General features: G+C 58.7%; 52 protein-coding genes and 1 pseudogene (2 of these 53 only partly in view). 24 read left to right on the forward strand and 29 right to left on the reverse strand.

Going from position 1 to position 56,512, the window contains the following annotated elements:
- The 3 genes from alc to puuE all read right to left on the reverse strand — a co-directional run.
- A protein-coding gene (gene alc / locus ACYZT1_RS09710) for an allantoicase (protein WP_462018731.1) crosses the window boundary here: on the reverse strand, positions 1-142 show its 5' portion. It extends 854 nt beyond the left edge of the window; 142 of the gene's 996 nt are visible here — the first part of the coding sequence; the start codon lies at positions 140-142; its stop codon lies beyond the left edge, outside the window.
- A gap of 88 nt (positions 143-230) precedes the next feature.
- Complete coding sequence (uraD, locus tag ACYZT1_RS09715) at positions 231-746, reverse strand: 2-oxo-4-hydroxy-4-carboxy-5-ureidoimidazoline decarboxylase (protein ID WP_462018732.1); 516 nt, start codon at positions 744-746, stop codon at positions 231-233.
- On the reverse strand, positions 743-1,669 hold the full coding sequence (gene puuE / locus ACYZT1_RS09720) for an allantoinase PuuE (protein WP_462018733.1): 927 nt from the start codon (positions 1,667-1,669) through the stop codon (positions 743-745). The genes uraD and puuE overlap by 4 nt, the downstream gene beginning before the upstream one ends.
- Before the next feature lie 419 nt (positions 1,670-2,088).
- Between puuE and uraH the strand changes: the two genes are divergently transcribed.
- A complete protein-coding gene (gene uraH, locus ACYZT1_RS09725; RefSeq protein WP_462018734.1) occupies positions 2,089-2,442 on the forward strand; it encodes a hydroxyisourate hydrolase in 354 nt (117 codons plus the stop codon).
- Between the two features lie 131 nt (positions 2,443-2,573).
- On the opposite strand, the gene ACYZT1_RS09730 is transcribed toward uraH, so the two are convergent.
- The 7 genes from ACYZT1_RS09730 to ACYZT1_RS09760 all read right to left on the reverse strand — a co-directional run bounded on the left by ACYZT1_RS09730 (position 2,574) and on the right by ACYZT1_RS09760 (position 7,809).
- Positions 2,574-3,200, reverse strand: coding sequence for a LysE family translocator (locus tag ACYZT1_RS09730; RefSeq protein ID WP_462018735.1), 627 nt, complete (start codon positions 3,198-3,200; stop codon positions 2,574-2,576).
- Between the two features lie 72 nt (positions 3,201-3,272).
- Positions 3,273-4,622 carry an NCS2 family permease gene (locus ACYZT1_RS09735; RefSeq protein ID WP_462018736.1) on the reverse strand — a complete coding sequence of 450 codons (1,350 nt, stop codon included), beginning with the start codon at positions 4,620-4,622 and terminating at the stop codon, positions 3,273-3,275.
- 411 nt (positions 4,623-5,033) lie between these two features.
- Positions 5,034-5,405: a glutathione S-transferase N-terminal domain-containing protein gene (locus ACYZT1_RS09740; protein ID WP_462018737.1), complete on the reverse strand. Its 372-nt coding sequence runs from the start codon at positions 5,403-5,405 to the stop codon at positions 5,034-5,036.
- A gap of 101 nt (positions 5,406-5,506) precedes the next feature.
- The gene (gene folE, locus ACYZT1_RS09745; RefSeq protein ID WP_462018738.1) at positions 5,507-6,052 is read right to left on the reverse strand and encodes a GTP cyclohydrolase I FolE; all 546 of its coding nucleotides are present in this window, start codon (positions 6,050-6,052) and stop codon (positions 5,507-5,509) included.
- A 77-nt stretch (positions 6,053-6,129) separates the two neighbouring features.
- Positions 6,130-6,687: a Smr/MutS family protein gene (locus ACYZT1_RS09750; RefSeq protein WP_266017059.1), complete on the reverse strand. Its 558-nt coding sequence runs from the start codon at positions 6,685-6,687 to the stop codon at positions 6,130-6,132.
- Between the two features lie 75 nt (positions 6,688-6,762).
- Positions 6,763-7,083: a hypothetical protein gene (locus tag ACYZT1_RS09755; protein WP_462018739.1), complete on the reverse strand. Its 321-nt coding sequence runs from the start codon at positions 7,081-7,083 to the stop codon at positions 6,763-6,765.
- 135 nt (positions 7,084-7,218) lie between these two features.
- Positions 7,219-7,809, reverse strand: coding sequence for a cysteine hydrolase family protein (locus ACYZT1_RS09760; RefSeq protein WP_462018740.1), 591 nt, complete (start codon positions 7,807-7,809; stop codon positions 7,219-7,221).
- Positions 7,810-8,049: 240 nt separating this feature from the next.
- On the opposite strand from ACYZT1_RS09760, the gene prmB reads away from it, so the two are divergent.
- The gene (gene prmB, locus ACYZT1_RS09765; RefSeq protein ID WP_462018741.1) at positions 8,050-8,958 is read left to right on the forward strand and encodes a 50S ribosomal protein L3 N(5)-glutamine methyltransferase; all 909 of its coding nucleotides are present in this window, start codon (positions 8,050-8,052) and stop codon (positions 8,956-8,958) included.
- A 117-nt stretch (positions 8,959-9,075) separates the two neighbouring features.
- Here the strand turns inward: prmB and ACYZT1_RS09770 are convergent, their stop codons facing one another.
- Both ACYZT1_RS09770 and ACYZT1_RS09775 read right to left on the reverse strand, forming a co-directional pair.
- Complete coding sequence (locus ACYZT1_RS09770; RefSeq protein ID WP_462018742.1) at positions 9,076-9,867, reverse strand: hypothetical protein; 792 nt, start codon at positions 9,865-9,867, stop codon at positions 9,076-9,078.
- 99 nt (positions 9,868-9,966) lie between these two features.
- Positions 9,967-10,966: pseudogene (locus tag ACYZT1_RS09775) on the reverse strand (alpha/beta hydrolase).
- Between the two features lie 83 nt (positions 10,967-11,049).
- Between ACYZT1_RS09775 and aroC the strand changes: the two are divergent.
- From aroC to mtnC, 5 genes are read left to right on the forward strand one after another with little or no spacing between them, the layout of a single operon-like run.
- Positions 11,050-12,141, forward strand: coding sequence for a chorismate synthase (gene aroC, locus ACYZT1_RS09780; RefSeq protein ID WP_462018743.1), 1,092 nt, complete (start codon positions 11,050-11,052; stop codon positions 12,139-12,141).
- 32 nt (positions 12,142-12,173) lie between these two features.
- Entirely contained in the window at positions 12,174-13,319 is a 1,146-nt protein-coding gene (locus tag ACYZT1_RS09785) for an MFS transporter (RefSeq protein ID WP_462018744.1), read from the forward strand.
- A complete protein-coding gene (locus tag ACYZT1_RS09790) occupies positions 13,316-13,942 on the forward strand; it encodes a methylthioribulose 1-phosphate dehydratase (RefSeq protein ID WP_462018745.1) in 627 nt (208 codons plus the stop codon). Before ACYZT1_RS09785 ends, ACYZT1_RS09790 begins: the two co-directional genes overlap by 4 nt.
- A gap of 34 nt (positions 13,943-13,976) precedes the next feature.
- Positions 13,977-14,522, forward strand: a complete 546-nt coding sequence (locus ACYZT1_RS09795; protein ID WP_462018746.1) for a 1,2-dihydroxy-3-keto-5-methylthiopentene dioxygenase — start codon at positions 13,977-13,979, stop codon at positions 14,520-14,522.
- 4 nt (positions 14,523-14,526) lie between these two features.
- Positions 14,527-15,210 carry an acireductone synthase gene (mtnC, locus tag ACYZT1_RS09800; RefSeq protein ID WP_462018747.1) on the forward strand — a complete coding sequence of 228 codons (684 nt, stop codon included), beginning with the start codon at positions 14,527-14,529 and terminating at the stop codon, positions 15,208-15,210.
- 170 nt (positions 15,211-15,380) lie between these two features.
- Here the strand turns inward: mtnC and ACYZT1_RS09805 are convergent, their stop codons facing one another.
- Positions 15,381-15,659, reverse strand: a complete 279-nt coding sequence (locus ACYZT1_RS09805) for a DUF3509 domain-containing protein (RefSeq protein ID WP_462018748.1) — start codon at positions 15,657-15,659, stop codon at positions 15,381-15,383.
- Between the two features lie 334 nt (positions 15,660-15,993).
- On the opposite strand from ACYZT1_RS09805, the gene ACYZT1_RS09810 reads away from it, so the two are divergent.
- Both ACYZT1_RS09810 and ACYZT1_RS09815 read left to right on the forward strand, forming a co-directional pair.
- Complete coding sequence (locus ACYZT1_RS09810) at positions 15,994-17,829, forward strand: long-chain-acyl-CoA synthetase (RefSeq protein WP_462018749.1); 1,836 nt, start codon at positions 15,994-15,996, stop codon at positions 17,827-17,829.
- 96 nt (positions 17,830-17,925) lie between these two features.
- Positions 17,926-18,444 (forward strand): ankyrin repeat domain-containing protein, encoded by a 519-nt coding sequence (locus ACYZT1_RS09815; protein WP_462018750.1) that lies wholly within the window; start codon positions 17,926-17,928, stop codon positions 18,442-18,444.
- A gap of 48 nt (positions 18,445-18,492) precedes the next feature.
- On the opposite strand, the gene ACYZT1_RS09820 is transcribed toward ACYZT1_RS09815, so the two are convergent.
- Positions 18,493-19,833 (reverse strand): substrate-binding domain-containing protein, encoded by a 1,341-nt coding sequence (locus tag ACYZT1_RS09820; protein ID WP_462018751.1) that lies wholly within the window; start codon positions 19,831-19,833, stop codon positions 18,493-18,495.
- Positions 19,834-19,909: 76 nt separating this feature from the next.
- Positions 19,910-20,722, reverse strand: coding sequence for an exodeoxyribonuclease III (gene xthA, locus ACYZT1_RS09825; RefSeq protein WP_462018752.1), 813 nt, complete (start codon positions 20,720-20,722; stop codon positions 19,910-19,912).
- Between the two features lie 167 nt (positions 20,723-20,889).
- Here xthA and ACYZT1_RS09830 point away from each other — a divergent pair, with 167 nt between their 5' ends.
- The 7 genes from ACYZT1_RS09830 (at position 20,890) to ACYZT1_RS09860 (ending at position 32,203) form a co-directional block, all read left to right on the forward strand.
- The gene (locus ACYZT1_RS09830) at positions 20,890-21,540 is read left to right on the forward strand and encodes a GNAT family N-acetyltransferase (protein WP_462018753.1); all 651 of its coding nucleotides are present in this window, start codon (positions 20,890-20,892) and stop codon (positions 21,538-21,540) included.
- A gap of 64 nt (positions 21,541-21,604) precedes the next feature.
- Positions 21,605-23,332: an autotransporter assembly complex protein TamA gene (locus ACYZT1_RS09835; RefSeq protein ID WP_462018754.1), complete on the forward strand. Its 1,728-nt coding sequence runs from the start codon at positions 21,605-21,607 to the stop codon at positions 23,330-23,332.
- On the forward strand, positions 23,329-26,997 hold the full coding sequence (locus ACYZT1_RS09840) for a translocation/assembly module TamB domain-containing protein (protein ID WP_462018755.1): 3,669 nt from the start codon (positions 23,329-23,331) through the stop codon (positions 26,995-26,997). The genes ACYZT1_RS09835 and ACYZT1_RS09840 overlap by 4 nt, the downstream gene beginning before the upstream one ends.
- Before the next feature lie 266 nt (positions 26,998-27,263).
- Positions 27,264-27,734, forward strand: coding sequence for a MarR family winged helix-turn-helix transcriptional regulator (locus ACYZT1_RS09845; protein WP_462018756.1), 471 nt, complete (start codon positions 27,264-27,266; stop codon positions 27,732-27,734).
- Positions 27,731-29,206 (forward strand): efflux transporter outer membrane subunit, encoded by a 1,476-nt coding sequence (locus ACYZT1_RS09850; RefSeq protein WP_462018757.1) that lies wholly within the window; start codon positions 27,731-27,733, stop codon positions 29,204-29,206. Before ACYZT1_RS09845 ends, ACYZT1_RS09850 begins: the two co-directional genes overlap by 4 nt.
- A gap of 5 nt (positions 29,207-29,211) precedes the next feature.
- A complete protein-coding gene (locus tag ACYZT1_RS09855; protein WP_462018758.1) occupies positions 29,212-30,417 on the forward strand; it encodes an HlyD family secretion protein in 1,206 nt (401 codons plus the stop codon).
- A 256-nt stretch (positions 30,418-30,673) separates the two neighbouring features.
- Positions 30,674-32,203 carry a DHA2 family efflux MFS transporter permease subunit gene (locus ACYZT1_RS09860; RefSeq protein WP_462018759.1) on the forward strand — a complete coding sequence of 510 codons (1,530 nt, stop codon included), beginning with the start codon at positions 30,674-30,676 and terminating at the stop codon, positions 32,201-32,203.
- A gap of 126 nt (positions 32,204-32,329) precedes the next feature.
- Here ACYZT1_RS09860 and lpxH read toward each other — a convergent pair whose 3' ends face one another.
- Together lpxH and ACYZT1_RS09870 are read right to left on the reverse strand one after the other, a co-directional pair.
- Entirely contained in the window at positions 32,330-33,082 is a 753-nt protein-coding gene (gene lpxH, locus ACYZT1_RS09865; RefSeq protein WP_462018760.1) for a UDP-2,3-diacylglucosamine diphosphatase, read from the reverse strand.
- Positions 33,079-33,582: a peptidylprolyl isomerase gene (locus ACYZT1_RS09870; RefSeq protein ID WP_462018761.1), complete on the reverse strand. Its 504-nt coding sequence runs from the start codon at positions 33,580-33,582 to the stop codon at positions 33,079-33,081. The genes lpxH and ACYZT1_RS09870 overlap by 4 nt, the downstream gene beginning before the upstream one ends.
- Positions 33,583-33,846: 264 nt before the next feature.
- Between ACYZT1_RS09870 and ACYZT1_RS09875 the strand changes: the two genes are divergently transcribed.
- Together ACYZT1_RS09875 and cysS are read left to right on the forward strand one after the other, a co-directional pair.
- Positions 33,847-35,544 carry a glutamine--tRNA ligase/YqeY domain fusion protein gene (locus ACYZT1_RS09875; protein ID WP_462018762.1) on the forward strand — a complete coding sequence of 566 codons (1,698 nt, stop codon included), beginning with the start codon at positions 33,847-33,849 and terminating at the stop codon, positions 35,542-35,544.
- A gap of 17 nt (positions 35,545-35,561) precedes the next feature.
- Positions 35,562-36,944 carry a cysteine--tRNA ligase gene (cysS, locus tag ACYZT1_RS09880; RefSeq protein ID WP_462018763.1) on the forward strand — a complete coding sequence of 461 codons (1,383 nt, stop codon included), beginning with the start codon at positions 35,562-35,564 and terminating at the stop codon, positions 36,942-36,944.
- A gap of 226 nt (positions 36,945-37,170) precedes the next feature.
- Here cysS and ACYZT1_RS09885 read toward each other — a convergent pair whose 3' ends face one another.
- Positions 37,171-39,003 carry a sigma-54-dependent Fis family transcriptional regulator gene (locus ACYZT1_RS09885; RefSeq protein ID WP_462018764.1) on the reverse strand — a complete coding sequence of 611 codons (1,833 nt, stop codon included), beginning with the start codon at positions 39,001-39,003 and terminating at the stop codon, positions 37,171-37,173.
- 443 nt (positions 39,004-39,446) lie between these two features.
- Between ACYZT1_RS09885 and ACYZT1_RS09890 the strand changes: the two genes are divergently transcribed.
- From ACYZT1_RS09890 to ACYZT1_RS09915, 6 genes are read left to right on the forward strand one after another with little or no spacing between them, the layout of a single operon-like run.
- Positions 39,447-40,541: an ABC transporter ATP-binding protein gene (locus ACYZT1_RS09890; RefSeq protein WP_462018765.1), complete on the forward strand. Its 1,095-nt coding sequence runs from the start codon at positions 39,447-39,449 to the stop codon at positions 40,539-40,541.
- Complete coding sequence (locus ACYZT1_RS09895) at positions 40,541-41,638, forward strand: ABC transporter ATP-binding protein (protein WP_462018766.1); 1,098 nt, start codon at positions 40,541-40,543, stop codon at positions 41,636-41,638. The genes ACYZT1_RS09890 and ACYZT1_RS09895 overlap by 1 nt, the downstream gene beginning before the upstream one ends.
- Positions 41,635-42,501, forward strand: coding sequence for a carbohydrate ABC transporter permease (locus tag ACYZT1_RS09900; protein ID WP_462018767.1), 867 nt, complete (start codon positions 41,635-41,637; stop codon positions 42,499-42,501). Before ACYZT1_RS09895 ends, ACYZT1_RS09900 begins: the two co-directional genes overlap by 4 nt.
- A gap of 10 nt (positions 42,502-42,511) precedes the next feature.
- Complete coding sequence (locus ACYZT1_RS09905) at positions 42,512-43,312, forward strand: carbohydrate ABC transporter permease (protein ID WP_462018768.1); 801 nt, start codon at positions 42,512-42,514, stop codon at positions 43,310-43,312.
- Positions 43,313-43,322: 10 nt separating this feature from the next.
- Positions 43,323-43,595: a DUF2160 domain-containing protein gene (locus tag ACYZT1_RS09910; RefSeq protein ID WP_462018769.1), complete on the forward strand. Its 273-nt coding sequence runs from the start codon at positions 43,323-43,325 to the stop codon at positions 43,593-43,595.
- 48 nt (positions 43,596-43,643) lie between these two features.
- Positions 43,644-45,386, forward strand: a complete 1,743-nt coding sequence (locus ACYZT1_RS09915; protein WP_462018770.1) for an ABC transporter substrate-binding protein — start codon at positions 43,644-43,646, stop codon at positions 45,384-45,386.
- Between the two features lie 86 nt (positions 45,387-45,472).
- Here the strand turns inward: ACYZT1_RS09915 and ACYZT1_RS09920 are convergent, their stop codons facing one another.
- From ACYZT1_RS09920 to nuoL, 11 genes are all read right to left on the reverse strand, one after another.
- Positions 45,473-46,507 carry a 2Fe-2S iron-sulfur cluster-binding protein gene (locus ACYZT1_RS09920; RefSeq protein ID WP_462018771.1) on the reverse strand — a complete coding sequence of 345 codons (1,035 nt, stop codon included), beginning with the start codon at positions 46,505-46,507 and terminating at the stop codon, positions 45,473-45,475.
- A gap of 76 nt (positions 46,508-46,583) precedes the next feature.
- Positions 46,584-47,495, reverse strand: a complete 912-nt coding sequence (locus tag ACYZT1_RS09925) for a diiron oxygenase (RefSeq protein ID WP_462018772.1) — start codon at positions 47,493-47,495, stop codon at positions 46,584-46,586.
- 49 nt (positions 47,496-47,544) lie between these two features.
- The gene (locus ACYZT1_RS09930; protein WP_462018773.1) at positions 47,545-48,243 is read right to left on the reverse strand and encodes a glutamine amidotransferase; all 699 of its coding nucleotides are present in this window, start codon (positions 48,241-48,243) and stop codon (positions 47,545-47,547) included.
- Positions 48,244-48,690: 447 nt separating this feature from the next.
- Positions 48,691-48,942: a pyocin S6 family toxin immunity protein gene (locus tag ACYZT1_RS09935; protein ID WP_462018774.1), complete on the reverse strand. Its 252-nt coding sequence runs from the start codon at positions 48,940-48,942 to the stop codon at positions 48,691-48,693.
- Positions 48,943-49,104: 162 nt separating this feature from the next.
- Complete coding sequence (locus ACYZT1_RS09940) at positions 49,105-49,353, reverse strand: pyocin S6 family toxin immunity protein (protein ID WP_462018775.1); 249 nt, start codon at positions 49,351-49,353, stop codon at positions 49,105-49,107.
- A gap of 16 nt (positions 49,354-49,369) precedes the next feature.
- Positions 49,370-50,569: an S-type pyocin domain-containing protein gene (locus tag ACYZT1_RS09945; RefSeq protein WP_462018776.1), complete on the reverse strand. Its 1,200-nt coding sequence runs from the start codon at positions 50,567-50,569 to the stop codon at positions 49,370-49,372.
- 216 nt (positions 50,570-50,785) lie between these two features.
- The gene (locus ACYZT1_RS09950) at positions 50,786-51,100 is read right to left on the reverse strand and encodes a helix-turn-helix domain-containing protein (RefSeq protein WP_462018777.1); all 315 of its coding nucleotides are present in this window, start codon (positions 51,098-51,100) and stop codon (positions 50,786-50,788) included.
- Entirely contained in the window at positions 51,090-51,440 is a 351-nt protein-coding gene (locus ACYZT1_RS09955) for a toxin (protein ID WP_462018778.1), read from the reverse strand. Before ACYZT1_RS09955 ends, ACYZT1_RS09950 begins: the two co-directional genes overlap by 11 nt.
- Before the next feature lie 253 nt (positions 51,441-51,693).
- Positions 51,694-53,157, reverse strand: coding sequence for an NADH-quinone oxidoreductase subunit NuoN (gene nuoN, locus ACYZT1_RS09960; RefSeq protein ID WP_462018779.1), 1,464 nt, complete (start codon positions 53,155-53,157; stop codon positions 51,694-51,696).
- Between the two features lie 7 nt (positions 53,158-53,164).
- The gene (gene nuoM, locus ACYZT1_RS09965) at positions 53,165-54,697 is read right to left on the reverse strand and encodes an NADH-quinone oxidoreductase subunit M (RefSeq protein ID WP_462018780.1); all 1,533 of its coding nucleotides are present in this window, start codon (positions 54,695-54,697) and stop codon (positions 53,165-53,167) included.
- 40 nt (positions 54,698-54,737) lie between these two features.
- Positions 54,738-56,512 carry the 3' portion of an NADH-quinone oxidoreductase subunit L gene (nuoL, locus tag ACYZT1_RS09970; protein ID WP_462018781.1) on the reverse strand. 79 nt of this gene lie beyond the right edge of the window, so 1,775 of the gene's 1,854 nt are visible here — the last part of the coding sequence; its start codon lies beyond the right edge, outside the window; its stop codon occupies positions 54,738-54,740.

The following is a 56,512-nucleotide window of genomic DNA, read 5'->3' on the forward strand; positions in this document are numbered from 1 at the left end:
CCTCCTTCCACACGGCCGGGGTCGGTTGGAACAGACGGTTGGCGTCTGCGAACCAGTCATCGGTGACCGAGATGATTTTGGTGCCCAGACGGGCGTCGGCCAGGTTGACGAACTTCTCGAAAGGTACGGCGTAAGCTTTCATTCTTCTTGTCTGCCTTTAATAAGTTGGCTTGGGATGCTTGCAAAGCGCTGGGCGACGTATGCGTTCAGTGTCGCCCCGGCCAGGCTCGCTATAGGGTCAGTAATCGGAACAGGGCGATCTTGTTGATCTGCGCCAGCGCGCACTTGAATTCGGTGTCGACCGGGTTGTGGATGCGCGTTTCGAACGCCGCGAGGATCTGATGCCGGTTGCTGCCTTTTACCGCCATGATGAAGGGAAACTTGAACTTGGCTTTGTAGGCGTCGTTCAGCTCGGTGAAGCGAGAAAACTCTTCGGCCGTGCATTGGTGAATACCGGCGCCAGCCTGTTCATGGGTGCTGGCTTCGGTCAACTGGCCCTGGACGGCAGCTTTGCCGGCCAGGTCCGGGTGAGCGTTGATCAGGGCCAGCTGACTGGCATGATCGGCGCTCAACAGGATGTCGCTCATACGCTGATGCAGGGTTTCGATCTCGTCGATCGAGGCGTCCTGACCCAGGTCGAAAGCCTTTTCGGCCACCCATGGCGAATGTTCGTAGATGTCGGCGAAGGCGTTGACGAAGGCGTCGCGGCTCAGGGTCGAGGGTTTGAGTGTTTGAAAGTGGCTCATTTTGCGGCCTCTTGATGCGGGTGGGTTGCGTGCCAGTGGCGAGCGATGTCGACGCGACGGCTGAACCACACCTGTTCATGACTTTTAGCGTATTCGATAAAACGTTTCAGTGAGGCCAGACGCGCCGGACGGCCGATCAGGCGGCAATGCAGACCGATCGACAGCATCTTGGGCGCTTCAGCACCCTCGGCGTACAACACGTCGAAGGCGTCTTTGAGGTATTCGAAGAAATCGTCGCCCTTGTTGAAACCCTGGACCTGGGTGAAGCGCATGTCGTTGGTGTCCAGCGTGTACGGGATCACCAAATGCGGCTTGCCGGTCGGGTTGTTGGGTTCCCAGTAGGGCAGGTCATCGTCGTAGGTGTCGCAGTCGTAAAGGAAGCCGCCTTCTTCCATCACCAGGCGACGGGTGTTGGGGCCGGTGCGGCCGGTGTACCAGCCCAGTGGGCGTTCGCCGGTGATTTCGGTGAGGATGCGGATCGCTTCGAGCATGTGCTCGCGTTCCTGCGCCTCGTCCATGTACTGGTAGTCGATCCAGCGGTAACCGTGGCTGCAGATTTCGTGGCCGGCATCGACCATCGCGCGGATCACGTCCGGGTGACGCTGGGCGGCCATGGCCACGGCAAAAATGGTCAGCGGAATGTCAAATGCCTTGAACAGTTTCAGAATCCGCCAAACGCCGGCACGGCTGCCATACTCGTAAAGCGATTCCATGCTCATGTTGCGCTCGCCTTGCAGCGGCTGCGCAGAGACCATTTCCGAGAGGAACGCTTCGGATTCCTGATCGCCATGCAGAATGTTGCGCTCGCCGCCTTCTTCGTAGTTCAGCACGAAAGACAGCGCGATCCGGGCGTTGCCGGGCCAGTGTGGGTGAGGAGGGTTACTGCCGTAACCGATCAGGTCACGTGGGTAGTCAGCGCTCACTGCAGTCTTCCTTCTTGTTCGTGTTGACAGGTTGTGTGGCGGCCAGAGGACAGAGAGCAGGCTGGCGTCACAGCGATGGGCTGATTGTATACAACTTTATATCTGCTTTGTAAGCCTGAATTTTCGCCTTTTTCGCTGAAGGTCGGCCCAGTTTGCTATTGCAAGAAACCTGCCCGGTTGATCAGTTTGTGGACGGAAGGCTACTTAAAAGCATGGAATAGAGCGCTTTTGCGCGGCAGGGAAAGGGTGGTGGAGAGGTCGGAAAAAATGTCGCTTTTATTGTGTACAATTTTTATGAAAAATGTCTTAATCAGTCGCTCGCCGCAGCGTTTCGTGCTCCGAACCGGTGCGGTCTCCTTTCATCTGACTTCGGGAGGCGCGAGGTCTGACTGCTTGACGCGGGCAGGCGCGCAGAATCAATGGGACGTTTGACAACACACGTTTTGGACGCTGCACACGGCTGCCCGGGCAGCTCGATCAAAGTCGAGCTGTACCGCGTTGAAGGTTCGCAACTGGAATTGGTCGCCACTGCGACAACCAACAGCGATGGCCGAGTCGATTCACCGCTGCTGCAAGGCGATGACTACCGTTCCGGGGTCTATCAGGTTCAGTTTCATGCGGGCGATTACTACCGCGCCCGAGGTGTCCAGTTGCCGGAACCGGCATTTCTGGATGTGGTGGTGCTGCGTTTCGGCATCTCTGCGGAACAGGATCACTACCATGTTCCACTGCTGATTTCGCCGTACAGCTATTCCACGTACCGCGGCAGCTGATCCCCCAAGCAGCTGCCACAACCTGGAAGCGACTGCGCATATAGCTTCTTTGGTCTTTCGCCCGCTCACACTGCGGGCTTTTTTTCGTCTGTGTAAAAAGGGTGTCTGGTCTGACGTCGAAGCTTTTGACTTTAACGGCTTAACAACGAAGCCGCGCCCGCGCCGCTGAACAACCCCGCGCTCACCCGGTTGAACCAGTTCTGCCCCTTGCCGCTGCGCAAATACCGCGCGGCACCGTGTGCACCCAAGCCGTAAGCCAGTTTGCACAGCAGGTCCAGCACCGTCCAGGTCACGATCATCACCAGCAACTGCGGCAAAAGTGCCTGCTCGGCGCTTAAAAATTGCGGCAGGAAAGCGGCGAAGAACAGAATGTCCTTCGGATTGCTCGCGCCCAGCACAAAAGCGCGGCCAAACAATGCACGAAAGCGCGGTACTGGCGCGGTCTCCGGCACCTCTGCGCCCACCGACGGTTCACGCGATTGCTGCCAGCTCTGCCAGGCGAGGTAAAACAGGTACAGCGCGCCAACGATTTTCAGTGCGCTGAACAGCTGTTCCGACGCCAGCAGCAATGCACCCAGGCCCAGCGCCGATGCACTGAGCAGGCAGATCGAAGCAATTACGCCACCCAGGAACGCCGGGTACGAACGACGCAAACCGTAATTCAAACTGTTGCTGATCATCAGCAGTGACAGCGGTCCCGGGATCAGGATCACCACCAGTGCAGCGCCGCTGAACAGCAGCCAGGTTTCCAGACTCATCACTTTCCTCCATGTGTGCAAAAGCCCCACCCGACGCGGTGAGGCTGATTTGGAACGCTTGCGGTGTAACGTTTACAAGAAAATAAACTTGGCGATGAAGATTGCGCAGAGCACCCACAAGCTGACGGAAATTTCCTTGTGCTTGCCGGTGAAGGCCTTCAGCACCACGTAAGTGATAAAGCCCAGCGCAATACCATCAGCCACCGAGAAAGTCAGCGGCATCATGATGGCGGTTACGATGGCTGGAATGCTGTCGGTTGCTTCGTCCCATTCAATGTGCGCCATGCCCCCCATCATCAGCATCGCGACGTAAATCAGCGCGCCGGCGGTGGCGTAGGCCGGGATCATGCCGGCCAGTGGCGCGAAGAACATCGCGGCAATAAATAGCACACCCACGGTCACGGCGGTAAGACCGGTGCGCCCGCCCGCGGCGACGCCCGCGGCACTTTCGACATAGCTGGTCACCGGCGGAACGCCGACTACCGCACCAAATACACTGGAAGCACTGTCGGCTTTCAGGGCGCGGGAAAGGTTCTCGATTTTGCCGTCGGCGTTGACCAGGCCTGCACGTTGAGCGACGCCCATCAGTGTACCGGCCGTGTCGAACATGTGTACAAAAAGGAAGGCCAGAACCACGCTGATCATGCTGATGTTGAACACACCGGCGACATCCATGGCCATCCAGGTCGGCGCGAGGCTCGGCGGGGCGGACATGATGCCTCCATAGGTAACCAGGCCCAGACCCCAGCCTGCCAGCGTGACGGTAATGATACTGATGAGGATCGCACCGAACACCCGGTGGTAGCTGAGCACGGCAATCATCAGGAAGCAGATGGCAGCGAGCAGCGGTCCCGGTTCTCGCAGGGAACCCAACTTGATCAGCGTCGCCGGGCTGTCCACGACGATGCCGGCCGTTTTCAAGCCGATCAGCCCGAGGAACAGACCGACGCCGGCACCCATGGCGTAACGCAAGCTCACCGGAATGCTGTTGAGCAGCCATTCGCGGATTCGCGAAAAGGTCAGGAACATGAACAGCACGCCGGACACGAATACCGCGCCGAGGGCGGTTTCCCAGTTGTAGCCCATGGTGCCGACCACGGTGTAGGTAAAGAAAGCGTTCAGGCCCATGCCCGGCGCGAGGCCGACCGGCCAGTTGGCGTACAGGCCCATCAACAGACAGCCCAGCGCGGCAGCGATGCAGGTGGCGACGAACGCCGCGCCGTGATCGATCCCGGCGTCGGCCATGATGTTGGGGTTGACGAAGATGATGTAAGCCATCGTGATGAAAGTTGTCAGACCGGCGATCAACTCGGTCTTCACCGTGGTGCCATGCAAGCTGAGTTTGAAGATGCGCTCCAGCCAGCCTTTGCGTATCGGCGGCGTGAGTTCCAGCGTCGGGGCTTCGGATTTGCGGCTTTCCACAGCGAGTACTCCTCAAGAGTTTTATTGTTATTTCCAGGACCGGACCCATGAGGGTGGCAGCGATCCTTTGAGGCACTTGCGAATTTGTTGACCGGATAGTCAAGAACTCGCACGAAGTGGATTATGCTTTTGTATACAAAAAATGCAAATAATGTTTTTGGTTGGGTCGGCGGGAAGAATGGTATTTGGGCTATATCGGCCGACGCATTGGCTGGCTGAATACAGACTGGCGGAAAAAAACCGGCGATTGGCCGGTTATGTTGAGTGGGAGTGGACTCGTCTGTGCGGGCCCCATCGCGAGCAAGCTCGCTCCCACATGGAATTGGTTTCAGTCACGAATCTGTAGCACACGCTGAACCTTGTGGGAGTGAGCTTGCTCGCGATGAGGCCAGCGGCCGCGGCACAAAACCCTCAAGCCGCCGCAAACCGCTTGTCCAGATAATCAATGATCACCTTGGACTCATACATCCACGTGGTTTGCCCGTTTTCTTCAACGCGCAGACACGGCACCTTGATCTTGCCGCCTTGTTCCAGCAGCGTCTGGCGATCCTGTACGTTGTTTTTCGCATCGCGCAGCGCCACCGGCACGTTCAACCGGTGCAGGGTGCGGCGGGTCTTCACGCAGAAGGGGCATGCGTGAAACTGGTACAGCGTCAGGCCTTTGGCCGCGGCATTGACCTGAGCCTGAACCTCCGCCGGGCGCTGTTTCTTGCCGGGGCGGGTGATGAAATCGACGAAGATAATCAGTTGGCCAAGACCGACACGAAGCGCTTTAACGAACACGATTGAAGCCTCACAGGGGCAAACGGAGGCGCGCAGCTTACCTGATTTTTTGCAGGCGAAAAAAAACCGGCGATGAATGCCGGTTCTCTTCGAGCCGCAATTTACTTGATCAGGCTGAGAAACTCGCTGCGAGTCGCCGCATTCTCGCGGAACTCACCGAGCATCACCGAGGTGATCATCGACGAATTCTGCTTCTCGACACCGCGCATCATCATGCACATGTGCTTGGCCTCGATCACCACCGCAACACCCAGGGCGCCGGTGACTTGCAGGACGGCGTCGGCGATCTGGCGGCTGAGGTTTTCCTGAATCTGCAGGCGGCGCGCATACATATCGACGATCCGCGCAACCTTCGACAGGCCCAGTACCTTGCCGCTCGGGATGTAAGCGACGTGTGCCTTGCCGATAAACGGCAGCAAGTGGTGTTCGCACAACGAATACAGCTCGATGTCTTTTACCAGCACCATTTCGCTGTTGTCGGAGCTGAACAGGGCACCGTTGGTGACCTCTTCGAGGGTCTGTTCATAACCACGGCAAAGGTACTGCATGGCTTTGGCGGCGCGCTTGGGCGTGTCGAGCAGGCCCTCGCGGGAAACGTCCTCGCCCAATTGGCCGAGAATCTCGGTGTAATTCTGTTCCAGGGACATGAAACTACCTGTGGGGATTTTCGCAAAGGGCAAGGGTACGGTGGCGGACACGGCGCTGCAAGCTTGATGCGACAGCTTTACTCGTCGCGGCCTTCCATCATGGTGCGTTTGAGCATCACGTACACCGCGCCGGCGCCGCCGTGTCGAGGCTGGCAGGAGGTGAAGCCCAGTACCTGTGAATGCTGACGCAGCCAGGTGTTGACGTGGCTTTTGATCATCGGGCGCTTGCCATCCAGGCGCACGGCTTTTCCGTGGGTGACGCGCACGCAACGGATTTCGAATTTGGTCGCTTCGGCGAGAAATGCCCAGAGGGTTTCGCGAGCCTTTTCCACGGTCATGCCATGGAGGTCGAGGCTGCCTTCGAACGGGATCTGGCCGACCTTGAGCTTGCGCATCTGGCTTTCCTGAACGCCATCGCGCGCCCACATCAGCTCGTCTTCCGGGCCGACATCAATGACGAACTGATCGGAAAGCCCGTCAACGGTAGTGGCATCGGTGCGCACCGTGGCGGCTTGACGCAACTTGGCAATCTGCGCGCGGTCGGCCTTGGGTTTGCCGGTCTCGGCGCGATCGTGCTTGATCGGCTTGACGCCTTGGATCGCGCTTTTGAACAGGGAAAAATCGTCGTCTTGCATGTCAGCCTCCGCGAAGGGCGGCCAGTTTACCCAACTCGGCAGCCATCGGGTGCGCGAAAACGTCCGGCTCAGGCGTCAGTCGTGTTTTTTCATCAAGTGCGGGGACATGTTCAGCGCTCGCGACTGGCGCGCACGGCGACGGCAGCGACGCCACAACCAGACGCCGAGGTACAGCAGAAACAGGCCAATCGCCAAAATGATCGACGAGCCCAACGGGCTGGCATTCAGTTCGCCAAGGGCCGGCGGTCGGCCCAACAGACTGGCGGCGCCGGCCATTGCCAGTAACACACCGCACGTTGCCAGCAAGGCAGCAAGGGCTGCGCCGAAGCGAAAACGCCAGTTGCTCGGGCCTTTTGGCCGCAGGCGGCGTGCGTCAAAACCATCGGATAACTTCATTCCGACCTTCCTCAATGGGTATCGGCCTTCGACCGGGAGTTGACCGGGATGTTCCTGAGGCTAAGGCAATTACGGCAGCTGAGAACCTTTTACGGATGAGCGGCGGCATTAACCGCCCATTAATCGTCGATCAGTTCAGATTAGCTCGTGGGTGAGGGCGAGGGTGGCGAAATTGTCCGCCATGATCGCCATTTCAGTCTGTTGAACGTGATCGGCGGTCAAAACCCCGTCCTTGTAGGGCAAATCGCGCGTTGCGCAGGCGTCTTCAACAAGCGTGCAACGGAAGCCCAAATTTTTCGCGGCCCGCACGGTGGTGCTGACGCTGGAATGGCTCATGAACCCACAGACGATCAAATCCAGCGAGCCGAGATTCTGCAGACGCTCCAGTAGCTCGGTGCCGTGAAATGCACTCGGCAGCAGTTTGCCGATGATGGTTTCGTCCGCCTCCGGCTCCAGCCCCGGGATGAACTCGCCGCGCTCGCCCTGCGGATCGAACAGCCCGCCGACGGTGCCGAGGTGCCGCACATGCACGATGGGGCGGCCGGCAGCGCGAGCAGCGGTTACCAGTTGCCGGATGTTCGCGACGGCAGCATCCATGCCACTCAAGGCCAGCGGACCGCTGAGGTATTCTTTCTGGGCATCGATAATGACGAGGGTCGCATGACCCAGGTTGGCCGCTGCATAACCGCGGCCGCTGAGTTGAAACATCGTTTTTGGAACGGACATTCTGGGGCTCCTTGGTGTGGGGCTTTTGTGACATTGTCCTCTGGCTGAGCGCTTCTGTGAATCGCTACCATCGCAAACGCCGTCGTTATTGGCCCGCAGCCTTGTCAATATCCTCGTTTTGTTCAATAGGGGGGAGAGAAAACCGGATAAGTCCTACGTGCGTGCCGGTGCTTTCCAGCGTCGTCGGGACGTGTTTTGGCTGTTAGAATCGCCAGTCGTTTTTTTCTGGAGTTTGCCCCCGTGATCACTTCCCGACTTCGTACCCTGCGTGACCATATCCGTTGGGCCGTCAGCCGCTTCCATGGGGAGGATCTGTTTTTCGGCCATGGGACCGACAACGCCTGGGACGAAGCCCGTCAATTGGTGTTGGGTGCCTTGCATCTGCCATGGGAAATGGCCGACAGCTACCTCGATTGCAATCTGGAAGACGATGAACTGGTCCGTTTGCAGCGCATGCTCAAGCGCCGGATCGAAGAACGCATTCCAACCGCGTATCTGTTGGGCGAGGCCTGGTTCTGCGGTATGTCGTTCATCGTGGACGAGCGTGTGTTGATTCCGCGTTCGCCGATCGGCGAGCTGATCGAAAAACGTTTCGCCCCGTGGCTGGGCGCCGAGCCTGCGCGCATTCTCGACCTGTGCACCGGTTCCGGTTGCATCGGCATCGCCTGTGCTTTCGAGTTCCAGCAGGCCGAAGTGGTCCTGGCCGATCTGTCGTTCGAGGCGCTGGAAGTGGCCAACCAGAACATCGAGCGCCACGGCGTCGATGAACGTGTGTACACGGTTCAGGGCGACGGTTTTGCCGGGTTGCCGGGGCAACGTTTCGACCTGATCGTTTCAAACCCGCCTTACGTTGATGCGGAAGATTTCGCCGACATGCCGGACGAATACCAGCACGAGCCGGAGCTGGGTCTGGCCTGCGGTGACGATGGCCTGAACCTGGTGCGACGCATGCTCGCCGAGGCGGCGGATCATCTGACCGAGAAAGGTTTGCTGATTGTCGAAGTCGGCAACAGTCAGGTTCACGTCGAGGCGCTGTACCCGGAAGTCGACTTTGCCTGGCTCGACTTCGAGCGCGGCGGCCACGGGGTGTTCATGTTGACGGCCCGGCAGTGCCACGAGCATCAGGCATTGTTCGCTGCGCGCGTTTAATCCGCTCATTCACGGGCCTGGCCTCATCAGATAAACCAAGTGCCTGGATTAAGCCTGCTGCGCAGCCTAACGGGGCGGTGCGACGTTTCGCCGAGCCCCCTCGCCACAGTGTGTGGGTTACCGCTGCGTAGCAATCCAGATCAACAGCCCCGCCTGAAACACTGAAAACGCCACCAGGCACGTAATAGTGAAGCGCAATCCGGCATCTTCACGCTTGTACTTGCTGACCCTCTCCTCGTGCTTCTTCAGCTTCACTTCCTGCTCGGCCAGATTTTGCTCGGCCTGCTGGAGCATTTGCGCCGCCTCAAGAATTTCTACGTGCTGCACCTTTTCGGCGTTCCAATCACCGAGCAAATCGCCGACTTTCACTTCCTTGACGCTGCCTTTCAAATGCTGCGCGTCCGCGTACACCACCTCAAAACCATGCGCCGTGAGAAAGCGGTCGCGACGCAGGCGCGTGTCTTCGTTGAGCGCATCCTTGTTGTTCAGGTCGGTGCCGTCGACGGTATACGCCGCCCAGCGCTTTTTCGCCCAGGTAATCCCTTGCGCCGCCAGGTAGCGGCCCACGCCACGGTTCATCGGTTCAACTTGCAAACCGCTGGCGGGTTCGAAGTGCACGCGGTGGGTGACGTGGTCTGCCCACACATCCAGATGATTCTGCTCTTTGCGCACCCGCTGGCCAGGCAGCGAAATGCTCATGCGCAGCAGACTGCGCTCTTTGCTGTTGCGCTCGGCATAGCCAAACTCGACAAAACGCAGGGGACGAGCACCAGTGTTGCGGTCAATCTTCAGCGGCGCCAGACGGAGCATCTTGCGCTGCTCGACCTGGACGTCCGCCCACGGCAGCTCTACCGCTGGCGGTGCTTCCTTTTCAGCGGTGGTCTCGGGTGAAGTCGGGGTATCAGTCATAACGGCGAGGTCCTGTCCAAGCTCGGCTTGCCGCCAGTCGTAACGCTGGCGACACCGGCTTATCGGCCGTATTTGGCAGGACTGGAGCCCTTGCGGCGCTTAACGGGTGCGAAGTCCGTCAATAAATCCAAGGATGCGCGCGCCGAGTTCAGCGGCGAGGGGCAATTGTGGATCCTTGTAGGAAGCCAATTGCCGCTTTACATCATTGGGCACGATGCGCATCACGTGGTTCATACCCTCGATCAGCGCCAGTTCGGCGTCCGGTTTGGCCGCTTTCAGCAGCCGTGCATCTTCGACGCCAACCTGAATGTCGTTACTGCCCTGAATGATCAGTGCCGGCATTTTCAGTTTGGCAAACGCCGCCGTCGGGTCCTGGCGGAATAACGAAATCAGATACGGCTGCACACTTGGGCGGAAGATCACCTCCAGCTGCGGCGGCACGTTGCTGTCGGTCTTGCCCGCCTTGAGGCTGTCGAGCAGCTCATTGCTACGCAACATCAGCGGCGGAGGCAGGCGATTGCTCAATTGTTGGCGCAAGACCTGATCGATCGGCCGCGCGCTGCCGGACATGGAAATCAGCGCCGCAGCGTCCACGCCCGGCGCCGCCAGCGTGGCAATCAATGCGCCCTCGCTGTGGCCCAGCAAGATCAATGGGCCAAAGCGCGGGTCTGCCCTGAGCTTGCGGCCCCAGGCTTGAGCATCGGCGACATAGGCCTCGACCGACAGATTGCGTTCATCGGGCGTCGCCGCCAGGCTCGCCGCTACACCGCGCTTGTCGTAGCGCACGCTGGCGATGTTGTGTTTGGCCAGCACCCAGGCCAAACGTTTGAGGCTGTCGTTGCGTCCGCCTTCGGGGTTGTTTCCGTCGCGATCTGTAGGACCGGAGCCAGAAATGATCAGGACAACCGGCACCGGCGTGTCCGATTTTGGCAGCAACAGCGAGCCGAAAAGCTCGCCGGTTCCGGTGTCCAAAGTGATCGGGCGTTGCAGGACGGTGGCCTGGACGTAGCCGGTAAACAGGGTAAGGCTCAAGGCAAGAACTCGCAGCATCATCACGCCATCATTCACAAAGGTGCCGGTTGGACTCACGGGCACCCATAAGGTTCGAGGATGAACTACTTGGGCTGCCTGCGTATACTGGCGCGCATCAAGTATTCAGGTTCATTTCACGGAGCGTCCTGCATGTCCGGCAATACCTACGGCAAGCTGTTCACTGTCACCACCGCGGGCGAAAGCCATGGTCCGGCGTTGGTCGCCATTGTCGACGGCTGCCCGCCGGGCCTGGAAATTTCCCTGGAGGATCTGCAGCGTGACCTCGATCGCCGCAAGCCCGGCACCAGTCGCCACACCACCCAGCGTCAGGAAGCCGATGAGGTCGAAATCCTCTCCGGCGTGTTCGAAGGCCGCACCACCGGTTGTGCGATTGGCCTGCTGATCCGCAACACCGACCAGAAGTCCAAGGACTACTCGGCGATCAAGGAGTTGTTCCGCCCGGCCCACGCCGATTACACCTACCACCACAAATACGGCGAACGCGATTATCGCGGTGGCGGTCGCAGCTCGGCGCGGGAAACCGCGATGCGCGTGGCTGCCGGCGCGATTGCGAAGAAGTATCTGGCCAGTCAGGGCATCGTCATTCGCGGCTACATGAGCCAGTTGGGCCCAATCGAAATCCCGTTCAAAAGCTGGGATTCGGTTGAAGACAACGCCTTCTTCAGCCCTGATCCGGACAAGGTGCCGGAACTCGAAGCCTATATGGACCAGCTGCGTCGTGATCAGGATTCCGTCGGGGCGAAAATCACGGTCGTCGCCGAAGGGGTGATGCCCGGTCTCGGCGAGCCGATATTCGACCGCCTGGACGCCGAACTGGCCCACGCGCTGATGAGCATCAACGCGGTCAAGGGCGTGGAGATCGGCGCCGGTTTCGCCAGTGTCGCTCAGCGCGGCACCGAGCACCGCGACGAAATGACCCCGGAAGGTTTCCTCAGCAATAACGCGGGTGGCATTCTCGGCGGTATCTCGTCTGGTCAGCCGATCGTTGCTCACCTGGCGTTGAAGCCGACGTCGAGCATTACCACGCCAGGCCAATCCATCGACATTCATGGCAACCCGGTGGACGTCATTACCAAGGGGCGGCACGATCCGTGCGTCGGCATCCGCGCCACGCCAATTGCCGAAGCGATGATGGCGATTGTGTTGATGGATCATCTGCTGCGTCATCGCGGGCAAAACGTCGATGTGCGCGTGAGCACGCCGGTGCTGGGTCAGCTTTAATGGCCCACCTCACAGCCGTTGCGGTCTGATTCATGACGGCGCTCCCGTACTGGCGGCTTTCCAGTTTCTATCTGTTTTACTTCGCCTTGCTCGGTTCGACGGCGCCGTTCCTGGCGCTGTACTTCGACCATTTGGGCTTCTCGGCCGCGCGCATCGGTGAGCTGGTGGCGATCCCGATGCTGATGCGTTGCGTGGCGCCGAACATCTGGGGCTGGCTGGGCGATTACACCGGCCGGCGCCTGGCCATCGTGCGCTTTGGCGCGGTGTGCACGCTGCTGACGTTTTCGCTGATCTTCGTCAGCAAGACCTATGCCTGGCTGGCGATGGTCATGGCCTTGCACGCATTCTTCTGGCATGCGGTGTTGCCACAGTTTGAAGTCATCACGCTGGCGCATTTGAAGGGCCAGACGCAGCGCTACAGCCAGATCCGGTTGTGGGGCTCGATTGGTTTCATCATCACCGTGGTTGCGCTGGGCCGGCTGTTCGAATGGCTCAGCCTTGACATCTATCCGGCGGCGCTGGTGCTGATCATGGCCGGGATTGTGATCAGCAGCCTGTGGGTGCCGAATGCTCAGCCGATTCAGGGCGAGCGTTTGGCGGCCGGCGGTTTTCTTCAGCAATTGCGCGGTCCGGGCGTGCTGGCTTTTTACGGATGCGTGGCGCTGATGCAGGTCAGTCATGGCCCGTATTACACTTTTCTCACCCTGCACCTGGAGCGACTGGGTTACAGCCGCGGTTTGATCGGCATGCTCTGGGCGGTTGGCGTCGTCGCCGAAGTAGTGATGTTTCTGGCGATGAGCAGGATTCTTGCGCGTTTTTCGGTGCGCCGGGTGCTGCTGGCGAGTTTTCTGCTGGCGGCCTTGCGCTGGTTGTTGCTCGGGTCGTTCGCCGAATTCATCTGGGTGCTGTTGTTTGCTCAGGTCCTGCATGCGGCAACTTTCGGCAGCTTTCACGCCGCTGCCATCCAGTTCGTGCAACGTAGCTTCGGCCCGCGCCAGCAAGGGCAGGGCCAGGCGTTGTATGCCGCACTCGCCGGTACCGGTGGTGCGCTGGGTGCGTTGTATTCCGGCTACAGCTGGAACACCCTCGGCGCCACCTTCACGTTCAGTATTGCCAGTCTCGCAGCTCTCGCCGCTGCGATTATCATCGCCACACGCATGCAAGAGGACAGGCCATGAGCCTTACCCGTGAACACCTCGCCCAGGAAATCATCGACGCCGGGCGCTTTCTGTATGGTCGCGGCTGGTCGCCAGCCACCAGCAGCAATTATTCGGCGCGTCTGTCGCCGAGCGAAGCGTTGCTGACGGTGTCGGGCAAGCACAAAGGTCAGTTGGGACCTGACGATGTGCTGGCCACCGACTTGTCCGGCAACAGCCTCGAGCCTGGCAAGAAACCATCCGCCGAAACCCTGCTGCACACGCAACTGTACAGCTGGCGCGCGGAGATCGGCGCGGTGTTGCATACCCATTCGGTGAATGCCACGGTGCTGTCACGATTGACGCCTGAAGATTGCATCGAGTTTGAAGATTACGAATTGCAGAAAGCGTTCAGCGGCATCGCAACGCATGAATCGCGGGTGCGCGTGCCGATTTTCGACAATGACCAGGACATTGCACGCCTTGCCGCCAAGGTGCAGCCTTGGCTTGACGCCCATCCCGACTGCGTTGGCTATCTGATCCGCGGCCATGGCCTCTATACCTGGGGCGCGCGGATGAGCGATGCACTGCGTCAGATCGAAGCGTTTGAATTTTTGTTCGAGTGCGAGTTGAAAACCCGCTCGGTGGTTAACCATAAAGCTTGAACCGTAAAGCATGAACCTTTAAGGAGTTGCCCTGATGAGCAGCCTGTCCGTTTACCACGTCAGCAGTCCAGACCTGCCCAACAAGGTGCTGACTCATTTTGAAGACATCGCCTCGACCCTGGCCGAGCAGGGCGTGCGTTTCGATCGCTGGCAAGCGGCGGCGAAGATCCAGCCGGGCGCCAGCCAGGAAGAAGTGATCGCCGCCTATCGGCAACAGATCGATAAATTGATGAGCGAGCGTGGCTACGTCACCGTCGACGTCATCAGCCTGAACAGCGCTCACCCGCAAAAAGCCGAGCTGCGCGCCAAGTTCCTCGAAGAACACCGCCATGGCGAAGACGAAGTACGATTTTTCGTTGCCGGCCGTGGGCTGTTCACCCTGCACATCGATGATTATGTGTACGCGGTGCTGTGCGAGAAGAACGACCTGATCTCGGTTCCGGCCGGCACGCCGCACTGGTTCGACATGGGTGAGCACCCGCATTTCATTGCGATCCGCCTGTTCAACAATCCAGACGGCTGGGTCGCCAATTTTACCGGCGAAGACATCGCCGGCCGCTTCCCGCGTCTTGAGGACTGAGCCGATGCCGATCAAAGCGATTCTGACTGACATCGAAGGCACCACCAGCGCGGTGAGTTTTGTCTTCGACGTGCTGTTTCCCTATGCCGCCAGCCATCTGCCGGCGTTCGTGCGCGAGCACGCCGACCGTGCCGATGTGGCCGAGCAGTTGAATGCCGTGCGCCAGGACAGCAATGAACCGGGCGCCGATGTCGAGCGGGTGCTGAAGATTCTGCTGGGGTGGATCGCCGAAGACCGCAAGGCCACTGCGCTCAAAGCGTTGCAGGGCATGGTGTGGGAGCAGGGTTATCAGGCTGGAGAATTAAAGGGCCATGTTTACCCGGATGCCGTTGAAGCGCTCAAGCGTTGGCATCAGGAGGGGTACTCGCTATTCGTTTATTCCTCGGGCTCGATCCAGGCGCAAAAACTGATTTTTGGTTGCTCGGACGCGGGGGACTTGTCGCCGCTGTTCAGCGGCTATTTCGACACCACCTCCGGACCCAAGCGAGCCGCGCAGTCTTACGAGCGCATCACGCAGTCAGTTGGCGTGGAGGCTGCGCAGATTCTGTTTCTATCGGACATCGTGGAGGAGCTGGAGGCCGCGCGTCTGGCTGGAATGGCGACCTGCGGTGTCGCTCGTGAAGGCGGGACGCTGGTGGGGCATGTGACGGTCGACAGTTTCGCGCGGATTGATCCAGCCACCTTCTAACTGTCAAAACCCGATACCTGCGCAAGCAAGACCCGTGGTACGAGCCTGTGGGAACGAGCCTTGTGGGAGCAAAGCTTTGCTCTTACAACATCGCGTCTTGCGTGGTACAGAAACAACTCAGGCCGTGAAGCGGAAGCTCTCACGGCCTGTCTGTTTGTGGCATTGAATCTTTACAGCGAGTGATAAGTCGGCAGGGCAAAACGTTGCTGGCTTTGCAGCATCGAAATTTGCGGCAGTTCACTCGCTTGTTCGGCCAGATCACGGCGGATGGCACTGATGACCCACGACAGTTGGTCGCCAGCATGCAATTGCTGGTAGGAAATCGAGCGTTTGAACACGCGGCCTTCGTTGCTGCGCAGGGTGAGCAGAATGCCACCGTCAGGACGAGGCTGGGTGGTCACATCGAAGTTGGAGAACAGGGACGAAAATTTTTCTTGAATCAGGCTCATGTCTTTCAGCTCCGTTTGTACATGATTGGCAAGCATGTACAGGTATTTGCAGCCTTTGTGCCAGTCACAGAGATTAGAAATTATTCTTTAAAATCAATAGGTTAAAAATTTCTTACAGTTTCAACTTCGTGCAATCTGCATGAATGGGCATCGGGCATCCTGCATTTTGAGAGATCCGCATTGCTTCCACGGAACCAAATCCGCGACAGGTAATCGCGACCACCCGTGGATACAAAACATTGCAAAAACCGCGTGTACACCGTCCGAAGCGCTGACGTATTTTCGGGTTCAAGCCAACGCCGCCCGACAATAAAAAGATTCAACGGGAGCCAACATGAGTCGCACGTCAGACCTCATCACCTGGAGCATGATGCTGCGCAAGCTGCCAGCCATTGCCAAAGCCATTCCGCGCGTGGTGAAAGGCATGAAAGCGGCCAACGTCACGGACCCGACTCAAGTGTGTGGTCTGGGCTGGAGCTTCGAGCAAGCCACCTTGCGCAATCCCGAAGGGCCGGCTTTGTTGCAAGACGACAGGGCGCTGACCTACTCCCAAGTCAATCAGTGGGCCAATCGCATCGCTCATCACCTGATTGCGCAGGGGATTTGCAAGGGTGATGTGGTGGGGGTGTTCATTGAGAACCGCCCTGAGCTGCTGGTGACGATTCTTGCCGTGGCCAAGACGGGTGCCATCAGCGTCTTGCTGAACACCTCGCAAACCCGCGAGCCGCTGGCCCACAGCCTGAACCTGGTGGCGCCGGCGGCCATTATCGTCGGCGAGGAACTGGTGCCGGCGTTTTCAGCCGTTCGCGAGTGCACGTCCATTGAGGCGGCGCGGACCTGGTTTGTCGCTGATCACGCCACTGATCGCCACCCGGGCATCGCGCCCGACGGTTTCGTTAATTTGATCAGCGCCTCGGTCGACTGTTCCTCAGAAAATCCGGCCACCAGTGCGCAGGTTTTCTTCGACGACCCGTGCTTCTACATTTACACCTCGGGCACCACCGGGCTGCCCAAGGCAGGCGTGTTCAAGCACGGTCGCTGGATGCGCAGCTCGGCCAGTTTCGGCATGATCGCGCTGGACATGCAGCCTGACGACGTCGTTTATTGCACCCTGCCGCTGTATCACGCCACCGGACTCTGCGTGTGCTGGGGATCGGCGATCTGCGGCGCTTCGGGGTTTGCCATCCGGCGCAAATTCAGCGCCAGTCAGTTTTGGAGCGATGTCCGCCAGTACCGCGCGACCACGCTCGGCTACGTCGGCGAGTTGTGTCGCTACCTGGTCGATCAACCGCCCGGTAGCGACGACCGCGACCACCGCGTGAGCAAAATGATCGGCAATGGCCTGCGCCCCGGCGCGTGGCATGCCTTCAAAACTCGCTTTGGCGTCCAGCACATCTGCGAGTTGTACGCCGCCAGTGACGGCAACATAGGCTTCACCAACGTGCTCAACTTCGATAACACCGTCGGGTTTTCGCTGATGGCCTGGGAGTTGGCGGTGTACGACCACGACAGCGGCGCGCCGATCCGTGAGGCCGATGGTTTCATGCGCAAAGTGGCCAAAGGCGAGCAGGGGTTGTTGCTGGCGAGGATCGACGACAAAGCGCCGCTGGACGGTTACACCGATCCGCAGAAAACCGAAAAAGTGGTGCTGCATGATGTATTTGCGAAGGGCGACCGGTACTTCAACACCGGTGACCTGCTGCGCAACATCGGCTTCGGCCACGCGCAGTTTGTCGATCGCCTGGGGGATACTTTCCGCTGGAAAGGCGAGAACGTCTCGACCACTGAAGTCGAGAACATCCTCCTGCAGCACCCGAATATTTCCGAGGCCGTGGCCTATGGCGTGGAAATCCGCAACACCAATGGCCGCGCCGGGATGGCGGCAATTACGCCTGCCGAATCATTGGCGACCCTGGATTTCAGCGAACTGCTGGCGTTCGCCCGCGAGCGGTTACCGGCGTATGCCGTGCCACTGTTCCTGCGGGTGAAGGTGAAAATGGAAACCACCGGGACGTTCAAGTACCAGAAGACCCGGCTCAAGGATGAAGCTTTCGACCCGGACAAGACCGGCGACGATCCGGTCTATGCCTGGCTGCCGGGAACCGACACCTACGTGCAGGTGACCAAGCCATTGGCGGCGCAAATCAGCGACGGCCAGCACCGTTATTGAATGTCGCTATGGCGATCCTTCAGAAAAAAGAAGTGACAGTCTCGGGGCCGCTCGGGACACTGTCGGTCTTGCGAATAATTGAAAGTGGAGCCCCCGATGTCAGAACAAAGCCGCCAGATGACCCCCGAAGAAGCCGCTGAATTTGCCGAACAGGTATTCAACAAGGCGCGAGAGGGCGATGCGGCCATGATGGCTGCGCTGCTGAGCAAAGGCCTGCCGCCGAATCTGCGCAACCATAAGGGCGACACTTTGTTGATGCTCGCCGCTTACCACGGCCATGTCGAGACCGTGAAAGTGTTGCTGGAACACAAGGCCGATCCGGAAATTCGCAACGACAACGGGCAAAGCCCGATTGCCGGCGCCGCGTTCAAGGGGGATCTGGCCACCGTCACGGCGTTGGTCGAAGGTGGCGCGCAAGTGGAAGGCTCGTCGTTCGACGGTCGCACCGCACTGATGATGGCCGCGATGTTCAACCGCGTTGCCATCGTTGACTACCTGATCAGCAAGGGCGCCGATCCACAAGCCAAGGACGCCAACGGTGTGTCAGCGCTGGACGCAGCAAAGACCATGGGCGCAGTCGACACCACCGCGCAATTGCAAAAGCTCCTCGCCTGACCCAGCCTCTGTAGCAGCTGTCGAGCTTGCTCGGCAGCTGCTAATAGGTCAATACACCCAAACTTCCACCCGCCGATTCTTGATCCGGCCCTCATCCGCGCTATTTGTCGCCACCGGCATCTCGGCGCCGAACCCGCGAATCTCGCGAAACACCACGCCGCTTTTGACCAGCTCCCGACGTACCGCCATCGCTCTTAATTTTGAGAGCAGATCGGCCCGCGCCGGATCGCTTTTGGCATCGCCGAAGCCCACCAGCGTTACTTGCCGATCGGTTTTGTCGTGCTGCTTCAAGTAATCCAACACCCGGGACAAGTCCTGACGCGCCTTGTTATCGAGGGTCGCGCTGCCTTCTTCGAAACGGAAATTCACCGTCAACCGCTGCGCATGCCGGCTGAGCGCCTGATAGGCCTCGGGCATCAGCGCATTGGGCGTGACGCTCATGGCCTGCACGGTCTGCGCGATGAATCCGTTCGCCGCCACGATGGCCTGGCCCTTGCTGCTTTGGGCAAACGTCACCAGCGCCTGAGCCCAGGAATTCTTGCCACTCGGGGGCAGATAAAAGAACAGTCGCCGCGACAGCGGATAATCTTCCGTCGCGATCAGACTGTTGTGCGGCAGCATCGCTTGAGAAGAACCGTCCGCAATCGCTACGGCTTTGGCCTGACGCACGTAAGGCAGGCCGATGAAACCGATACCGTGTGGATCGCGGCTGACAGCGTCGGATAATTGCTCGCTGGATTCGAAACGTCTCGCAGTATCGCTCAGGGATTTCCCACGGCGGCTGAGGACAATTTCCTTGAACGTGTCGAACGTGCCTGACTGGTCATCCCGCGCATACAGGTGAATCGTCCCACCGCTGACGCCGACGTCTTCCCAGGTTTTCGCCTCGCCACTGAAGATTCGCGCCAGTTGCTCGGTGTTCAGTTGAGTCAGCGGGTTTTGCGGATGGACGATGATTGCGAGGCCATCGATGGCGATGACCTGCTCGGCGCCCGCGGATTTCAGATCGCCAAGGGATTGCAGCGCGGCGAGTTCGCTGTCCTTGATCGGTCGAGAAGAGGCGGCGAGGTCGGCAGTGATATTTTTCAGGGCGGTAAAACCGGTGCTCGAACCGTGGGCGGCGATTTGCACCACAACGCGCTGGCCCCCGACTGTTTCACTGATCACGCTCAGTTCGTTGACGTGGTCCGACACCTCGCGACGCACCTTGAGCAAGCCTTGCTCACGCATCAGGCCTTCGACCAATGCCGGGCCGAGCGCCGCGCCAATGGTGTTGGAACCCTGAATGCGCAGGAGCGTGCCTTGGTTGCCGATCGGCAAATCTGCGGCCGACGCCGTCAGGGGCAGGCCTGCGCAGAGCAACCACAGGAAAAACACGCGCAGGGTCATGCCGGCACCTAATCAAGCCAGGAAAGTGCGGGGAGATTAAGTCAGTAAGATGTCGAAGAGATGACGATCTTTGATTTCAGCTCAATTCGAGCCAGATCGGCGCGTGATCCGAAGGTTTTTCCATGCCACGCAGATCGTAATCGACACCGGCATCCTTCACTCGCGCCAGCAAACCGTGGGAAGCCATGATCACATCGATGCGCAGTCCACGCTTGGGCTCATCTTCAAAGCCGCGGCTGCGATAGTCGAACCAGCTGAAACGGTCCGAGACGTCCGGATTCAAATGGCGGAAGCTGTCCACCAGGCCCCAGTTCTTCAAGCGCGCCATCCACTCGCGCTCTTCCGGCAGGAAGCTGCATTTACCGGTTTTCAACCAGCGCTTCATGTTGTCCGCGCCGATGCCAATGTCGCAGTCTTGCGGGGAAATGTTGACGTCACCCATGACTACCACGGGCTGGTCGTTGCTGAACCGGCTTTCGAGCAGTTGCTGCAGGTCGCCGTAGAATTTTTGCTTGGCGGGAAATTTGGTCGGGTGATCGCGGCTTTCACCCTGTGGGAAATAGCCGTTCATGATGGTCACCGGCACACCATTGGCGTCGGCGAAAGTGCCCCAGATGAAACGGCGCTGGGCGTCTTCTTCATCGGTGGGGAAGCCTTTGTGCAACGTCAGCGGCTCCTTGCGCGACAGCAGCGCTACGCCGTAGTGACCTTTCTGGCCGTGGAAATAGACGTGATAACCGAGCGCCTGCACCTCGGCCAGCGGGAACTGGTCGTCGTGGACCTTGGTTTCCTGCAGGCCGATCACGTCGGGTTGATGCTTTTCTATCAGCGCCGCCAGCTGATGCGGGCGAGCACGCAGCCCGTTGATGTTGAAGGAGACGATTTTCATGGTCGGCAGTCCTTGGAAAAAGGGCGATGCTAGCCGACCTGCGGGAATGGGGCCAGTAGTCGATGAACATCCGGCAGTGGTCTATACCTGTGGGGAACTGTCCCGGCCCAGCAAGGCTCGTACAACAAGAGCGCAGTCATCTAGCTGCGCCAGGGGAGATCTACCGTATGCCCGAAACCTCGACTGCCATCGCCGATATCCACATGCTCGACAGCGGCTACTCCCGCGAGGCCCGCTCATTGCTTTACCAGGCCTACCGTCACGAACCGACCTTCGCTTTTCTATTCGAAGCTGAACGCCCCGGTTACGAACAGCGCGTGCGCGCCACGGTGCGCGAGCTGGTCAAGCAGCATTTTCTGCAGGACTTGCCGGCGATCGGTCTGTTGGTCAATGACCGTTTGATCGGCATCGCCCTGATCGCGCCCCCGCAGCGTCGTCTGGGCGTCACGGAAAGCTGGGCATGGCGCCTGCGGATGGTCCTCAGCACCGGGTTTCGCTGCACCCGTCGCTACCTCGAATACCACGCGGCCGTGATGGCGTGCGTGCCGTCCGACTCGGTGCACCTGTTGCCGTTGCTGGGCATACATCCGCAATTGCAGGGGCAGCATTTCGGCGAGCAACTGCTGCAAGCGGTCCATAACTGGTGTGCGGTGGATGAGCATTCTCAGGGCGTGGTGCTCGACACGGGGAATCCTCGTTATCTGGAGTTCTACAAGCGTCAGGGCTATGAGGAAATCGGCGAAGTGGCTGTCGGACCGATCCGCGAGCATGTGTTTTTCCACGCCAACCCTCAGGTGCTGCAGACCGCTAGCGCCTGAAGGTCGAACTTTTCCTTACATCCCGGGCTCTATCACGCTCCCGAGCTCGTGATAGCATCCGCCCATGAAGTTTCCAGGAAGAATTACCGGCGGCGTGCTGATGCTGATCACCAGCTGCGCGGTGCTGGCGCAAAGTGAATTGGATGTGCGGATCAAACCGTCCAACGATGAGCTCAAGGCCAATATAGAGGGCTATATCGGCAGCCTCGGCGATCGCGATGAAGAGGCCTTGCTGCGCTTCAGCCGTGGAGCCGAAGAACAGGCGCGCAAAGCCGCCCAGGCCTTGGGTTATTACCAGCCGCAGATCGACAGCGACGTCACCGGTGGCAAGACCCCGCGTCTGGTCCTGACCATCGTCCCCGGCGAACCGGTGCATTTGCGCAATGTCACCTTGCGTGTCGATGGGCCGGCCGCCAGCCTCAAATCCTTTCGTTTGCCCAAAAGCGCTTCGCTGCAAACCGGCGCTGTGCTCAACCACGGCCAATACGAAGACGCCAAGCGGCTTATCCAGAATCAAGCCTCGCGCTACGGTTTTTTCAGCGGACGTTTCACCCGCCAGAAACTGGCAGTCGATCCACGAGCCGGTGTAGCCGACATCGAGCTGGTTTACGAGAGTGGTCCGCGTTATGCCCTCGGCAAAGTCAGCTTCGAGGGCGACACGCCGTTTGATGAAGACCTGCTGCAACGCATGGTGCCGTTCAAGTCCGGCGCGCCCTACGATTCCGAACTGATCGCCGAACTGAGCCAGGCGCTGCAATCGAGCGGTTATTTCGAAGGCGTACGCGTCGATGCTGCCCCTACGGCCTCAAAGCAGAATGTAATCCCGGTCGACGTCAAACTCGAGACCCGCAAGCCGCGAACCATGGGGCTGGGTGTCGGCTACTCGACCGATGTCGGCCCACGGGTCAAAGCCAACTGGACACGCCACTGGGTCAACCCGCAAGGCCACAGCTACGGCTGGGAAACCGAAATCTCCGCGCCACGGCAAAACGTCGGACTGTTTTACGACATTCCGCTGGACCCGCCACTGACCGATAAGCTGCGCTTCGCCGGTGGCTATCAAAGCGAAGAAATCGCCGACAAGGACAGCCTGAGCAAGCTGCTGACGCTCGGCCCGGAATGGCACAGCAAATTGCCCAGTGGCTGGCAGCGCGTGGTTTCGTTGAAGTGGCAGCGCGAAGAATATCGCCTGGGTGATGATTCCGGGTTGAGCACGCTGCTGATGCCCGGCGTCAGTTATTCCTACCTCAAGAGCGATAACCGCATCGATCCGCACAACGGCTATCGCCTGCAGTTCGAGACAAAGGTCGCCAAGGAAGGGCTGGGGTCCGACAACAATCTGCTGTACGGCACGGCGTTGGTCAAAGGCCTGACCACGGTGTTCGATAAACACCGTCTACTCGGTCGGGTGCAGGTCGGCGGCAGTGCCACCAACGGCTATAAATCGGTGCCGCCGTCGCTGCGCTTTTTCGCCGGTGGCGATCAGAGCGTGCGCGGCTACGACTACCAGAGCCTGTCGCCGGAGAACTCCGATGGCGACCGCATCGGTGGTCGCTACATGATCACCGGCAGCGCCGAATATCAGTATTCGGTGGCCGAGAAGTGGCGTATCGCGACGTTTGTCGATCAAGGCAATTCCTTCAATTCGCTCGATCTGCCGGACCTCAAGACCGGTGTCGGTATCGGCGTGCGCTGGGTTTCACCGGTGGGGCCGATTCGCCTCGATCTGGCTCATGCGCTGGACGACGATGGCGGCATTCGCTTGCACTTTTCCATGGGGCCTGAGCTGTGACGCGCGGTTTGAAGATAACACTGCTGGCGATTTTGGCGCTGCTGATGCTGATCATCCTGACGCTGGCCACTGTGCTGGGTACCGCAACCGGCAGTCGCTGGGCACTGGGTTGGGTGCCGGGTTTGAGCGTCGACAATTTTCAGGGGCGGCTGGGCGGGCAATGGAGCGCCGACCACCTGATCTGGCAGCAGGACACCCGTCGGGTTGAACTGGGCAAGGTGATTTTCGCCTGGTCACCGTCATGCCTGATGCGCATGACCCTGTGCATCGAGCAGTTGAAGGCCGATCAGGTCAGCCTGCAATTTGCGCCTGGCCCGGAAGACGCCAGCAGTGGGCCGATCATGCTGCCGGACCTCAAGTTGCCCTTGGCGCTGGAACTGGGGGACGTGCAGATCGGCAGCCTGATGTTCAACGGCAGCGAAGAACTCAAAGGCTTGCAACTGGCGGCGCACTGGACCGAACAAGGCCTGCAGATCGACTCCGTGCAATTGCAGCGCGACGAGCTGAGCCTCAATCTGTCCGGTTTGCTGCAACCGTCGGGCGACTGGCCGCTGAGGGCCGAGGGCAAACTGACGTTGCCGGCCCCGCAGCCGTGGGCACTCAATATGAAAGTGGACGGCGATCTGCTGAAAACGTTAAACCTTAAAGCCGACAGCAGCGGCTACCTGAACGGGCAACTGACCGGCCAGTTGCAGCCCTTGCTGGAAAACCTCCCGGCCAGGGTGCGTATTACCGCCAATGGCTTCAAACCGGCGGCGGATTTGCCCGACACCCTGCAACTCAATAACGTCGAACTTACCGGCGATGGCGACCTGAAGAACGGTTACCAATTGCATGGCACCGCCACGCTGCCGGGAGACAAGGGCCCGGTCGCATTGTTACTGCAAGGCAAAGTCGACGCCAGCGGCGCGCTAATTGCCGGCCTTGACCTGACCGCCAACGACAAGCAAAACCTCAAGCTGAGCGGCGTGATCGACTGGAGCGAAGGTCTGAGCGCGACGGCAAAAATCGACTGGCTGGACTTCCCCTGGCACAACCTCTATCCGCTGATCGACGAGCCGGCCGTGGCGCTGCGCAGTGTCAACGGTGAAGTGTCTTACACCGACGGCAACTACCTCGGCAATTTCAAGGCTGCGCTGGATGGCCCGGCCGGGGCGTTCAGCCTGACCAGCCCGTTTGCCGGTGACCTGACGAAAATCCACCTGCAACAACTGCAATTGGTGGCCGGGCAGGGCAAGGCTGATGGCCACCTGAACCTGCAATTCGCCGACGGCATCGCCTGGGACACCGCGCTCGATTTGTCGGCGATCAATCCCGCGTATTGGGTGGCTGAGTTGCCGGGCATTCTGGCCGGACCGCTGCGCAGCAAAGGCGAATTGAAGAACGACAAACTCAGCCTGAATGCGGACCTGGATTTGAACGGCAAGCTGCGCGGTCAACCGGCGGTGATTCAGGCCAAAGCCGATGGCGATGGCGAGCAGTGGACGCTCAGCGCTTTGCAGATTCGTCTGGGCGACAACAGCATTAACGGCAAGGGCAGCCTGCAACAGAAGCTGGCCGGGCAGATCGACATCAAGCTGTCGCGACTGGCCCAGCTCTGGCCGCAATTGCGCGGGCAGCTCAATGGCCGCGTCGATGTCGCCGGCACACTCAAGGCGCCGCAAGGCAAGCTCGTCCTGCAAGGCACGCAACTGGCCTTCGAAGACAATAGTCTGCAACGCCTGAACCTCGACGCGACGCTCGACAGTGCGCAGCGGGCGAACATCGATCTCAAGGGCAGCGGCATTCAGGCCGGTGAAACATCGCTGGGCACGCTGACTGCCAGCGCTCAGGGCGACATCAGGAAGCAGAAACTGACCCTCGATTTGCTCGGGCCGAAGCTTAAACTGGCGCTCGGCCTCGACGGCACACTGGATCAAGGTAACTGGCGCGGACGCTTGGCCAGTGGTGCTGTTGAGGCCGGCGGTCAGAACTGGAAACTGCAAAATCCGGCGAAGCTTGAGCGCCTGGCCGACGGCAAAATCAACCTCGGCGCACATTGCTGGTTGTCCGGACCCGCCAGCCTGTGCGGCGAAGACCAGCGGCTGATGCCAGAGCCGAAACTGCGTTACCAGCTCAAGCAGTTCCCGATCGAGAGCCTGGCGCAGTGGATGCCCAAAGATCTCGCCTGGCAGGGCCGCCTCAATGCCAACCTGCAACTGGACCTGCCGGCCAGCGGCCCAAACGGCCAGATCAGCATTGACGCCAGCGGCGGCACCCTGCGTATGCGCGATAAAGGCCAATGGCTGGATTTCCCCTATCAGACGCTGAAACTCACCAGCAAACTCACGCCAAAACGTATCGACACCGACCTCAACTTTGCAGGCGGCAAACTCGGTGAGTTGATGGTTCAGGCGCAAATCAATCCACTGCCGGCCGACAAGCCGCTGAGCGGTTCCTTCCGTCTCAGCGGTCTGGATTTGTCGGTGGTGCGGCCGTTTGTGCCGATGGTGGAAACGCTGAACGGACGCTTGAACGGGAGCGGCACGTTGTCCGGCGGCCTGATGGCGCCGTTGGTCAACGGCAACTTGCTGCTAAGTGACGGCGAAGTGGCCGGCCCGGAATTGCCGATGGAGCTGCGGGATTTGCAGGTGAAAGCGCAGATCGCCGGTGAAACCGTACAGCTGAACGGTGGCTGGAAAAGTGGCAAGAGCGGGCAGGGCAGCTTGACCGGCGATATCGCCTGGGGTCAGGCGCTGGTGGTCGACCTGGCGCTGAAGGGCACGCAATTGCCCGTCACCGTCGAACCGTACGCCGAACTTGAAGTGGCGCCGGATCTGAACATTTCGATGAAGGACGACAAACTGGCGATTGCCGGCAAGGTTCTGGTGCCGCGGGGCGATATCACCGTGCGCGAGTTGCCGCCCTCAACGGTCAAGGTGTCCGACGACACTGTGATCATTGGCGAGCAGACCGAAGAGGGCAAGCCGCCGATGGCCATGGCGATGGACATCGACGTGGTGGTCGGTGACGACAAACTCAGCTTCAGCGGATTTGGCCTGACCGCCAACCTGAAAGGGCGCGTGCACATCGGCGACAACATGGACACGCGCGGCGAGCTGTGGCTCAACGACGGCCGTTACCGGGCCTACGGCCAGCGGTTGACCGTGCGTCGCGCGCGACTGCTGTTCGCCGGGCCGCTGGATCAGCCGTATCTGGACATCGAAGCGATTCGCCAGACCGACGATGTCATCGCCGGTATCCGCTTGAGCGGCAGCGCCGAGCAGCCGACCACGCAGATTTTCTCGGAGCCGGCGATGAGCCAGGAGCAGGCGTTGTCCTATCTGGTGTTGGGGCGTCCGTTGAGCACCACCGGCGAGGACAACAACATGCTGGCCCAGGCCGCGCTCGGTTTGGGTTTGATGGGCAGCTCGGAGGTGACCAGCAGCATGGCCAAGAACCTTGGCATCGAGGATTTCCAGCTCGACACCGAGGGCAGCGGCGATGAAACCAGTGTGGTCGCCAGCGGCAACATCTCCGAGAAACTCAGCCTGCGTTACGGCGTCGGCGTATTCGAGCCGGCCAACACCATTGCCTTGCGCTACAAGCTGAGCAAAAAGGTCTACGTCGAAGCCGCCAGTGGCGTGGCGAGTTCGCTGGATATCTTCTACAAGCGGGATTTCTAGAGCCTGCCGAGCCCTCTGTGGTGAGGGGGCTTGCCCCCGTGGGGCCGCCAGCGACCCACTAATCTTCGACCTCGGTTATTTCCGAACCAGAAAAAAAGATGACTGCTGCGCAGCCAACCGGGGGTAAATCCCCTCGCCACAGGGTTTGTGATGCATCGCTATCGACTAAATACCAAGCAACCTAACTATTGCGTTGACATTCCCTGCCTAGGCAGTAATATCTCGTCACACATTCTCTGCCTAGGCAGCTAATCGGTGACCAGACGATGCATTTCACCCCTGATGATTTTCAGAACTGCCACCTCGGTCTCTTGCTCGGGCGCGCAGCGTTGCTCAAGGACCGGATCATCGACACGCACATGGAACCGCATGGCATCACTGCCGCGCAGTTCAAAGTGTTGATCATCATGGCGCAAATGGGCGTCGATACCCCGGCCGAGCTGTGCCGGCACCTGTCGCTGGACAGCGGCTCGATGACCCGCATGCTGGATCGTCTGGAACAGAAAGGCTTTCTCGACCGTCAGCGTTCCGAGGCGGATCGCCGCCAGGTGCGGCTGGTGCTCACCGGGCAAGGCCAGCAGCTGACGGACCGTTTGCCAGAGATCGGCGCCGATGCGATGAACGAACTGGCCGGCGCGATCACCGCCGAAGAGCTGAAAATCCTCGAACACATTCTGCATAAAATCCTGGCAGCAGCCGGTGACTCCATCACCCTGCAGCGGATAGGTAAACCATGAACAGTAAAACCTTGCGCACCGGCCTCAGTCTGGTGCTGCTGACCATGACCCTGGCCGGTTGCGCCAGCTACAGCGGTCTGACCACTGAAGGCGTGAGTCTCGACGCGAAAGATCTCAAGGCTGGGCAGTCGTTCGATGGCGTGACGTTATCACCGGCGGCCTGGCCTCAAAGCGACTGGTGGAAAAACCTCGGTGACCCGCAACTCGACGGTCTCATCCGCGAGGCGTTGCGTGACAGCCCGGACATGCAAATTGCGGACGCCCGCGCGCACCAGGCCAGTGCTGCCGCTTACGCCGCCGACGCCGAACGCATGCCGACCCTCGACGCCAGCGCCGGCATCAGCCGTGCGCGGCTGGCGCGGGATCAGGACCCAAGCGGGCAGGGCGGCTCGTATTCGACCTTGCGCAACCTCGGTGCCAGTTTCAATTACAACTTCGATCTCTGGGGCGGTCAGCGTGCCGCCTGGGAAGCCGCGCTTGGCCAGGCCCGCGCCGCTGAAGTCGATCAACAAGCCGCGCAGTTGACCCTGTCTGCCGACGTCGCCCGCGCTTACAGCGATCTCGGTCAGGCACACATTGTTTACGACCTGGCCAGCGAAGACCTCAAGCGCACCCGGCAGATGCTCGACCTGAGCAAACGTCGCCTGAGTGCCGGGATCGACAGCGAGTACCAGTTTCAGCAGACCGAGAGCCTGGAGGCCACGTCACAAGCCAGCCTGATCGACGCCGAGAAACGCCTGCAGACCGCAAAAATCGCCCTGGCGGTATTGCTCGGCAAAGGCCCGGATCGCGGCAACGAGATCGCCCGACCGACAATTCTTCAGGCCAGCGCCGTGGCATTGCCGTCGGTGCTGCCAGCCGAATTGCTCGGTCGTCGCCCGGACCTGGTCGCCGCGCGCTGGCGTGTCGAGGCCGCGAGCAAGAATATCGATGCCGGCAAAACCCGCTTCTACCCCAACCTCAACCTGAGCGCTGCAGCGGGTGTCGAGTCGTTGTTGGGCGATGCGATGTTTGGTTCGGCCAGCCGCTTCTTCAATGTCGGGCCGACAATCTCGTTGCCGATTTTCGACGGCGGCCGTTTGCGCGCCGACCTCGATTCGCGCGACGCCGATTACGACCTCGCGGTGGCGCAGTACAACAAAAGCCTGGTGCGTGCCCTCGGCGATGTCAGCGACACCATCAACCAGTTGCGTGACATCGGCCGGCAGATCGGCGCGCAGCAGCACGCCACCGACATCGCCCAGGATTCTTACAACACCGTGGTTCAGCGTTATGGCTCCGGCATCGGCAATTACCTCGACGTGCTCAGCATCGAACAGCAATTGCTCCAGGCTCAGCGACAACTGGCCAACCTGAATGCCGAGCAGATCGACCTGTCGATCCAGCTGATGCAGGCGCTGGGGGGCGGTTTTCAGGATGAAACCCGAACCGCCGCCGCAAATGCGCCACACAGCACAACTCTTTCAAGGTAATTGTCATGGCCACTGCCGAAGCAACTCCTGCTGCAAACAATCAAGCGCCTGACACGAGCAACCCGCGCAAACGCAAAATCATGTTGGTGGTACTGGCCATTGTGGTAATGCTTGCCGGTCTTGGCGTCTGGGCTTATCACGAGTTTTACGGGCGCTGGAACGAGAGCACCGATGATGCTTATGTGAACGGCAACGTGGTGGAAATCACCCCGCTGGTCACCGGCACCGTGGTCAGCATCGGCGCTGACGACGGCGACCTGGTGCATGAAGGCCAGGTGTTGATCAATTTCGACCCGAACGACGCACAGGTCGGGCTGCAAAGTGCCCAGGCCAATCTGGCCCGCACCGTGCGCCAGGTACGCGGTTTGTACAGCAACGTCGATGGCATGAAAGCTCAGGTCAACGCGCAACAGGCCGCAGTGCAAAAGGCCCAGGATAATTTCAGCCGCCGTAAAAGCCTGGCGGCTGGCGGGGCGATTTCCCAGGAAGAACTGTCCCACGCTCGCGACGACCTGACCTCGGCGCAGAACGCGCTGGCCAATGCCCGCCAGCAGCTCATCACCACCAGCGCACTGGTCGATGACACGGTGGTATCGTCGCATCCGGATGTGATGGCGGCCGCCGCGCAATTGCGTCAGGCCTACCTGACCAACGCGCGCAGCACCCTGATCGCGCCGGTTACCGGTTATGTCGCCAAGCGCACCGTGCAACTCGGTCAGCGCGTGCAACCGGGCACGGCGCTAATGGCAGTGGTTCCACTGGATCAGTTGTGGATCGACGCCAACTTCAAGGAAACCCAGTTGCGTGACATGCGCATTGGTCAGCCGGTTGACATTGAGGCCGACCTGTACGGCAGCGACGTCAAATACAGCGGCACCATCGATAGCCTCGGCGCCGGTACCGGCAGCGCGTTTGCTTTGTTGCCCGCGCAAAACGCCACTGGCAACTGGATCAAAATCGTCCAGCGGGTGCCCGTGCGGATTCACATCAATGCGCAAGAGCTTGCAAAACATCCATTGCGCGTCGGGCTGTCGACGCAGGTCGATGTGAACCTGCACGACCAGAGTGGCCCGGTGCTGGCGCAACAGCCGCCGCAAAAGGCTTCGTTCAGTACCACGGTTTATGACCGCCAGTTGGCCGAGGCCGACGAGATGATCACCCGGTTGATCCACGACAACAGCGCCATGGTCAGCAAGACCGCCAAGCGCTGATTCCGATTCAGTGCGTGCCTTTGTGGCGACGGGATTTTGTGATGGACGGGCTTTTGTGGCGAGGGGGCTTGGCGGGACGCCGCACCGCCCCGTTGGACTGCGCAGCAGTCCCATCTCTTGAGGCCCCTTCGCGACCTAGCGGGGGCAAGCCCCCTCGCCACAGGAAGTCCTCACTGCAGGAACCCTCTCGCCACAAAGTTCGCCCCCCCAGGGTTCGCTGCATTTTTAGCGCCCGTTCAGTTTCAAAGGATTCGCGATGAGCAATAACGCGTCTTTCACGCCGCCCAGCCTGCTGCTCAGCACCATAGGCCTGTCGCTGGCGACGTTCATGCAGGTGCTCGACACCACCATTGCCAACGTCGCATTGCCGACGATTTCCGGCAACCTGGGGGTCAGTTCGGAGCAGGGCACCTGGGTCATCACCTCCTTCGCCGTGAGTAACGCCATCGCGCTGCCATTGACCGGTTGGCTCAGCCGGCGTTTCGGCGAGGTGAAGCTGTTTTTGTGGGCGACCATTCTGTTCGTGGTCGCCTCTTTTCTGTGCGGCATCTCCACCTCGATGCCGGAGCTGATCGGTTTCCGCGTGCTCCAGGGGCTGGTGGCCGGCCCCTTGTACCCGATGACACAGACGCTGCTGATCGCGGTTTATCCGCCGGCGAAGCGCGGCATGGCCCTGGCACTGCTGGCGATGGTCACGGTGGTGGCGCCGATTGCCGGGCCGATTCTGGGCGGCTGGATCACTGACAGTTACAGCTGGCCGTGGATCTTCTTCATCAACGTGCCGATCGGGATTTTTGCGGTGATGGTGGTGCGCCAGCAACTCAAGGCGCGCCCGGTGGTGACCAGTTATCAGCCGATGGACTACGTCGGTCTGATCACCCTGATCATCGGCGTCGGCGCGTTGCAGGTGATCCTCGACAAGGGCAACGACCTGGACTGGTTCGAGTCGAATTTCATTATTGCAGGCGCGGCCATTTCAGTGATTGCGCTGGCGGTGTTCGTGATCTGGGAAATGACCGATCAGCATCCGGTGGTCAATCTGCGGCTGTTCGCCCACCGCAACTTTCGCATCGGCACGATTGTGCTGGTGCTGGGCTATGCGGGGTTCTTCGGGATCAACCTGATTCTGCCGCAATGGCTGCAAACCCAGATGGGCTACACCGCGACCTGGGCCGGTCTGGCCGTGGCGCCGATTGGCATTTTGCCGGTGATTCTGTCGCCGTTCGTGGGCAAGTACGCGCATAAGTTTGACCTGCGGTTGCTGGCCGGGCTGGCGTTTCTGGCGATCGGTTTGAGCTGCTTCATGCGCGCCGGGTTCACTAACGAAGTGGACTTCCAGCACATCGCTTTGGTCCAGCTGTTCATGGGCATTGGCGTGGCGCTCTTCTTCATGCCGACCCTGAGCATTCTGATGTCCGATCTGCCACCGAGCCAGATCGCCGATGGCGCCGGTCTGGCGACTTTTTTGCGGACGTTGGGCGGGAGTTTCGCGGCGTCGCTGACATCCTGGATCTGGATTCGCCGGGCGGATCAGCATCATGCCTATATGAGCGAAAGCATCAGCACCTATGAACCGGCGACCCGCGAGGCGCTGAACAGTCTGGGCGGGGCAGGGGATGCGGCGTATGCGCAGCTGGATCACGTGCTGAGCAGTCAGGCATACATGCTGTCCACCATCGACTACTTCACATTGCTCGGGTGGGCGTTCATGGCGTTGATCGTGATCGTGTGGCTGGCGAAACCGCCGTTTGCGGCGAAGGCGGGGCCTGCGGCCAGCGGCCACTGACCCAACGCGGTCGAATTGTAGGAGTGAGCCTGCTCGCGATAGCGTTATCACATTCAACAACTTAGTTGACGGATACGCCGCTATCGCGAGCAGGCTCACTCCTACAATGGGTTTTGCGTTGGGCCATTAATTGGCGGGGGCCGCCAGCTGCGGTGGCGGCGCAAAGTCGAACGGCGCCAGTGCAAATCCGTTCTCGTCCACCTGCAACGCCCAGCCCTGACGATCCCAGTCGCCCAGCACAATCCGCTTCGCCGCCTCGTCGCCAATCTGCAACTTGTGAATGGCCGGCCGATGGGTATGCCCATGAATCAGGGTTTTCACACCGAATGCCTGCATGAGCCGCGGTACTTCTTCCGGCGTGACATCAACGATGTCATTGGCTTTCATCCGCGTCTGCGCACGGCTTTCGCTGCGCAATTTGCGCGCGAGTTTATGCCGTGTGCCCAGCGGAAGATGGCGCAGGATGAACAGCGTGAGCGGATTTCGCAGATAGCGTCGCAGCTTCATGTAGCCAACGTCGCGGGTACACAGGCTGTCGCCGTGCATCAACAGCACCGGCTCGCCATAAAACTGCACGACAGTCGGGTCCTTCAACAGCGTACAACCGGCCTGTTTGCAAAAGGCCTGGCCGATCATGAAGTCGCGATTGCCGTGCATCAGAAAAATCGCCGTACCGCTGTCGCTGAGTGCGCGCAGGGCCTGGCAGATGGAACGCTGAAAAGGTGTCATGGCATCGTCGCCAAGCCACGCCTCGAAAAAGTCACCGAGTATATAAAGTGCACTCGCCGAACGGGCACGCCCGGCGAGCAAATCCAGAAACGCCCGGGTAATGTCCGGGCGTTCCTCTTCCAGATGCAAATCTGAAATCAGCAGTATCACTCAATGATCTCGGCTTTCTCGATGATCACGTCGTCTGCAGGTACGTCTTGATGGCCAGCCTTGGAGGTGGTGGCGACGCCTTTGATCTTGTCGACGACTTCAGTGCCGGAAACCACTTTGGCGAATACTGCGTAGCCCCAACCCTGCGTGGTCTTGGCGCTGTGGTTCAGGAAGCTGTTGTCAGCCACGTTGATGAAGAACTGCGCGGAGGCCGAATGCGGCTCCATGGTGCGGGCCATGGCGACGGTGTATTTCTCGTTCGGCAGGCCGTTGTCGGCTTCGTTCTGGATGCTTGGGCGCTTGTCTTTCTTTTCTTTCATGCCTGGCTCGAAACCGCCGCCCTGGATCATGAAGTTACCGATGACGCGGTGGAACACCGTGTTTTCGTAGTGACCGGCTTTGACGTACTCGATGAAGTTGGCAACGGTCAGCGGTGCCTTTTCAGCGTTCAGTTCCAGGACGATGTCGCCGTGGTTGGTGGTCAGTTTGACTTGGGTCATGATCGGTACTCTTTTATGGAGAAGCGTGTTCAGTGAATTCGTGGGTTTCGGGGCGTTTGGGCCCCTGACCGGTCCGGCCAACAGCAGCCAAGGTGCGCAGTTTAGCGCGACAGGCGTGAATTTCGAGGCGGTTTTTCAAAACAGGGCATTAAACGCAGCTGATTTAGGGCCTGCTCTGTCAGCGACTTGACGGCATCGGCTATGATAGCGGCTTTGTTTTGTCTGGCTGTCTTCCGGCCGCGCACTTGTACGTTCAAGGATCCTATGAGCAAGCCCACTGTCGACCCTACCTCGAATGCCAAGACCGGCCCAGCCGTGCCGGTCAATTTCCTGCGCCCGATCATCCAGGCGGACCTGGACTCGGGTAAGCACACGCAGATCGTCACCCGTTTCCCGCCTGAGCCCAACGGTTACCTGCACATCGGTCACGCCAAGTCGATCTGTGTGAACTTCGGTCTGGCCCAGGAATTCGGCGGCGTCACGCACCTGCGCTTCGACGACACCAACCCGGCCAAGGAAGACCAGGAATACATCGACGCGATCGAAAGCGACGTCAAATGGCTGGGCTTCGAATGGTCGGGCGAAGTGCGCTACGCCTCGCAGTATTTCGACCAGTTGCACGACTGGGCCGTCGAGCTGATCAAGGCCGGCAAGGCCTACGTGGATGACCTCAGCCCGGAACAGGCCAAGGAATATCGTGGCAGCCTGACCGAGCCGGGCAAGAACAGCCCGTTCCGTGATCGCTCCGTGGAAGAAAACCTGGACTGGTTCGCCCGCATGCGTGCCGGCGAATTCCCGGACGGCGCACGTGTGTTGCGGGCGAAGATCGACATGGCCTCGCCGAACATGAACCTGCGCGATCCGATCATGTACCGCATCCGTCACGCCCATCATCACCAGACCGGCGACAAGTGGTGCATCTATCCGAACTACGATTTCACCCACGGTCAGTCGGACGCCATCGAAGGCATCACCCACTCGATCTGCACCCTGGAATTCGAAAGCCATCGTCCGTTGTACGAGTGGTTCCTCGAGAACCTGCCGGTGCCGGCGAACCCGCGCCAGTACGAATTCAGCCGCCTGAACCTGAACTACACGATCACCAGCAAGCGCAAGCTCAAGCAGCTTGTGGATGAGGGACACGTTCAGGGTTGGGACGACCCGCGCATGTCCACACTGTCCGGTTTCCGCCGCCGTGGCTACACGCCGAAATCGATCCGCAACTTCTGTGAAATGGTCGGCACCAACCGGTCCGACGGCGTGGTCGACTTCGGCATGCTCGAATTCAGCATCCGCGACGACCTCGACCACAGCGCCCCACGCGCCATGTGCGTGCTGCGTCCGCTGAAAGTCGTGATCACCAACTACCCGCAAGGCCAGGTCGAGAACCTCGAACTGCCTTGCCACCCGAAAGAAGACATGGGCATGCGCGTGCTGCCGTTTGCCCGCGAAATCTACATCGACCGTGACGACTTCATGGAAGAGCCGCCGAAAGGCTACAAGCGCCTTGAGCCGAACGGCGAAGTGCGCTTGCGTGGCAGCTACGTGATCCGCGCCGACGAAGCGATCAAGGACGCCGATGGCAATATCGTCGAACTGCGTTGCTCGTACGATCCGCAAACCCTGGGCAAGAACCCTGAAGGCCGCAAGGTCAAAGGCGTGGTGCACTGGGTGCCGGCGGCGGCCAGCGTCGAGTGCGAAGTGCGTTTGTATGATCGCCTGTTCCGCTCGCCCAACCCCGAGAAGGCTGAAGACAGCGCCAGTTTCCTGGACAACATCAACCCTGACTCCCTGCAAGTGCTGACCGGTTGTCGTGCTGAACCCTCGCTGGGCAACGCACAGCCGGAAGACCGTTTCCAGTTCGAGCGCGAAGGTTACTTCTGCGCAGATATCAAGGACTCGAAACCAGGCGCGCCGGTATTCAACCGTACCGTGACCTTGCGTGATTCGTGGGGCCAGTGATTCAAGGAACCTCTAAAGTGCTTTCGATCTACAACACGCTCACCAAGAGCAAAGAAGTTTTCAAGCCGCTGGATGGCAACAATGTGCGCATGTACGTCTGCGGGATGACCGTGTACGACTACTGCCACATTGGCCACGGTCGCAGCATGGTCGCGTTCGACCTGGTGACCCGCTGGTTGCGCTTCAGTGGTTACAACCTGACGTACGTGCGCAACATCACCGACATTGACGACAAGATCATCAATCGCGCCAACGAAAACGGCGAGTCGTTCGATGCGTTGACCGAGCGCATGATCACGGCGATGCACGAAGACGAAGCGCGCCTGAACATCCTCAAACCAGACATGGAACCGCGCGCCACGGCTCATATTCCCGGCATGCTGAGCATGATCCAGACCCTGATCGACAAGGGTTACGCCTACGCCCCGGGCAATGGCGACGTGTACTACCGCGTCGCCAAATTCATGGGCTACGGCAAACTGTCGCGCAAGAAAATCGAAGACCTGCGCATCGGCGCGCGGATCGAAGTCGACGAGTCGAAACAGGACCCGCTCGACTTCGTTTTGTGGAAGGCAACCAAGCCAGGCGAGCCGAGCTGGCCTTCGCCGTGGGGCGACGGACGTCCGGGCTGGCACATCGAGTGCTCGGTGATGTCCACCTGCTGCCTCGGCGAGACGTTCGACATTCATGGCGGCGGCAGCGACCTCGAATTCCCGCACCACGAAAACGAAATCGCCCAGAGCGAAGCGGCCACCGGCAAGACCTACGCCAACGCGTGGATGCACTGCGGGATGATTCGCATCAATGGCGAGAAGATGTCCAAGTCCTTGAACAACTTCTTCACCATCCGTGATGTGCTGGAAAAGTATCACCCGGAAGTCGTGCGTTACCTGCTGGTGTCGAGCCATTACCGCAGCGCAATCAACTATTCGGAAGACAACCTCAGGGACGCCAAAGGCGCGCTTGAGCGTTTCTACCATGCGTTGAAGGGGCTGCCATCGGTGGCACCTGCCGGCGGCGAAACGTTCGTGACGCGGTTTACCGAAGTGATGAACGACGACTTCGGCACACCGGAAGCCTGCGCGGTGCTGTTCGAGTTGGTCCGCGAGATCAATCGCTTGCGCGAGACTGATCTTGCTGCGGCGGCGGGCCTGGCAGCGCGTTTGAAGGAATTGGCCAGCGTGCTGGGTGTGTTGCAGCTTGAAGCCGATGACTTCCTGCAGGCCGGTGCTGAAGGGCGAGTTGATGCGGCACAAGTCGATGCGCTGATTGCTGCACGTCTGGCGGCCCGTGCTGGCAAAGACTGGGCTGAGTCCGACCGTATCCGCGATCAGCTGACCGCGATGGGCGTGGTGCTGGAAGACGGCAAGGGCGGCACGACGTGGCGGTTGGCTGACTGATTGCTGCTTTTGCTGTGCCATTTTAAAAAACAAAACCCGCCTTGTGCGGGTTTTTGTTTATGCGCGAGGTGCAAAAGTGGCCGTGTCCCGGCTTACGCCATCGCGAGCAAGCTCGCTCCCACACTGGATCTCCGCTAGTTTGAGTTTTGGGTGCACTTCATTCCCCTGTGGGAGCGAGCTTGCTCGCGATGTCCTCCTGCCGAACGCAAACAGTGTGAACGACCGGTCACTCAGCCTGCCGCAACCGCTTGTAAAGCGTATTGCGACTAACCCCCAGCCGCCGGGCCAAATGCGAGATATTCCCGCCGGCCGCCTGCAACTGCCGATTCAAATCCTGCGCATCATTCAAATCCACGGTCAACGGCTCTGGCGAATCCACCAGTTCCATCTCCAGATCGACAAAAAAATCATCTGGCAAATGCTCTGGCCTCACCGGCTGTTCTTCCGCCATCGCCAGCGCCACTTGGACCACGCTGCTAACCTGCCTTAAATTTCCCGGCCACGGATGACGGCTGAATAATTCCATCACTTCACGGCTCAAACCGGCCCACTGCGCCGGTTCCCGGTGCTGCTCCCAGATACGCTTGAACAAGGCCTGTTTGTCGGAGCGCTCGCGCAATGGCGGCAATTCGAGCGTCAAGCCGCCGATGCGGTAGTACAGGTCTTCACGAAACCGCCCCAGCTGAACCTGCTCGCGCAACGCGCGGTTGGTCGCAGAGATGATGCGGATGTCCACCGGGAACAGCTCGCTGCTGCCGACCGGTTGCACGCACCGTTCCTGCAACACTCGGAGCAGTCGCGCTTGTGTCGGCAGTGGCATATCACCGATTTCATCGAGAAACAGCGTGCCTTTGTCAGCCTTGCGGATCAGGCCGATGCTGCCTTTTTGGTTCGCACCGGTGAATGCGCCTTTCTCGTAACCGAACAACTCGGACTCCACCAGTTCGGCGGGGATCGCTGCGCAGTTAACCGCGATAAACGGCTGTTTGCTGCGAGAGCTGGCCTGATGCAGGGCTTTGACGAAGACTTCTTTGCCCACACCGGTTTCGCCGTGGATCAACAGTGGAATATCCTTTTCGAGCAAACGTTCGGCCTGGCGCATCGCTTTCTCCACCCGGCTGTCACCGAAGTGCAACGAGTTGAGACTGATGACGGTGGACGCAGCCACGCTGGGTTCGGCAAACACCCTTGCCTGAATGGGCACCTGCTTTGGTCGCTTGAGCAAACACTGGAAACGGTTGCGTCCCGAAGCTTGCAGGGCAAACGGCAACCCTTCCGGCTGATTCAGCAGTTCCAGCAGGGAGACCTTGAACAGACTCTCAACGCTGACCCGCGACAGGCTGACGCCCAGCAGATTATCGGCGCGGCGGTTGGCGGAAAGCACCTGACCGCTCTCATCGAAAATCAGCAATCCCGCCCACTGACTGTCGAGATTATTGAGTCCGGTGTTGAAGGTCAGCTGAAAGTGCTGACCGTGAAAGAGGTTGAGGATCAGCCGGTTTTCCACGGTCTGGCTCATCATCTTGACCATGCCGAGGGTGTGCGAGGGCGGCAGGTAGCTGTCGCTGGAGACGTCGAGCACCGCAATCACCTTGCGTTCGGCATCGAAGATCGGTGCAGCGGAACCGGTCATGAAGCGGTTGGCCTTGAGGAAATGTTCATCGTGTTCAATATGCACAGCTTGCTCGCAGGCCAGCGCCGTACCGATGGCGTTGGTGCCGCTGCAACGCTCCATCCAGCTGGCGCCGGCGCTGAATCCGCGGGTCAGGTTCGGCTCGATGAAGCGCTGCGTACCCCACGAGGTCAGCACCTGGCCCTGATTGTCAGCAAGCATGATCAGGCAATTGGAATTGCTGAGAATGTTTTCGTAGTAGGGCAACACTTCCTGATGCGTGGTTTGCACCAGTGAATGCTGACGTTCGAGTAACTGCGCGATGTCCGCGGCGGGCAACTGATCGAACGCCGGGGCGCTCTGGTGATCGAGGCCAAACGCACGGCATCGGGACCAGGAGTCCTGGATGATGGCGTCGTGGGAGAGCGGCAGGGCAGGTGCGGCCATGGCAATCGATCTCTGAGATTTTTATTATTTTTGTTATCGGTAAACGCGTTGTCGTTAAACGTAATGCCTGACTCGATCCCAGTAGCAGCTGGCGCAGCCTGCGTCCTTGCGGCATATCTGATACACCGGGGCATTTGATTTCACGACGACTGCGTCGCCGGACGTCCGAACGCGGCCCGAGGCTGCCAACTGCTACATGAATCGCGGCGAATTCGGGTGATTGGGTCGCAAAACCGTCTATAGAGTGTTGTTCACTATTGTTCATTGTCAACCGGCGCAGTGTTCAGTTGCTCAGCCACGGTTGTTCATTTCTGTTCAGCATTGAATGCTGTTTTCGCTGCAATCCGGACAATTCCAACGCAGATCAAAGGCTTGCCATTTCTGGCACGAATGTCGCTCTGTCATCCCGGTCGCTTGACTCCAAAAATAAAAAAGGCCGAGCCATGTCACTCACCCTGGAGCACGTCAGCCGTACCGTCGAGGGCCAGATCTGGATCGACGATGCCTGCCTGAGTTTTGAACCCGGATCGTTCAATGTTCTGCTCGGTCGCACGCTATCGGGCAAAACCAGCCTGATGCGGTTGATGGCCGGCCTCGACAAGCCCGACAGCGGGCGCATCCTGATGAACGGCGTCGACGTCACCCAGCGCCCGGTGCGTTTGCGCAACGTGTCGATGGTCTATCAGCAGTTCATCAATTACCCGACCATGACCGTGTTTGAAAACATCGCCTCGCCGTTGCGCCAGGGCGGTGTTTCCAATGAAGTGATCCAGAGCAAAGTGCTGGAAACTGCGAGAATGTTGCGCATCGAGAAGTTTCTGCAGCGCTATCCGCTGGAGCTTTCCGGGGGGCAACAACAGCGCACGGCGATGGCCCGGGCGCTGGTCAAGGACGCCGAGCTGATCCTGTTCGACGAGCCGCTGGTCAACCTCGACTACAAGCTTCGCGAAGAATTGCGTCAGGAAATGCGCGAGCTGTTCAAGGCGCGGCACACCATCGCGATTTATGCCACCACCGAACCCAACGAGGCGCTGGCGCTGGGCGGCACCACGACCATTCTGCACGAGGGCCGGGTGATCCAGAGCGGCAAATCGGCCGAGGTTTATCACCAGCCGCAAACCGTTCTGGCGGCAGAATTGTTCAGCGAACCGCCGATCAACCTGATGCCCGGCCGAATCGCCGGCAACGAGGTCAGCTTCGCCAACTTTGTGCACTTCCCGTTGAACGTCGATCTGCGCCCGGTCGGCGAGGGCGAGTTCCGCTTTGGCGTGCGCCCCAGCCACATTTCGCTGGTGCCGAGCAACGACGACGATCTGGAATTGGCGGTGACCGTGGAAGTCGCCGAGATCAGCGGCTCGGAAACCTTTCTGCATGTGCGCAATGAGCATTTCCTGCTGGTGCTGCACTTGCCCGGCGTTCACGAATACGACGTCGATGCACCCATTCGCATCTATATACCCACCCATAAACTGTTTGTGTTCGATGCGCAGGGACGGCTGGTTCAAGCCCCCGGTCGGCGCATCGCGAGGGTTGCCTGATGGCCGAAATCCGCTTGCAGAACCTCGCCCACAGCTACACCCGCACACCGACCGGGCCAGACGATTACGCGATTCGCGAGATGGATCACGTCTGGGAGCAGGGCGGCGCCTACGCTTTGCTCGGGCCATCGGGCTGCGGCAAGTCGACGTTGCTCAACATCATTTCCGGATTGCTCAGCCCGTCCCAGGGCCAGGTGTTATTCGACAGCAAAGTGGTCAACGACCTGACGCCGGAGAAGCGCAACATTGCTCAGGTTTTCCAGTTTCCGGTGGTCTACGACACCATGACCGTGTTCGACAACCTGGCCTTCCCGCTACGAAATCAGGGCATGGCCGAGGCGAAAATTCATAGCAAGGTGCAGGAAATTGCCGAAGTCCTCGACCTTCAGCCGTTGCTGAACAATAAGGCGCGCAACCTCACCGCCGATGAAAAACAGAAAGTTTCCATGGGCCGCGGGCTGGTGCGCGACGACGTGTCGGCCATCCTGTTCGATGAACCGCTGACCGTGATCGATCCGCACCTGAAATGGAAGCTTCGGCGCAAGCTCAAGCAGATCCACGAGCAGTTCAACATCACCATGGTTTACGTCACCCACGATCAACTCGAAGCCTCGACCTTTGCTGACAAAATTGCGGTGATGTACGGCGGGCAGATCGTCCAGTTCGGCACGCCACGGGATTTGTTCGAGCGCCCGAGCCACACCTTTGTCGGCTATTTCATTGGCAGCCCGGGGATGAATCTGATCGAGGTTCAGCCGCAGCCTGGAGGTGTCGGGTTCGCGGCTACCCATTTGCCGTTGTCCGACGCGCAACAGCGCCGAATCGCCGAGACGCAATGGAAAACCCTGAAAGTCGGCATCCGTCCGGAGTTTGTCCACGTGTGGGACGAACCCTTCGATGACGCGATGCAGGCCCAAGTCGTACACGTCGAAGACCTCGGCACCTACAAGATCATGACCCTGAATCTCGACGGCGCACCACTCAAGGTGCGCCTGGCCGAAGACAAGCCCGTGCCGGAAGGCATCGCGTACATCAGTTTTCCGGCGCAGTGGTTGATGGTGTATGCCGATGATTACCTGCTGGAGGCACAGCCATGAACAAGGTGCAGAACAACAAGGCCTGGTGGCTGGTGTTGCCGGTGTTTCTGCTGGTGGCGTTCAGTGCGGTGATCCCGATGATGACGGTGGTCAACTACTCGGTGCAGGACATTTTCGACCAGTCCAGCCGCTACTTTGTCGGCGCAGACTGGTACCGGCAGGTGCTGCTCGATCCACGTCTGCACGACTCGCTGCTGCGCCAGTTCATCTATTCCGGTTGTGTGTTGCTGATCGAAATTCCGCTGGGCATCGCCATCGCCCTGACCATGCCGACCAAGGGTCGCTGGTCGTCGCTGGTGCTGATTATTCTGGCGATTCCGCTGTTAATTCCCTGGAACGTGGTCGGCACGATCTGGCAGATATTCGGCCGCGCCGACATTGGTCTGCTGGGATCGAGCCTCAATGCGCTGGGCATCAGCTATAACTATGCTGCGAACACCATGGACGCCTGGGTCACGGTGCTGGTGATGGACGTGTGGCACTGGACCTCGCTGGTGGCGCTGTTGTGTTTCTCCGGGTTGCGGGCGATTCCGGACGTGTATTACCAGGCGGCGCGAATTGATCGGGCATCGGCCTGGGCGGTGTTCCGCCACATTCAGCTGCCCAAGCTCAAAAGTGTGCTGCTGATCGCAGTGATGTTGCGCTTCATGGACAGTTTCATGATCTACACCGAGCCCTTCGTACTGACGGGCGGCGGGCCGGGGAATGCCACAACGTTCCTCAGTCAGACCCTGACACAAATGGCCATCGGCCAATTCGACCTCGGCCCGGCGGCAGCTTTCTCGCTGGTGTATTTCCTGATCATTCTGTTGGTGTCCTGGCTGTTCTACACGGCCATGACTCACTCTGACGCCAACCGCTGAGGCCCGCGCCATGAGCAAGAGAAAGCTTGTTCCACTGTTGATCTACATCCTGTTCCTGCTGGTCCCGATCTACTGGCTGCTGAACATGTCCTTCAAGAGCAACACCGAAATCCTCAGCGGTCTTACGCTGTTTCCGCAGGATTTTACCTTGGCCAATTACAAGGTGATCTTCACCGATCCGGCCTGGTACACCGGTTATCTCAACTCACTGTATTACGTGAGCCTGAACACAGTGATTTCGCTCAGCGTCGCGTTGCCGGCGGCGTACGCGTTTTCGCGCTATCGTTTTCTCGGCGACAAGCACTTGTTCTTCTGGCTGCTGACCAACCGCATGGCGCCACCGGCGGTATTTCTGCTGCCTTTCTTTCAGCTGTACTCCTCGATCGGGCTGTTCGATACGCATATCGCGGTAGCGTTGGCCCACTGCCTGTTCAACGTGCCGTTGGCGGTGTGGATTCTCGAAGGGTTCATGTCCGGCGTGCCAAAAGAAATCGACGAAACGGCCTACATTGACGGCTACAGTTTTCCCAAGTTCTTCGTGAAGATTTTCGTTCCGTTGATTGGCTCGGGGATCGGTGTCACGGCGTTTTTCTGCTTCATGTTTTCCTGGGTCGAGCTGTTGCTGGCGAGAACCCTGACTTCGGTGAACGCCAAGCCGATCGCTGCGGTGATGACGCGCACGGTCTCGGCGTCGGGCATTGACTGGGGCGTGCTGGCGGCGGCGGGAGTGCTGACGATTTTGCCCGGCGTGCTGGTGATCTGGTTTGTTCGCAACCACGTGGCCAAAGGCTTCGCCTTGGGCCGGGTATGAGGAACTGACGATGGAATGGATGAACTGGACCGCCCCGACGGCGGCGTTTTTTGGTGTCATCGGCCTGATCCTGGCGGGCATGACGACCTGGGAATTACGTTCGCCGAGCATTCCCCGGCGAGGTTTTCTGCCCATTGCCACCACCCGTGGCGATCGGCTGTTCATCGGTCTTCTCGGCAGCGCCTACCTGCATCTGCTGGTAATCGGCGCCACCGACTGGAGCATCTGGGTCGCGTTTGCGCTCTCCCTGGTGTGGCTGTTGGCTGTGATGCGTTGGGGCTAGTCGACACCGATCGGCAATGTTGCTCCGAAACTTAAACAGGAGGTCTCTATGTTCGACAATAACAATAAGCTGCGACATAGCATTTCATTGGCAGCCCTATTCGCGCTCAGCGGATTGAGCGTCTCGGCCTGGGCCGATGCCTATGAAGACGCCGCGAAAAAATGGATCGGCAGTGAGTTCAAGCCGTCCACCCTGACGGCGGAACAGCAGCTCGAAGAACTCAAATGGTTTATCAAGGCCGCCGAGCCGTTTCGCGGCATGAAGATCAACGTGGTGTCGGAAACAATTGCCACGCACGAGTACGAATCCAAAGTGCTGGCCAAGGCGTTCAGCGAAATCACCGGGATCAAACTGACCCACGACTTGCTGCAGGAAGGCGATGTGGTGGAGAAGCTGCAGACGCAAATGCAGTCGGACAAGAATATTTATGACGGCTGGGTCAACGACTCGGATCTGATCGGTACACACCTTCGTTATGGCAAGACCGAATCGATCACCGACCTGATGGCCAATGAAGGCAAGAACTTCACCTCGCCGACCCTCGATCTCAAGGACTTCATTGGTATCTCGTTCACCACCGCGCCAGACGGCAAGATCTATCAACTGCCCGATCAGCAGTTTGCCAACCTGTACTGGTTCCGCGCCGACTGGTTTGAACGCGCGGACCTGAAAGCCAAGTTCAAGGAAAAATATGGTTACGAGCTGGGCGTGCCGGTGAACTGGTCAGCCTATGAAGACATCGCCAAATTCTTCAGCGAAGACGTCAAGGAAATCGATGGCAAGCGTGTGTACGGCCACATGGATTACGGCAAAAAGGACCCGTCGCTGGGCTGGCGCTTCACCGATGCCTGGTTCTCGATGGCCGGCGGCGGCGACAAGGGTTTGCCTAACGGCTTGCCGGTGGACGAGTGGGGGATTCGTGTCGAAAACTGCCATCCGGTTGGCTCCAGCGTGACCCGCGGCGGCGACACCAACGGCCCGGCAGCGGTTTATGCCACCACCAAATACGTTGAATGGATGAAGAAGTACGCGCCACCGGAAGCGGCGGGCATGACCTTCTCCGAATCCGGCCCGGTGCCATCCCAGGGCAACATTGCCCAGCAGATTTTCTGGTACACCGCCTTCACCGCCGACATGACCAAGCCGGGTCTGCCGGTGATGAATGCCGACGGCACGCCGAAATGGCGCATGGCGCCGTCGCCCAAAGGCCCGTATTGGGAGGAGGGCATGAAGCTCGGATATCAGGACACAGGCTCGTGGACCTTCCTCAAATCCACACCTGAGAAACAGAAACTGGCGGCCTGGCTGTACGCGCAGTTCGTCACCTCGAAAACCGTATCGCTGAAGAAAACCATCGTCGGCCTGACGCCGATCCGCGAGTCGGACATCAACTCGCAAGCCATGACCGACCTCGCGCCGAAACTGGGTGGCCTGGTCGAGTTTTATCGCAGCCCCGCCCGCGTGCAATGGACCCCGACCGGGACCAACGTGCCGGACTATCCGCGCCTGGCGCAACTGTGGTGGAGCCACATCGCCGAAGCGGCCAGCGGCGAGAAAACCCCGCAAGAGGCACTGGATGGTTTGGCCAAGGATCAGGACGCAATCATGACGCGTCTGGAACGCTCGAAGGCGCAAGCGACCTGCGCCCCGAAAATGAACCCGGAGCGCGATGCGCAGTACTGGTTCGATCAACCGGGTGCACCGAAGCCTAAACTGGCGAACGAGAAGCCGAAAGGTGAAACCGTGGGCTATGCCGAACTGCTGAAATCATGGGAGGCGGCGCGTAAGTAAACTGCTGGAACCGAAAACGGCACCGTGAGGTGCCGTTTGTATGGGTGCCTGAACCACCCGTAATGCGCGGTCCGGGCACACACGGTCTAGACCTCGATTGTGAGCTCATCACCCTCGGCATATGAGCAACAGGCCAGCGCATAACCTGACTCCCTTTCCGCGGCACTGAGCGAGAAATCAGGTGCTCTTTTGCATGAGCCGGAAACTACCTTGATCCTGCAACTGCCGCAGATGCCTGATCGACACTGGCTGCGGATGGACACCAGGTTGGCTTCCAGTGCATCAAGCAATGTTGTCCCTGCATTGACCACGAAGTAGTAGTCCAGCTGGTTTGACCGGGCGCGGACAGTGGTGTGCTGGGGCTGGTCTGGTTTTGACACTGACCGGTCCGGGCTGCTGAATGCTTCGATGTAGCAGGGGATGTTGCCATTGAACTCTGCGACGTGTGCCTGCTGAGCCGCAGAAAATCCGTGGCTGCCACAAATGACCACCGCGTCTGCAGGGGCCGTTTCCAGTAAGTCCGTCTTACTCAGACGTCCGCCGATAAAGTGACTTGAGTGAGGGTTGACTGCCTCTCGAGTAATAAAAAAACGAACACTGAACCACGTTGATCCAAGCTCCAGAGCGAGGAGTTCTGCGAGGAAAGGTATGCTGTCAATGGTTGGTGAACTGACCAGAAGGGTAACTTTCGGGACGGGCTTACCTTCCTTATCAAGCAGGGCCAGGCAACGAATGAGTGCAATCGGCAGAGTGATGCCGATGCCTCCTGCCAGCATCAACACATGCCGATAGCCATTAATGCGGTCCGAAGTGATGTTTCCACCTACTTGGGAGCAATAAATAAGTGATCCTGAGTTGATATTGGAGTGCAAGCTGTCCGAGACGCCCTTGTTGCCTGTTCTCTTGACAGTTATTTCTATCTGCTTGTTATCCCTCAATGCTGTGATCGAATAATTTCTTTTCTGTGTGGTGCCACTTAGGTCGGGGTGATTGATGACAATAAATCGCCCCGGCTTTAATTCATCGGTTGTGATGCTCTCGGGCACGCGTAGCAGGTAGGTCTTGATATTGGTTGCGACGTCCGAAGTTTTCTCGCAACTCAAGAACGTAGGCCATTCCATGTTGTCCCCTTCATAGTAAAAATATGAGTGCGGCTTTTGATGAGTTGGGGTTTCAGGGGGAGGGTGGTAGATGACGTCAGTGGATTTCGTCGAGACCTATTCTGCTCAGCAGTTTGTCGACCGAGTCTGTGTAGACGTTAACTTCACCAAGGGTGTCAGTGTCATTGATGATGTCTTTGTAACGAGGCAGGCGAGCATGAGAAAAGGCCATTTCCCAAGCACTCATCTCATTGTTGGCAAACATTGAGACGGTTTTCTTGATGACATTCTGCAGGTGCATTTTTTCGCTTTTGGACAAGGTCGTTATCAGGTCCGAAGCCACATAGCTGAACACACTGCAATGACTCCATTCATCCATTGCATGGGTTTTGGTAACCTGATGGCAAATGCTTTGAACGGAGTTGTCTTCCGCTAAAGTTTTTAGATAGTCAGTAATCAGCGTTTCACTTGCGCAGGCGATCCCGAATCGAGTAAGTCTGCGCTCCCATTCGGCAGAGCAGGATGAGAGGACCCAGTTTTTCCATTTGATCAGATTGAAGTCGGTGAAATTCAGGTACGCGAGGTCCCGATGGTGGTAGATGTAATTGCACGCTGTAACTGACATTTTGGTGTGCAGCGCTTCATCCAGCAGCGCTTCGGAGATGGACTCCTGTAGCAATGCACGATTCCTGGTAGCGCTGGGTGGAGTCTTGATGATGTCTTCACACGCAGGCGTGACGATGTCGCACTCGATATAGATGGTTTTAAGGTTGTAAATAATCCATGCATAGGACAAGCATGTGGATTTCATTTCCGGGGAGGCTTCAATCCAGGCAGGGTGATTTCTGAAAGGCAGCAAGCTTTCACAGAAGTCATTTTTGCTGGGGTCGAATGCCAGTTCCGAATACGCAGGTTGTTTGTTGTTGACAGCGGCTCGTGTGTTCCAGAGCGCGGAAAGTTTTTCGAGCATCTGCGCAACAGAGTAAGTTTGAGTTTCTTGAATATTCACGGCGGGTCACCTTTTTTGTTATTAGGAGCAATCCGGGGAGTAGGGCTGGTTATTCTGGCAGATCGAGCCAGTTTGAAATGATTCCAGGGACAACGGCTTTCAAGGATTTCCCGTGTAAAGATGCCTGCTGGCGCAGATCACGCGGATCAATAGAGGCCATGTTGAGTTCGGCCGCATGGCCTACCAGCCATTGCTCGATACGGTCAGGATCGACTTCCAGGTGACACTGCAGAGCCAAAACATTATTGCCGAAACTAAACGCCTGATTCGCACAAAGTTCGCTGCTGGCTAGATGTGTAGCGCCTTTCGGGATATCGAACTGATCTCCATGCCAATGCAAGACGGCTACATCACCGTTCAAGGGTTCGAGATAGGTATGGCGTGCACTGTCACTCAATTGCAAGGGACTGAAACCAATCTCCAGTTTCCCCATGGGGTAAACGCAAGCGCCTAATGTTCTCGCTATAAGCTGGGCGCCCAGGCATATTCCCAGTATCTTTTTATTACTCTGCAACCGTTTGGTTATAAGTGCAATTTCGTCTTCGAGAAATGGGTATTTTTTTTCATCATAAGCACCTATTGGTCCTCCCAATATCACCATCAGATCAGGTGTTATCGGATCGACCTTGTCAAGTGCGTCGGCAGTGGCGTCAATTGTCTGGATGCTGTAGTTGCGTTGTAACAGCAAGTGTTCAATGGTGCCAAGATCTTCAAAGTGAAGGTGTCGAATGACGAGAGCGTTTTTCATTTTTGTCCGATTTGTGTTGTTGGTCTGGGCGGAAAATTAAACCGAACTCCTGGATGTTGTCGAATTGCAAAATGTAAGAAATATCTATTAATATGTGTAAGTATTTCCAGGTTGTCTGCCATGGGCTTTAATTCTTATGGGCGTACGGTTTTATGGCGAAGAAATTGTACAGATTTATGAAACGTCCAAGATAAAGTTTAAGTACATGTGACCGAACCCGCGTAGAAGGCGCAGTAAACGAAAAGGAGAAACCAAGGGATCGGCGGTGAAGCGGTTCATCGGGCAGTTCAGGGAAGAGCATCCAGGGTACAAAGATCGCAGCTTCGTTTCACTCGACAGCACCTACACAGGAATGCTTGACCTGCAGGAGCTGACCAGTGAAACGAGGCTGCGATCTGTTGATGTTGAAAGCACAACAACAAAAATGGAACCGGAAGATGCTCGGATTCAGGATGACGCACGGGTTTCAATGAAGTACTCCAGTCCACTGGGGAATTCCACTTTGATCAGCTTTGATATTTCTGCAATCTGATTCTCTGTCAGCTCTAGCTCTCCAGGTTCTATCTCTGCAAAAGATTTTGATTCAGTCAGTTGTGCCAGTGCCTGGGTTAGTGCGGGCTCCTTGATAGCTAACTCAAATTGCAATGAATCGTCCCATTTATCGTCTGGATAAAAACCGGTGATAGATAGGTAGCGCATAGTTGCTCTCGGCAAGAGGGCTATCCCGGATATACGGTGGCATCGAAGTAGCAGGTTTGATTTGATGGCTGAACAGAGGCTGAAAGTCAGGAATCCACGCGGCCAAGAGGGGAGCGACCTATAAAGGCCGTCCGTATGCCGATTTGTAGCTTGTGGTATTCGTTATGGCGCGCGAGCACCGATGAAGTACTCCAGACCTTCGGGGAAGTCCACGTTCAGAAGCTTTGAAATCTGAGCCACTTGGCTGCCCGTGAGCTCCAGCTCGCCAGGTTCTATTTCGTTTAAAGATTTTGACTCCGTCAGTTGAGCAAGTGCTTGGTTTAACGCGGGGTCCGTGATTGTCAACTCAAACTGTAATGAGTCGTCCTGTTTGTCGTCTGGATAGAATCCGGTGATAGATAGGTGGCGCATGATTTTCTCTCTTCAGTTATCTTGGAGTAGTTCTGCCCGGCTTTGCCGGTTTTGTTTGTTTGCCTGTAATGTGATTGAACTCTCCCAGATGGTTCCCTAATTTATCATATCGCTCTACAGCGTTGCTCTTTGAATCCCACTCATAAATCCGGCCCTTGCGATCTAGCCATCGTGCGCGCTTTTTCCCACCACCCTGAACCGAAGCCTTTGATTTAACACTATACGTGTCTGGATAAGCGGGCAGCATTTTCGGAATATCGTAGTACTTATGATCTCCCGGCATGCTAGTAACAACATACACCGGCCTAACCCCCGACCCTACCGGAAACACAAGAATGAAATCCTTGTACTCAGGCGGGTAGATCGGATTGACGATGATGTTGCCGGCAACTTCCGTTGGCGGGTAAACCCAGATGTGCGGTGCCTGTGGCGCAGCTTGCAGCGCCGGAATACCAAGAATGTCCGAGCCGTCCACAGCCGGCGTCCAGATCAGTTCGACCCCGTCGCCCAAATCAGCCACTTGCTGGCTGCCGCGCAACGCGAACTGCACAACATCGACCATTTCCCAATCGTGATTTTTACCGGTGTAAAAACCGTAACCCTTGAGGCTGCCATCGGTTTGCTGCTCGATATGCAGACGAACGCGGGTGCGGGCTTGTTTGAGGGCGCGCAGTTGTTCTTCGGAATAGATCGCGCTATCGCCGAGGCTTGGCGTCCAGAACACCGCGGCTATACCGGCAAGCGCCGTAGCGCCAGCGACGCCGATAGCTGCGCCTGAGCCTACGGTTGTAGCGCCAATTGTCGGGGTGCGGAGTGCAAGTCGGCCGACGCCGAGGGCTGCAATGTTGCCACTGATTTTTTGCAGATCCAGCAGTCCGGCACCGTCCGTTTCGCGAGCGCCAAGCCAGGCAATTTCGCCGTAATCCTTAAGGCTATCGACCGGCACCATTCCCGACGGGTACGAATAATCGATAATGGCGTCCGGTAAGTTGCAGGACTTGGCGAAGACACACCCTCTATTAACGACGTCCTTCTTCTTTGTCTCTGTAATAAGACTGTTCTCATAGGCCCGTTGCCTTGCAAGCATGGCGTCGTAAGCGTTTTGTCTGGCATCACGCTCTGCCAGCTCCGTAGCAGTCATGAGGCGACTGGTGATGTGATGTCCATCGCCGGAGGGTGGGTTTTGAACCCGCGGTACATCCTTGTGACCAGCCACTGATCATCCTTTCGTTCGTCCATCGGCAGCGCCCATTGAGGGGCTGCGCGACATTAACGAACGAGGTCAATGGTGGCTGTAGGACGGGTCTTGGATGGTGCTAGGTGATTTCTATTTTTTGCGTCAGGTCGAAGCGAAATCGTGGGAAGCGGCGGCCAGGCAAACAGTGATGATGGGAAATGCGAACGGCATCGAGAGGTGCCGTTTTCGTTTATCTCAAGTCAAGGCCGCGAGATTTTCGATTGTTTGCGGAAAGCGTTCAACCAGACGGATCAGTGTCGTGGCTTGGGCATTAGGCGTTGCCCGTCCCTGTTCCCAGTTTTCCAGGGTTCGGGTATTGGTGCGCAGATACATGGCGAACACCGAGCGGGAGAGGTTGAGCTGTTTGCGGATGGCGACCAATTCCTCGGCAGTGATGGGCATCAGTTCTGGCAAATGAATCTTGTGCGTTCGCAGCGTGATCTTGCCTTGGCGCTCATCGGCGAGGGCGTCCAGGCCATCCATCAGTTCGGCAAAAATGTCACGTTTCATAGTGGGATCTCGTTTTGATTTCTCTATCCAGCGTTTGTCTGAAGAGCTTTTTCTGGACGGTCGACAGATCGTCCTGCTCGTCTTTGTCATACACAGTGAACAGCCAGAACTGATTGAAGCCAGACCACCAGTAATAAATCTCCCGTAAGCCACTGCGCTTGCCTTTACTACGTCGTTGGTCGCAGAAGCGAATTTTGCGCAGTCCGCCGGTCCCTTCAATCAGGTCGCCTGCTTCAGGATTTTTCAGTAATTCGAGTTGAAAGCTGTGAAACAGATCGTCATCGAGGTAATCGCCTCGATGCTTCTGAAACATACGTAATTCGATAAATAGAGCTTCCATGTTCTGTACGTTACCTACGTATAGTCTTGTCTCTGTAATCGAATCGGTCAAGGCCTTCAGGCCAACCTTTTCTTCCCCGCTTTCACCGGTAGCTCTCGGGGGTAAAAACACCTGTAGGACAATTCAACAGGTCGGGCTGGAACTTTCGATAGTTTGCAAGGGGGATGGGGGGCGGCTTTTGATGTTGAAAGCACAAAAGCAAAAACGGCACCCGAAGGTGCCGTTTCTTTTCCTGCCAAATAACGCTACACGATCAACCCGCCAAGCCCGACTGCTGAACCAGCGTCAGCAATGGCTGTGGGTACACACCCAGGAAGAACGCAACCAGGGCAATCGCCAGCAGCATCACGCCGCCTGCCTTCTGCTCCCAATGCAACTGCGCGTCGTGGCGGCGCAGGTTCGGCTCGATCAGGTACAGGGTGACCATCACGCGCAGGTAGTAGAAGACGCCGATGGCGCTGCCCAATACCAGCGAACCGACCAGCCACCATTGCTGCGACTCCACGCCGGTGGCGATGATGTAGAACTTGCCAATGAAGCCAGCGGTCAGCGGGATGCCGGCCAGGGACAGCATCATCACGGTGAGCACGGCGGTCAGGTACGGACGGCGCCAGAACAGGCCGCGGTATTCGTACAGCGCATCGGCGTCGCGACCGTTGTACGGCGAGGACATCAGCGTGATCACGCCGAAGGCGCCGAGGCTGGTGATGACGTAGGTGACCAGGTACACGCCGATGGCTTCCACGGCCAGACCCTTGCTCGCCACCAGGGCGATCAGCAGGTAACCGAAGTGAGCGATGGACGAGTAACCGAGCAGACGCTTGAGGTTGCTTTGCGTCAGGGCCAGCAGGTTACCGAACAGGATCGACGCGATGGCGATGACGGTCAGCACGTCGCTCAGTACACCGCTGCTGGCAGCAGGGGAGATCTGGAACAGGCGCACCATCACAGCAAACACCGCGACTTTCGAGGCGGTTGCAAGGAACGCCGCCACCGGTGCCGGAGCACCTTCGTAAACGTCCGGGGTCCAGAGGTGGAAAGGTACCAGCGACAGCTTGAACGCCAGACCGATCAACATCATGCCCAGGCCCATCTGTGCCAGCGAACTTGGCAGGCCGGTGGTCGCCAGGGCGTGCCCGATACCGGTAAAGCTCAGGCTGCCGGAATCGGCGTAGAGCAGCGCCATGCCGAACAACAGGAACGCCGAACCGGCGGCCGACAGCACCATGTACTTGATGCCGGCTTCCAGTGAACGCTTGTTGAAGAAGGCATACGCCACCAGGCCGTAAACCGGTACCGACAGCAGTTCCAGACCGATGAACAACCCGGCCAGATGCTGCGCGCTGACCAGAACCAGCCCGCCGAGGGCCGACATCAGGATCAGCAGGTAAAGTTCTTCACGGTTGCCAGGGTAGCCCGAACCGCCATCGCCGAGGTAGGCGTGGGCGAGGGTCACACAGGCGAGGGTGGCGACCAGGATCAGCGCCATGTACAGACAGGCAAAGGTGTCGATCTGCAGCAGGGGAGTCACCGCCAACGGCGCGACTTTCAGGGCTGGCAGGATCGACAGCAATGCCAGGTTCAGACCTGCCACGGAAATGAGGAAGGTCTGCGAGTGGTTGCGGCGCCAGGCGATCGCCAGCATCACCACGATGATCGTGATGGTGGTGATCAGCAACGGCGCCAGCGCGATAAAGTGTTGAGTCGTGAATTCCATAGCGCTCTTACCGGGCCGAAGCGAGTTGAGTGAAGGCGGTGCCGAGCCATTGCTGCACGCCATGCATCGTCGCAGCAGAGGTATCGAGGAACGGTTGCGGGTACACGCCGAGGTAAATCAGCAGTGCCGCAAGCCCAACCACCATGATCATTTCGCGACTGTCCATACCGTGCATGACCGCGTCCGATTTGGCCGGGCCAAAGTACGCGCGGTGGATCATGATCAGCGAGTAGACCGAACCGAATACCAGACCCGTCGTGGCGATGATGGTGATCCACGGCGCGGCGGCAAAGCTGCCGATCAGGATAAGGAATTCACCGACGAAGTTACCGGTGCCCGGCAAGCCCAGCGAAGCGGCTGCAAAGAACAGGCTGAGCGCCGGCAGGTAAGCGATCTTCGACCACAAACCACCCATTTCACGCATGTCGCGGGTATGAGTGCGCTCATACAGCTGACCACTGAGGATAAACAGTGCCGCGGCGGACACACCGTGCGCGAGCATCTGCATCACCGCGCCCTGCAAGGCCAGCTGGCTGCCGGAGTAGATGCCGATCAGTACGAAGCCCATGTGGGAAACGGACGAGAAGGCGATCAGACGCTTGATGTCGGTTTGTGCGAACGCCAGGAACGCGCCGTAGAAAATCCCGATCAGACCCAGGGTCATGGCGATCGGCGCAAACTCGGCCGAGGCGTTCGGGAACAGCGGCAAGGCGAAGCGCAGCAGACCGTAAGCCGCCGTCTTCAACAGGATACCGGCCAGGTCGACCGAACCGGCAGTTGGCGCCTGGGCGTGAGCGTCAGGCAACCACGAGTGGAACGGCACGACCGGCAGCTTCACCGCAAAAGCGATGAAGAAGCCGAGCATGAGGATGTACTCGGTGGTCAGCGACATCTTGGTTTTCAACAGATCGGCGTAGTTGAACGTGATAACGCCGGTGTCGTTGAAGTTGACCAGCACCAGACCGAGGATCGCCACCAGCATGATCAGGCCGGACGCCTGAGTGAAGATGAAGAACTTGGTCGCTGCGTAGATCCGGGTTTTCTTGCCGTCCGAAGAGCTGTGACCCCAGAGCGCGATGAGGAAATACATCGGCACCAGCATCATTTCCCAGAAGAAGAAGAACATGAACAGGTCGAGGGCGAGGAACACGCCGACGACACCGCCCAGAATCCACATCAGGTTCAGGTGGAAGAAGCCAACGTGACGTTGAATCTCTTTCCATGAGCAGAGTACCGAGAGGATACCCAGCAGACCGGTCAGCAGGATCATCAACAGCGACAGGCCGTCGAGGGCCAAATGCACGCTGATGCCGAAACGCGCGATCCAGATGTGCTTGAACTCAAGCGCCCAGGTCGGATCGGCGCCAGGCGCCGGGGCAAATGAATAGTCGCCGGTGGCCCACAGCCAGAGGCCGATGGCGAGCAACAGGGACATGGTCAACAGCGCAATCCAGCGCGGGAGGGTGGCGCCGAAGCGCTCACCCATCCAGCACAGCAGGCCGCCGATGAAGGGGATCAGGATTAGCCAAGGCAGAATCATGACGGGCTCAATTCCTTTCGCAAGTTCGCAAGGTTCATATTCAGACCGCTACCAGCACGATGGCGCCGATGACCAGCACGGAGCCGGCTGCCATCGAGGCCGCGTACCAACGCAGTTGACCGGTTTCGGTACGGCTGAGGGCGGTGTGACCGCCTTTGGCCATACGCGGGATCAGACCGATGGTCTGGTCGAGCGGGTCTTTGCGCAGTACGTGGCTGATCGCAAGGTATGGCTTGACGAACAGTTTGTCGTAGATCCAGTCGAAGCCCCAGGCAGCGAACCACCAGGCCGAAAGGAAGCGGCCGATGCCGCTGTTGGCGATTGCAGTGACAAAACGACGCTTGCCGAGGAACAGCAGCGCGGCCAGCAGGATACCGGCCAGGGCGATGGCGCCCGAAGCGATTTCCAGACTGTGCTTGGCGTCGCCGCCGGCATGCCCGACGCTTTGCGGCAGTACACCGTGCAGCGGCGGAACGATCATCGCGCCAATGGCGGTGGACAACACGATCAGCACCGACAGTGGCAGCCAGTGAGCGATGCCGTGACCGGCGTGCGCTTCGGTCTTCGCTTCACCGTGAAACGCGATGAAGATCAGACGGAAGGTGTACAGCGAGGTCATGAACGCGCCGACCAGACCTGCGTAAAGCAGACCGTGGTTGCCGCTGGCGAACGCTTCCCAAAGGATTTCGTCCTTGGAGTAGAAACCTGCGGTCACCAGTGGCAGCGCCGCCAGGGCCGCGCCGCCGACGATGAAGCTGGCGTAGGCCAACGGCAGTTTCTTCCACAGCCCACCCATCTTGAAGATGTTCTGCTCGTGGTGGCAGGCAACGATCACCGCACCGGAAGCAAGGAACAGCAACGCCTTGAAGAACGCGTGGGTCATCAAGTGGAAAATCGCGCCATCCCATGCGCCCACGCCCAGCGCCAGGAACATGTAGCCGATCTGGCTCATGGTCGAGTAGGCGAGGATACGTTTGATGTCGGTCTGCACCAGAGCGGCAAAACCTGCCAGCACCAGGGTCACGCCACCGACGATTCCCACAAGCTGCAGAACGTCCGGCGCCAGCGCGAACAGGCCGTGAGTACGGGCGATCAGGTAGACACCGGCGGTTACCATGGTTGCGGCGTGGATCAGTGCCGACACCGGGGTCGGGCCGGCCATCGCATCCGCCAGCCAGGTCTGCAGCGGCAGTTGCGCCGATTTACCGACAGCGCCGCCCAGCAGCATCAGGGTGGCCATGACCATCCAGAAGTCGCCGGCCTGGAATTTCTGCGGTGCCAGCACCAGCAGTTCCTGAATGTTCAGCGTGCCCAGTTGCTGGAACAGAATGAACAGGCCGATGGCCATGAACACGTCGCCGATGCGGGTCACGATGAAGGCTTTAAGTGCCGCATTACCGTTGTTGCGGTTGCTGTAGTAGAAACCGATCAACAGGTAGGAGCACAGGCCCACGCCTTCCCAGCCGAAGTACAGGAACAACAGGTTATCGCCGAGGATCAGGAACAGCATGCTGGCGATAAACAGGTTGGTGTAGGCGAAGAAGCGCGAGTAACCCGCTTCACCGCGCATGTACCAGGACGCGAACAAATGGATCAGGAAGCCGACGCCAACCACCACGCCCAGCATGGTCACGGACAGGCCATCCAGATACAGCGCGAAGTTTGGCGTGAAGCCTTCCACCGCCATCCACTGCCACAACACCTGGGTGTAGTGGCCGCCTTCTGGCGGAGCAACGTTGAACTGCCAGATCACGTAAGCGGTGACGATGGCAGACAGGCCAATGGAGCCGACGCCGATCAGCGCGGCAAGGTTTT

The organism is Pseudomonas sp. PB3P13, assembly GCF_054897735.1.

What these genes read in the sequence shown, in the direction of transcription:
- uraD (WP_462018732.1), bottom strand. Translation starts at nt 746, where the DNA reads ATGAGCCACTTTCAAACACTCAAACCCTCGACCCTGAGCCGCGACGCC.
- uraH (WP_462018734.1), top strand. Translation starts at nt 2,089, where the DNA reads ATGGGACGTTTGACAACACACGTTTTGGACGCTGCACACGGCTGCCCG.
- ACYZT1_RS09730 (WP_462018735.1), bottom strand. Translation starts at nt 3,200, where the DNA reads ATGAGTCTGGAAACCTGGCTGCTGTTCAGCGGCGCTGCACTGGTGGTG.
- folE (WP_462018738.1), bottom strand. Translation starts at nt 6,052, where the DNA reads ATGTCCCTGGAACAGAATTACACCGAGATTCTCGGCCAATTGGGCGAG.
- ACYZT1_RS09750 (WP_266017059.1), bottom strand. Translation starts at nt 6,687, where the DNA reads ATGCAAGACGACGATTTTTCCCTGTTCAAAAGCGCGATCCAAGGCGTC.
- ACYZT1_RS09755 (WP_462018739.1), bottom strand. Translation starts at nt 7,083, where the DNA reads ATGAAGTTATCCGATGGTTTTGACGCACGCCGCCTGCGGCCAAAAGGC.
- ACYZT1_RS09760 (WP_462018740.1), bottom strand. Translation starts at nt 7,809, where the DNA reads ATGTCCGTTCCAAAAACGATGTTTCAACTCAGCGGCCGCGGTTATGCA.
- ACYZT1_RS09770 (WP_462018742.1), bottom strand. Translation starts at nt 9,867, where the DNA reads ATGACTGATACCCCGACTTCACCCGAGACCACCGCTGAAAAGGAAGCA.
- aroC (WP_462018743.1), top strand. Translation starts at nt 11,050, where the DNA reads ATGTCCGGCAATACCTACGGCAAGCTGTTCACTGTCACCACCGCGGGC.
- ACYZT1_RS09785 (WP_462018744.1), top strand. Translation starts at nt 12,174, where the DNA reads ATGACGGCGCTCCCGTACTGGCGGCTTTCCAGTTTCTATCTGTTTTAC.
- ACYZT1_RS09790 (WP_462018745.1), top strand. Translation starts at nt 13,316, where the DNA reads ATGAGCCTTACCCGTGAACACCTCGCCCAGGAAATCATCGACGCCGGG.
- ACYZT1_RS09795 (WP_462018746.1), top strand. Translation starts at nt 13,977, where the DNA reads ATGAGCAGCCTGTCCGTTTACCACGTCAGCAGTCCAGACCTGCCCAAC.
- mtnC (WP_462018747.1), top strand. Translation starts at nt 14,527, where the DNA reads ATGCCGATCAAAGCGATTCTGACTGACATCGAAGGCACCACCAGCGCG.
- ACYZT1_RS09805 (WP_462018748.1), bottom strand. Translation starts at nt 15,659, where the DNA reads ATGAGCCTGATTCAAGAAAAATTTTCGTCCCTGTTCTCCAACTTCGAT.
- ACYZT1_RS09810 (WP_462018749.1), top strand. Translation starts at nt 15,994, where the DNA reads ATGAGTCGCACGTCAGACCTCATCACCTGGAGCATGATGCTGCGCAAG.
- ACYZT1_RS09815 (WP_462018750.1), top strand. Translation starts at nt 17,926, where the DNA reads ATGTCAGAACAAAGCCGCCAGATGACCCCCGAAGAAGCCGCTGAATTT.
- ACYZT1_RS09820 (WP_462018751.1), bottom strand. Translation starts at nt 19,833, where the DNA reads ATGACCCTGCGCGTGTTTTTCCTGTGGTTGCTCTGCGCAGGCCTGCCC.
- xthA (WP_462018752.1), bottom strand. Translation starts at nt 20,722, where the DNA reads ATGAAAATCGTCTCCTTCAACATCAACGGGCTGCGTGCTCGCCCGCAT.
- ACYZT1_RS09830 (WP_462018753.1), top strand. Translation starts at nt 20,890, where the DNA reads ATGCCCGAAACCTCGACTGCCATCGCCGATATCCACATGCTCGACAGC.
- ACYZT1_RS09835 (WP_462018754.1), top strand. Translation starts at nt 21,605, where the DNA reads ATGAAGTTTCCAGGAAGAATTACCGGCGGCGTGCTGATGCTGATCACC.
- ACYZT1_RS09845 (WP_462018756.1), top strand. Translation starts at nt 27,264, where the DNA reads ATGCATTTCACCCCTGATGATTTTCAGAACTGCCACCTCGGTCTCTTG.
- ACYZT1_RS09850 (WP_462018757.1), top strand. Translation starts at nt 27,731, where the DNA reads ATGAACAGTAAAACCTTGCGCACCGGCCTCAGTCTGGTGCTGCTGACC.
- ACYZT1_RS09855 (WP_462018758.1), top strand. Translation starts at nt 29,212, where the DNA reads ATGGCCACTGCCGAAGCAACTCCTGCTGCAAACAATCAAGCGCCTGAC.
- ACYZT1_RS09860 (WP_462018759.1), top strand. Translation starts at nt 30,674, where the DNA reads ATGAGCAATAACGCGTCTTTCACGCCGCCCAGCCTGCTGCTCAGCACC.
- ACYZT1_RS09870 (WP_462018761.1), bottom strand. Translation starts at nt 33,582, where the DNA reads ATGACCCAAGTCAAACTGACCACCAACCACGGCGACATCGTCCTGGAA.
- ACYZT1_RS09875 (WP_462018762.1), top strand. Translation starts at nt 33,847, where the DNA reads ATGAGCAAGCCCACTGTCGACCCTACCTCGAATGCCAAGACCGGCCCA.
- ACYZT1_RS09885 (WP_462018764.1), bottom strand. Translation starts at nt 39,003, where the DNA reads ATGGCCGCACCTGCCCTGCCGCTCTCCCACGACGCCATCATCCAGGAC.
- ACYZT1_RS09890 (WP_462018765.1), top strand. Translation starts at nt 39,447, where the DNA reads ATGTCACTCACCCTGGAGCACGTCAGCCGTACCGTCGAGGGCCAGATC.
- ACYZT1_RS09895 (WP_462018766.1), top strand. Translation starts at nt 40,541, where the DNA reads ATGGCCGAAATCCGCTTGCAGAACCTCGCCCACAGCTACACCCGCACA.
- ACYZT1_RS09900 (WP_462018767.1), top strand. Translation starts at nt 41,635, where the DNA reads ATGAACAAGGTGCAGAACAACAAGGCCTGGTGGCTGGTGTTGCCGGTG.
- ACYZT1_RS09905 (WP_462018768.1), top strand. Translation starts at nt 42,512, where the DNA reads ATGAGCAAGAGAAAGCTTGTTCCACTGTTGATCTACATCCTGTTCCTG.
- ACYZT1_RS09910 (WP_462018769.1), top strand. Translation starts at nt 43,323, where the DNA reads ATGGAATGGATGAACTGGACCGCCCCGACGGCGGCGTTTTTTGGTGTC.
- ACYZT1_RS09915 (WP_462018770.1), top strand. Translation starts at nt 43,644, where the DNA reads ATGTTCGACAATAACAATAAGCTGCGACATAGCATTTCATTGGCAGCC.
- ACYZT1_RS09920 (WP_462018771.1), bottom strand. Translation starts at nt 46,507, where the DNA reads ATGGAATGGCCTACGTTCTTGAGTTGCGAGAAAACTTCGGACGTCGCA.
- ACYZT1_RS09930 (WP_462018773.1), bottom strand. Translation starts at nt 48,243, where the DNA reads ATGAAAAACGCTCTCGTCATTCGACACCTTCACTTTGAAGATCTTGGC.
- ACYZT1_RS09935 (WP_462018774.1), bottom strand. Translation starts at nt 48,942, where the DNA reads ATGCGCTACCTATCTATCACCGGTTTTTATCCAGACGATAAATGGGAC.
- ACYZT1_RS09940 (WP_462018775.1), bottom strand. Translation starts at nt 49,353, where the DNA reads ATGCGCCACCTATCTATCACCGGATTCTATCCAGACGACAAACAGGAC.
- ACYZT1_RS09950 (WP_462018777.1), bottom strand. Translation starts at nt 51,100, where the DNA reads ATGAAACGTGACATTTTTGCCGAACTGATGGATGGCCTGGACGCCCTC.
- ACYZT1_RS09955 (WP_462018778.1), bottom strand. Translation starts at nt 51,440, where the DNA reads ATGGAAGCTCTATTTATCGAATTACGTATGTTTCAGAAGCATCGAGGC.
- nuoN (WP_462018779.1), bottom strand. Translation starts at nt 53,157, where the DNA reads ATGGAATTCACGACTCAACACTTTATCGCGCTGGCGCCGTTGCTGATC.
- nuoM (WP_462018780.1), bottom strand. Translation starts at nt 54,697, where the DNA reads ATGATTCTGCCTTGGCTAATCCTGATCCCCTTCATCGGCGGCCTGCTG.